At 43.2% G+C, this 57,671-nt stretch carries 56 protein-coding genes and 2 other annotated features (2 of these 58 only partly in view); of the genes, 7 read left to right on the top strand and 49 right to left on the bottom strand.

All coding sequences use genetic code 11. The annotated features are described in order from the left end of the window. The 10 genes from obgE to EKQ44_RS11205 all read right to left on the bottom strand — a co-directional run. On the bottom strand, window positions 1–444 hold the 5' end (the start) of the coding sequence (gene obgE / locus EKQ44_RS11250) for a GTPase ObgE (RefSeq protein WP_237663663.1). It extends 843 nt beyond the left edge of the window; the window shows 444 of its 1,287 coding nt (coding positions 1–444); the start codon lies at window positions 442–444; the stop codon falls past the left edge of the window. A 56-nt stretch (window positions 445–500) separates the two neighbouring features. Continuing rightward, window positions 501–1,031 (bottom strand): Spo0B C-terminal domain-containing protein, encoded by a 531-nt coding sequence (locus tag EKQ44_RS11245; RefSeq protein WP_237663662.1) that lies wholly within the window; start codon window positions 1,029–1,031, stop codon window positions 501–503. Between the two features lie 227 nt (window positions 1,032–1,258). Further along, window positions 1,259–1,549 (bottom strand): 50S ribosomal protein L27, encoded by a 291-nt coding sequence (gene rpmA, locus EKQ44_RS11240; RefSeq protein WP_168863583.1) that lies wholly within the window; start codon window positions 1,547–1,549, stop codon window positions 1,259–1,261. A gap of 12 nt (window positions 1,550–1,561) precedes the next feature. Then, window positions 1,562–1,888 (bottom strand): ribosomal-processing cysteine protease Prp, encoded by a 327-nt coding sequence (locus tag EKQ44_RS11235; protein WP_237663661.1) that lies wholly within the window; start codon window positions 1,886–1,888, stop codon window positions 1,562–1,564. A 15-nt stretch (window positions 1,889–1,903) separates the two neighbouring features. Further along, entirely contained in the window at window positions 1,904–2,212 is a 309-nt protein-coding gene (rplU, locus tag EKQ44_RS11230) for a 50S ribosomal protein L21 (protein WP_010195925.1), read from the bottom strand. A 15-nt stretch (window positions 2,213–2,227) separates the two neighbouring features. Next, window positions 2,228–2,316: a sequence feature (ribosomal protein L21 leader region), on the bottom strand. Window positions 2,317–2,374: 58 nt separating this feature from the next. Then, window positions 2,375–3,826: an Rne/Rng family ribonuclease gene (locus EKQ44_RS11225; RefSeq protein WP_237663660.1), complete on the bottom strand. Its 1,452-nt coding sequence runs from the start codon at window positions 3,824–3,826 to the stop codon at window positions 2,375–2,377. A gap of 23 nt (window positions 3,827–3,849) precedes the next feature. Next, window positions 3,850–4,719, bottom strand: coding sequence for a M50 family metallopeptidase (locus tag EKQ44_RS11220; protein ID WP_269151627.1), 870 nt, complete (start codon window positions 4,717–4,719; stop codon window positions 3,850–3,852). After that, the gene (locus EKQ44_RS11215; protein WP_237663659.1) at window positions 4,712–5,494 is read right to left on the bottom strand and encodes a M23 family metallopeptidase; all 783 of its coding nucleotides are present in this window, start codon (window positions 5,492–5,494) and stop codon (window positions 4,712–4,714) included. The genes EKQ44_RS11220 and EKQ44_RS11215 overlap by 8 nt, the downstream gene beginning before the upstream one ends. 331 nt (window positions 5,495–5,825) lie before the next feature. Continuing rightward, window positions 5,826–6,587: a type II secretion system protein gene (locus tag EKQ44_RS11210; RefSeq protein WP_237663658.1), complete on the bottom strand. Its 762-nt coding sequence runs from the start codon at window positions 6,585–6,587 to the stop codon at window positions 5,826–5,828. A gap of 15 nt (window positions 6,588–6,602) precedes the next feature. Beyond that, window positions 6,603–7,091, bottom strand: coding sequence for a prepilin-type N-terminal cleavage/methylation domain-containing protein (locus EKQ44_RS11205; RefSeq protein WP_237663832.1), 489 nt, complete (start codon window positions 7,089–7,091; stop codon window positions 6,603–6,605). A 53-nt stretch (window positions 7,092–7,144) separates the two neighbouring features. On the opposite strand from EKQ44_RS11205, the gene EKQ44_RS11200 reads away from it, so the two are divergent. Continuing rightward, complete coding sequence (locus EKQ44_RS11200) at window positions 7,145–8,293, top strand: prepilin-type N-terminal cleavage/methylation domain-containing protein (protein WP_237663657.1); 1,149 nt, start codon at window positions 7,145–7,147, stop codon at window positions 8,291–8,293. Window positions 8,294–8,345: 52 nt separating this feature from the next. Here EKQ44_RS11200 and EKQ44_RS11195 read toward each other — a convergent pair whose 3' ends face one another. From EKQ44_RS11195 to EKQ44_RS11095, 21 genes are all read right to left on the bottom strand, one after another. Then, entirely contained in the window at window positions 8,346–9,323 is a 978-nt protein-coding gene (locus EKQ44_RS11195) for a glycerophosphodiester phosphodiesterase family protein (RefSeq protein ID WP_237663656.1), read from the bottom strand. A 60-nt stretch (window positions 9,324–9,383) separates the two neighbouring features. Beyond that, window positions 9,384–10,184, bottom strand: a complete 801-nt coding sequence (minD, locus tag EKQ44_RS11190; protein ID WP_237663655.1) for a septum site-determining protein MinD — start codon at window positions 10,182–10,184, stop codon at window positions 9,384–9,386. Window positions 10,185–10,187: 3 nt separating this feature from the next. Continuing rightward, complete coding sequence (gene minC / locus EKQ44_RS11185; RefSeq protein WP_269151626.1) at window positions 10,188–10,907, bottom strand: septum site-determining protein MinC; 720 nt, start codon at window positions 10,905–10,907, stop codon at window positions 10,188–10,190. Window positions 10,908–11,197: 290 nt separating this feature from the next. After that, the gene (gene mreD, locus EKQ44_RS11180) at window positions 11,198–11,719 is read right to left on the bottom strand and encodes a rod shape-determining protein MreD (protein WP_237663654.1); all 522 of its coding nucleotides are present in this window, start codon (window positions 11,717–11,719) and stop codon (window positions 11,198–11,200) included. Next, complete coding sequence (gene mreC, locus EKQ44_RS11175) at window positions 11,716–12,603, bottom strand: rod shape-determining protein MreC (protein ID WP_237663653.1); 888 nt, start codon at window positions 12,601–12,603, stop codon at window positions 11,716–11,718. The genes mreD and mreC overlap by 4 nt, the downstream gene beginning before the upstream one ends. A 14-nt stretch (window positions 12,604–12,617) precedes the next feature. Next, window positions 12,618–13,634 (bottom strand): rod shape-determining protein, encoded by a 1,017-nt coding sequence (locus EKQ44_RS11170; RefSeq protein ID WP_237663652.1) that lies wholly within the window; start codon window positions 13,632–13,634, stop codon window positions 12,618–12,620. Between the two features lie 192 nt (window positions 13,635–13,826). Next, entirely contained in the window at window positions 13,827–14,498 is a 672-nt protein-coding gene (gene radC / locus EKQ44_RS11165; RefSeq protein WP_237663830.1) for a RadC family protein, read from the bottom strand. A 267-nt stretch (window positions 14,499–14,765) separates the two neighbouring features. After that, window positions 14,766–15,323, bottom strand: a complete 558-nt coding sequence (locus tag EKQ44_RS11160) for a Maf family protein (protein WP_237663651.1) — start codon at window positions 15,321–15,323, stop codon at window positions 14,766–14,768. 435 nt (window positions 15,324–15,758) lie between these two features. Next, window positions 15,759–16,871 carry a hypothetical protein gene (locus tag EKQ44_RS11155; protein ID WP_237663650.1) on the bottom strand — a complete coding sequence of 371 codons (1,113 nt, stop codon included), beginning with the start codon at window positions 16,869–16,871 and terminating at the stop codon, window positions 15,759–15,761. A gap of 164 nt (window positions 16,872–17,035) precedes the next feature. Beyond that, entirely contained in the window at window positions 17,036–17,746 is a 711-nt protein-coding gene (locus EKQ44_RS11150; RefSeq protein ID WP_237663649.1) for a pilus assembly protein PilO, read from the bottom strand. Continuing rightward, window positions 17,743–18,393: a hypothetical protein gene (locus EKQ44_RS11145; RefSeq protein WP_237663648.1), complete on the bottom strand. Its 651-nt coding sequence runs from the start codon at window positions 18,391–18,393 to the stop codon at window positions 17,743–17,745. Before EKQ44_RS11145 ends, EKQ44_RS11150 begins: the two co-directional genes overlap by 4 nt. Beyond that, on the bottom strand, window positions 18,390–19,373 hold the full coding sequence (pilM, locus tag EKQ44_RS11140) for a type IV pilus biogenesis protein PilM (RefSeq protein WP_237663647.1): 984 nt from the start codon (window positions 19,371–19,373) through the stop codon (window positions 18,390–18,392). The genes EKQ44_RS11145 and pilM overlap by 4 nt, the downstream gene beginning before the upstream one ends. 29 nt (window positions 19,374–19,402) lie before the next feature. Next, window positions 19,403–20,152 carry a prepilin peptidase gene (locus EKQ44_RS11135; RefSeq protein WP_237663646.1) on the bottom strand — a complete coding sequence of 250 codons (750 nt, stop codon included), beginning with the start codon at window positions 20,150–20,152 and terminating at the stop codon, window positions 19,403–19,405. A 14-nt stretch (window positions 20,153–20,166) separates the two neighbouring features. Next, window positions 20,167–20,580 carry a type II secretion system protein gene (locus EKQ44_RS11130; RefSeq protein WP_237663645.1) on the bottom strand — a complete coding sequence of 138 codons (414 nt, stop codon included), beginning with the start codon at window positions 20,578–20,580 and terminating at the stop codon, window positions 20,167–20,169. Between the two features lie 95 nt (window positions 20,581–20,675). After that, on the bottom strand, window positions 20,676–21,884 hold the full coding sequence (locus EKQ44_RS11125; protein WP_237663644.1) for a type II secretion system F family protein: 1,209 nt from the start codon (window positions 21,882–21,884) through the stop codon (window positions 20,676–20,678). Continuing rightward, window positions 21,877–22,923, bottom strand: a complete 1,047-nt coding sequence (locus tag EKQ44_RS11120) for a type IV pilus twitching motility protein PilT (RefSeq protein ID WP_237663643.1) — start codon at window positions 22,921–22,923, stop codon at window positions 21,877–21,879. The genes EKQ44_RS11125 and EKQ44_RS11120 overlap by 8 nt, the downstream gene beginning before the upstream one ends. Before the next feature lie 10 nt (window positions 22,924–22,933). Next, window positions 22,934–24,601, bottom strand: a complete 1,668-nt coding sequence (locus EKQ44_RS11115; protein ID WP_237663642.1) for a GspE/PulE family protein — start codon at window positions 24,599–24,601, stop codon at window positions 22,934–22,936. Between the two features lie 24 nt (window positions 24,602–24,625). Beyond that, a complete protein-coding gene (locus EKQ44_RS11110) occupies window positions 24,626–26,128 on the bottom strand; it encodes a VanW family protein (RefSeq protein WP_237663641.1) in 1,503 nt (500 codons plus the stop codon). Window positions 26,129–26,151: 23 nt separating this feature from the next. Continuing rightward, window positions 26,152–26,523 (bottom strand): hypothetical protein, encoded by a 372-nt coding sequence (locus EKQ44_RS11105; protein WP_237663640.1) that lies wholly within the window; start codon window positions 26,521–26,523, stop codon window positions 26,152–26,154. A gap of 195 nt (window positions 26,524–26,718) precedes the next feature. Next, on the bottom strand, window positions 26,719–28,455 hold the full coding sequence (locus EKQ44_RS11100) for a sensor domain-containing diguanylate cyclase (RefSeq protein WP_237663639.1): 1,737 nt from the start codon (window positions 28,453–28,455) through the stop codon (window positions 26,719–26,721). Window positions 28,456–28,559: 104 nt separating this feature from the next. Beyond that, window positions 28,560–29,855: a bifunctional folylpolyglutamate synthase/dihydrofolate synthase gene (locus tag EKQ44_RS11095; protein ID WP_237663638.1), complete on the bottom strand. Its 1,296-nt coding sequence runs from the start codon at window positions 29,853–29,855 to the stop codon at window positions 28,560–28,562. A 100-nt stretch (window positions 29,856–29,955) separates the two neighbouring features. Between EKQ44_RS11095 and EKQ44_RS11090 the strand changes: the two genes are divergently transcribed. Genes EKQ44_RS11090 through EKQ44_RS11080 form a run of 3 tightly spaced genes read left to right on the top strand, consistent with a single transcriptional unit; the run spans window position 29,956 to window position 33,063 of the window. Continuing rightward, the gene (locus tag EKQ44_RS11090; RefSeq protein WP_237663637.1) at window positions 29,956–30,855 is read left to right on the top strand and encodes an ATP-grasp domain-containing protein; all 900 of its coding nucleotides are present in this window, start codon (window positions 29,956–29,958) and stop codon (window positions 30,853–30,855) included. Next, window positions 30,852–31,742 (top strand): ATP-grasp domain-containing protein, encoded by an 891-nt coding sequence (locus EKQ44_RS11085; protein ID WP_237663636.1) that lies wholly within the window; start codon window positions 30,852–30,854, stop codon window positions 31,740–31,742. Before EKQ44_RS11090 ends, EKQ44_RS11085 begins: the two co-directional genes overlap by 4 nt. Beyond that, entirely contained in the window at window positions 31,729–33,063 is a 1,335-nt protein-coding gene (locus EKQ44_RS11080) for a bifunctional folylpolyglutamate synthase/dihydrofolate synthase (protein ID WP_237663635.1), read from the top strand. Before EKQ44_RS11085 ends, EKQ44_RS11080 begins: the two co-directional genes overlap by 14 nt. 229 nt (window positions 33,064–33,292) lie before the next feature. Here the strand turns inward: EKQ44_RS11080 and EKQ44_RS11075 are convergent, their stop codons facing one another. Both EKQ44_RS11075 and EKQ44_RS11070 read right to left on the bottom strand, forming a co-directional pair. After that, window positions 33,293–33,568, bottom strand: a complete 276-nt coding sequence (locus EKQ44_RS11075) for a hypothetical protein (RefSeq protein ID WP_237663634.1) — start codon at window positions 33,566–33,568, stop codon at window positions 33,293–33,295. Window positions 33,569–33,683: 115 nt separating this feature from the next. After that, the gene (locus EKQ44_RS11070) at window positions 33,684–36,332 is read right to left on the bottom strand and encodes a valine--tRNA ligase (RefSeq protein WP_237663633.1); all 2,649 of its coding nucleotides are present in this window, start codon (window positions 36,330–36,332) and stop codon (window positions 33,684–33,686) included. A 218-nt stretch (window positions 36,333–36,550) separates the two neighbouring features. After that, window positions 36,551–36,797: a binding site (T-box leader), on the bottom strand. Window positions 36,798–36,980: 183 nt separating this feature from the next. Between EKQ44_RS11070 and EKQ44_RS11065 the strand changes: the two genes are divergently transcribed. Then, window positions 36,981–37,169 (top strand): hypothetical protein, encoded by a 189-nt coding sequence (locus EKQ44_RS11065; protein WP_082892102.1) that lies wholly within the window; start codon window positions 36,981–36,983, stop codon window positions 37,167–37,169. Window positions 37,170–37,313: 144 nt separating this feature from the next. Further along, the gene (locus tag EKQ44_RS11060) at window positions 37,314–38,618 is read left to right on the top strand and encodes a globin-coupled sensor protein (RefSeq protein WP_237663632.1); all 1,305 of its coding nucleotides are present in this window, start codon (window positions 37,314–37,316) and stop codon (window positions 38,616–38,618) included. A 284-nt stretch (window positions 38,619–38,902) separates the two neighbouring features. Here the strand turns inward: EKQ44_RS11060 and EKQ44_RS11055 are convergent, their stop codons facing one another. From EKQ44_RS11055 to hemA, 9 genes are all read right to left on the bottom strand, one after another. Continuing rightward, window positions 38,903–40,039 carry a restriction endonuclease gene (locus tag EKQ44_RS11055; RefSeq protein ID WP_237663631.1) on the bottom strand — a complete coding sequence of 379 codons (1,137 nt, stop codon included), beginning with the start codon at window positions 40,037–40,039 and terminating at the stop codon, window positions 38,903–38,905. Between the two features lie 141 nt (window positions 40,040–40,180). Beyond that, window positions 40,181–41,221, bottom strand: coding sequence for a spore coat protein YsxE (gene ysxE, locus EKQ44_RS11050; protein WP_237663630.1), 1,041 nt, complete (start codon window positions 41,219–41,221; stop codon window positions 40,181–40,183). 100 nt (window positions 41,222–41,321) lie between these two features. Continuing rightward, the gene (spoVID, locus tag EKQ44_RS11045) at window positions 41,322–42,581 is read right to left on the bottom strand and encodes a stage VI sporulation protein D (RefSeq protein WP_237663629.1); all 1,260 of its coding nucleotides are present in this window, start codon (window positions 42,579–42,581) and stop codon (window positions 41,322–41,324) included. Window positions 42,582–43,112: 531 nt separating this feature from the next. Further along, complete coding sequence (hemL, locus tag EKQ44_RS11040) at window positions 43,113–44,399, bottom strand: glutamate-1-semialdehyde 2,1-aminomutase (RefSeq protein WP_237663628.1); 1,287 nt, start codon at window positions 44,397–44,399, stop codon at window positions 43,113–43,115. 76 nt (window positions 44,400–44,475) lie between these two features. Then, window positions 44,476–45,456, bottom strand: coding sequence for a porphobilinogen synthase (gene hemB / locus EKQ44_RS11035; RefSeq protein WP_064100149.1), 981 nt, complete (start codon window positions 45,454–45,456; stop codon window positions 44,476–44,478). 1 nt (window position 45,457) lies between these two features. Next, window positions 45,458–46,204 (bottom strand): uroporphyrinogen-III synthase, encoded by a 747-nt coding sequence (locus EKQ44_RS11030; RefSeq protein ID WP_237663627.1) that lies wholly within the window; start codon window positions 46,202–46,204, stop codon window positions 45,458–45,460. Next, window positions 46,204–47,136, bottom strand: coding sequence for a hydroxymethylbilane synthase (gene hemC, locus EKQ44_RS11025; RefSeq protein WP_237663626.1), 933 nt, complete (start codon window positions 47,134–47,136; stop codon window positions 46,204–46,206). Before hemC ends, EKQ44_RS11030 begins: the two co-directional genes overlap by 1 nt. A 43-nt stretch (window positions 47,137–47,179) precedes the next feature. Continuing rightward, complete coding sequence (locus EKQ44_RS11020; RefSeq protein WP_237663625.1) at window positions 47,180–48,013, bottom strand: cytochrome C assembly family protein; 834 nt, start codon at window positions 48,011–48,013, stop codon at window positions 47,180–47,182. 16 nt (window positions 48,014–48,029) lie between these two features. Continuing rightward, window positions 48,030–49,400 (bottom strand): glutamyl-tRNA reductase, encoded by a 1,371-nt coding sequence (gene hemA / locus EKQ44_RS11015; RefSeq protein ID WP_237663624.1) that lies wholly within the window; start codon window positions 49,398–49,400, stop codon window positions 48,030–48,032. A 263-nt stretch (window positions 49,401–49,663) separates the two neighbouring features. On the opposite strand from hemA, the gene EKQ44_RS11010 reads away from it, so the two are divergent. Then, on the top strand, window positions 49,664–50,146 hold the full coding sequence (locus EKQ44_RS11010) for a LiaF transmembrane domain-containing protein (protein WP_237663623.1): 483 nt from the start codon (window positions 49,664–49,666) through the stop codon (window positions 50,144–50,146). Between the two features lie 284 nt (window positions 50,147–50,430). On the opposite strand, the gene EKQ44_RS11005 is transcribed toward EKQ44_RS11010, so the two are convergent. The 7 genes from EKQ44_RS11005 to lonB all read right to left on the bottom strand — a co-directional run. Continuing rightward, window positions 50,431–51,162 (bottom strand): amino acid ABC transporter ATP-binding protein, encoded by a 732-nt coding sequence (locus EKQ44_RS11005; protein WP_237663621.1) that lies wholly within the window; start codon window positions 51,160–51,162, stop codon window positions 50,431–50,433. Window positions 51,163–51,172: 10 nt separating this feature from the next. After that, entirely contained in the window at window positions 51,173–51,835 is a 663-nt protein-coding gene (locus tag EKQ44_RS11000) for an amino acid ABC transporter permease (protein WP_237663619.1), read from the bottom strand. A 111-nt stretch (window positions 51,836–51,946) separates the two neighbouring features. Next, entirely contained in the window at window positions 51,947–52,732 is a 786-nt protein-coding gene (locus tag EKQ44_RS10995; protein ID WP_237663618.1) for a transporter substrate-binding domain-containing protein, read from the bottom strand. 305 nt (window positions 52,733–53,037) lie between these two features. After that, on the bottom strand, window positions 53,038–54,255 hold the full coding sequence (locus EKQ44_RS10990) for an alanyl-tRNA editing protein (protein WP_237663616.1): 1,218 nt from the start codon (window positions 54,253–54,255) through the stop codon (window positions 53,038–53,040). A gap of 194 nt (window positions 54,256–54,449) precedes the next feature. Next, on the bottom strand, window positions 54,450–55,034 hold the full coding sequence (gene yihA / locus EKQ44_RS10985; RefSeq protein ID WP_237663614.1) for a ribosome biogenesis GTP-binding protein YihA/YsxC: 585 nt from the start codon (window positions 55,032–55,034) through the stop codon (window positions 54,450–54,452). Then, window positions 55,031–57,355, bottom strand: a complete 2,325-nt coding sequence (gene lon / locus EKQ44_RS10980) for an endopeptidase La (RefSeq protein ID WP_237663612.1) — start codon at window positions 57,353–57,355, stop codon at window positions 55,031–55,033. The genes yihA and lon overlap by 4 nt, the downstream gene beginning before the upstream one ends. 247 nt (window positions 57,356–57,602) lie before the next feature. Next, window positions 57,603–57,671 carry the end of an ATP-dependent protease LonB gene (lonB, locus tag EKQ44_RS10975; RefSeq protein ID WP_237663610.1) on the bottom strand. 1,617 nt of this gene lie beyond the right edge of the window, so only the last 69 of its 1,686 coding nucleotides appear in the window; its start codon lies beyond the right edge, outside the window — the gene reads right to left on this strand; it ends in the stop codon at window positions 57,603–57,605.

Raw genomic sequence — 57,671 nt, 5'->3', positions numbered from 1 at the left:
CTCCTGGCCGGGTTCCCCGTTTTCGGATACTTCCGGTGCAGGGTTTCTAGGTGTAGCAAAGCGCGTGTTTCCGCGACCTCCACGTCCACCCTTCGCAACTACATACTGCTGTCCGTGTTCTGTTAAGTCAGCTAATGTTTCCTTTGTATCATCGTCCATGACAACAGTTCCAGGTGGAACCTTTACAATCATCGCTTCCGAGTTTCTACCATGCTGGTTCTTGGACATTCCGTGCTCTCCACGGTTTGCTTTGAAGTGACGCTTGTAACGGAAATCCATTAGCGTACGTAGCCCTTCTTCTACTTGAAGGATGACGTCTGCCCCTTTCCCACCGTCACCGCCGGCTGGTCCACCATCCGGTACATATTTTTCACGACGGAAGGCTACCATTCCGTTCCCGCCGTCGCCACCTTTTACATAAATCTTGACCTGATCGACAAACATTGATTATTCACTCCGATATGTCAAAAGGTAACAACAACACCTTTTGCGTTCATTTTTTAAAACCTGTAAGACACTTGGATGGTACTTTGCTCAGGAGTTAACACCTGTTCATGTACTGTAAATCCATCCGGCTGTTTTTGCAGCCACTCCGTTAAAAAGTCTGTATCTTCTAGTATTCCATTTATATCAAAAAAGAAACGAATTTCTGCCTCTTCTATATTCAAACTTAAAAACAAATGGTTATCTGCTTTTTTGTTCACCGCATTTTCCAGGTCGGTAAACAAAGAAGAAATCCATTTGTACAATAGCTCATCCGCTTTTGACAAGTTCACTGGCTCCCCGATGACCTCGTATTCCATCGCAAACAACCTCGGCTCCCAATGGAAGGTAATCAGATATTCTGCAAGTGCAGGGGCGTGTAAATTCGTCAAATTGGATTCATGATTGGCCTCAAGCACAATTTCATCTATCAAATTATTCACTCGCTCCAAACGTCCCAGAGACAAATTCGCTTTAATCAACTGAATCCGATTAAGCCAATCATGCCTCGAATGACGCAACACATCCAACGTCCCTCTATTTATCATAATACCGTACTCCTAGTCCCAACTTTAATTCCAATACCTTCTTGACTATGTCGATTATAGCATAAAAAAAGAAGAAAAGGGGGTCAGACCCCTAAAGGATTTTCGTTAATGACGTCGAATATATGCCGAATATATAAAGTTTGCTTTTGCCCTTTTTGCCCGGCTGCTCTTTTGTCGAGCGCAATAAAAAAACTCTAACCTAAACATAGGCTAGAGTTCCTTTGGAATTATGCTTCTTGAGCAACAGGATATACGCTAACTTGTTTGCGGTCACGGCCTAGACGCTCGTAACGAACGATTCCGTCAACCTTCGCGAACAATGTATCGTCTCCACCACGTCCAACGTTTGCTCCTGGGTAAATTTTCGTACCGCGTTGACGGTATAAAATAGAACCACCAGATACTAGTTGACCGTCTGCACGCTTAGCGCCAAGACGCTTAGAGATAGAGTCACGACCGTTTTTAGTACTACCTACTCCCTTTTTGGAAGCAAAGAACTGAAGATCTAATCTTAACATGTATTCCACCTCCTACTTAGAAATGGTTATATAATTTCCATAGTCACGTTCAATCGTCTCTAAAGACACAACCATACCTTCTAGCAACAGCTGTACTTTCTCATGTGTCATCTCATCCAAACCGGATGGGACCGAACACTTTAAAAATCCATCTGCCCCTTGCTCAATATCAGGAGTGACCTGACATAATGACATGACCGCGTTCACCGCACCGAAAGATACGGCAGAAACACCGGCACACACAATATCTGCACCCTTTTTGGCAAAGTTAGCATGTCCAGTTATGGTAAACGATTGGATCAGCTTGTGATCGTCTCGTTTAATTGTAACTTTAATCATCCGATCACCTTTAAATTACAGGTTGATTGCATCAACAGTAACTTTTGTGTAAGGTTGACGATGACCTTGTTTTTTACGGTAGTTTTTCTTCGCTTTGTACTTGAATACAGTAAGCTTCTTCGCACGACCTTGTTTTTCAACTTTAGCCGTTACAGTTGCTCCCGCTACTAGTGGGCTACCGACTTTAACATCGTCGCCACCAACGAAAAGAACTTTGTCGAAAGTTACTACATCTCCAGCAGCTCCATCAAGTTTTTCGATGTAGATCGTTTGACCTGCTTCAACCTTGATTTGTTTACCACCTGTTTCAATAATTGCGTACATTCTCTTGCACCTCCTCAATAGACTCAGACTCGCCAGTATCAGGTATATGTAACGAATTCACGCCCATATTTCATGGAACCTGGACTGTGCGGTTGTAGCACGGGTGCTACAAACTAACAAAGAACATCTTAGCATATTCCAAACCCTTATGTCAATAAGGTTTCAGAGCGTTTTTAACCTTTCTTTCGCGTCCCGGGCAGACCCGGCAAACCTAACTTCAAAACGTGGGACCCCGTCTTTTTTTATAAAAAATATCTCGAGCCCCGTTCTTTCCATTATAGAAGAAAGACTCATCAGTTTGTTGACGACCTCCTTGCTTGCTTCCACCACTACCGCTTCGACATCGCTTCCCTTAAACTCCATAAGTTCCCGCTCTAGTTGATAGGTGACGGTATCCACAGAAAACACCACACCCTTTCCATCACACGGTTCACAAGGTTGAAGCAACATTTCCGTCAATGGTTCACGTACCTTCTTACGTGTAAGTTGCAATAGGTTCAATTCGGTAAATCCAATCACCCTCACATGGGAACGGTCTTTCTGAACCGCATTCTGTACAGAACGCAACACCTGTTGCCGCTCCCCGTCATTTGCCATATCGATGAAATCGACAATAATGATGCCGCCGATCTGCCGTAGGCGAAGCTGCCTCGCAATCTCCACTCCCGCTTCTAGGTTTGTTTTCAGCATCGTTTCCTTTTGACCGGTCTTTCCTATGTATTTTCCCGTATTCACATCAATGACTGTCATCGCTTCGGTGTGTTCAATGATGATGTAGCCTCCGCTTGGCAGCCACACGATCCGCTTCAACGCTTTTTCCAGTTCCTGCTCCATGCCCCTTCTTTTAAATATGCCTTCCTTGCCTTGATAAAAGCGAACAGAATAGCCTTTCTTTTTCAAGAGTTGGGAGGTGTAGACATCATCCACCTCGGCAAGTTTCACTTCAGAAGCAGGTATCTCCCTTAGTATTTTTGTTAAAAAATGATCTTCTTCGTGTACCAGGCAAGGAACCTTTACATCCGCGCTTTGCTTCTCCTGGACCTCCAAGAACTGCCGTTGGAGTTCCAACAATTCCGTCTCCACCACATCGGCCTCCACATGTTCACTTGCGGTCCGTAAAATGACTCCTTCTTCTGAAGTCAGCCATTCCTGCAAGAGCTTGCGCCATTCCTGCCTTTTATCATCCGACATTTTCTTGGAAATGGCTTTATACTTCCCGTATGGCTGATACACAATATGTGTCCCCGGAAACTCAAGGAGACCGGTCAGCTTGGCTCCTTTTGTCCCCTCGCCCTCTTTTACAACCTGCACCAAAATCGCTTCCCCCTGGTGGACGAAATGGGAAATGCCCTTTTGTTCCTTTTCCGATTTGGAGAGGGTAGAGGTTTGGTAAGAACACAAATGGTCGCGATGAAGATATCCTGGTTTCTTTTGTCCAAAATCAACAAAAGCGGCTTGCATGCCTGGCAGGACATTCACAACGCGACCCACATATATATTCCCTTCAATCGGATGAGAATTCGGCCGGTCAATCAATAGCTCGACGATTTTGTCATCCTCTTTTATCGCGACCCGTTTCTCCGTCGCTTTCATATCCATAATTAACTCAATCAATGAATTAGCCTCAGCTTTCAACGTTAGTATGAATACAGGATATCTCCTATATCAATTGTCGTCAACTTCTCCTTGAAATAAGCATGAAGCAACTCATTTTCATCAAGCGGCGGCTGTTTGTCGTTTCCCTTCATTACAATGATATTATGCTTGCAATCACGCTTGAACCTCTGAAGCACTTGATGGATCTTCTCCTTCTCATCGACGACAATCGGAGTGATGGTCGAAAAAGAGTTGTTCTTCCCATAATACCGCTCCATCAAGAATCGCATAAACATAAAATGTCTTTGTTTCCATTCTGTATATAAGGAAAAAAAGAGGAAGACCGTGATGATCCATATATTGATATGCAATGGATCGATAAACAGATAGCTCGCAGTAAAAAGCGCCAAGGAGACAAAGGAAGCCTTCAGGGTCCGCTCATGGGCTTGTGCAAACGCGGTGAACCTGCTGAACAGCAGTCCCATGATTTTTCCTCCATCAAGGGGCCAGATCGGCAAAAGGTTCACAAGGAAAATCATTAAATTAAAGGTGAAAAACAACTCCCACATTCCCTGAGATAAATATCCCGTCTCATATAGAAGGAAACCACCCGCTCCAAGCCATATATGCTGCAGCGGACCGGCGAGTGTGACAATCAGTTCTTCTTTCAAGGGACGGTTCCCGTGCTCCTCCATTTCAGCCACCCCGCCGAACGGCAAGAGCAGCACCTGTTTGATCCGCCAATTAAAGTGTGTTGCCGCCACACCATGTCCTAGCTCATGAATGAGTACGATGAAAAAAAGAAGTAATAGTTCCCGGAAGTTAGCAGTTAAAATGGCCAGTCCCACCAAAAACCACATGAGGGGATGGACATGAATTTTCTGAAATAGCCTCAGCCACTTATTATTCAAATGATATCACCTGCATAGGGTCGATAAATTCATTATCCTTTTGGATGGCAAAATAGAACATCCCTTTTGATCCATCCTCAAGCACCGTCGTTTTTCCAAGCACATCGCCTGTCTCTATATAATCATAGAGCTTCACTTCCACTTCACCAAGCTGTCCATACCACGTGTAACTGTTATCTGCGTGCTGGATGATCACGGTTTTTCCTGTGTCCTCTTTCACCCCGACGAACGAGACAAAGCCACCATTCATCGCCTCCACATTAGAGTGGGCCATTGTTTCCACCATCACACCCTGCCCGTTCACCTCAAAGCTCTCAAAAACCCTGCCGGAAGCAGGCAAGACAAAATCATCCGGATTCACCTGGGGTTGTGCACTATTGTTTGGTAATGGCAAGAGGGCCAAGGACTTCCCAAACTTCTCTTCATACCAGTTAGTAAAAGCAGCGAACTGAAAGCTTTGCTCCATCGTTTTCGAGACAAACTGTCGCGGCTTCTCAAAAACACCGGAAGGATTTTGGAACATAATGGCCACCACCAGCACAAGAATCGCCGATGCCAAAATCTTGAACAGGAACAACTCCTTGTTGAATAGAGGATGTCCACCATTCCCATCTGGTCCACTTTCATAAGAGGAATAGCCTGACCCTCCATACCTCTCCTCATCACGCATAATATGTTGTGCTGGCCCAGGATTATTCCGTTTTGGCAGCTGGTTCTGCCGTTGCTTCCTGCGCTTTGCGGCCCTTCTTTTAATTTCCGCTATCCGATCGTTCATACAAACACCCTTCCCGCAAATAGGTTTGTACCATTTTATGACTTGTCCCGGAAGGATATGACGAGGAAGGATACAGTCTATTAAATTTTAGTAAAAGGCTCTGTTAAACGCCGCTGGTGATTTCCGCAATAGGCTTCGCTTATCCAAAGGGCGACCTTGAGCCTCCTCGCAACACTTGGGGGTCTCAAGATTGTCGCTACTCTCACGCAGGAGTCTACGCCTTTTGCTTCAATCACCAGCTAGAAACAGGTCATAGTCAACAACTAACTTTAACAAAGCCTAGCAACATAAAAACAGACCAAGATCTCTCTCAGTCTGTCATGCACCTTATTTAGTTACTCGTTGGGCTTCCTATATTGACACTGCCTTTTCCCCTTAAAGTGAGGCTGCTAGGCTTTTGTTGATCATTCTGGATATATAAGCTTCCTTTTCCAGCAATAAAAACAGTATTATTAAACCTGATTCCAGGGCTTTTCACTTCCAGTATTGCTTGTCCAGTTATCTTAATATCGAAATTAATCGCTTGCGTTCCCGTAATGATACAATGCTTTTTCCCAGACAGATGGACTGTCCCGTTATTTTTCATATTATCTTCCAAGCATTTATAATCATTGGGATCGGAAGGAACCGCCCCCAGCTTATAATTTAAGATAAATTCTTCCTCATTATTTTCTTCCTCGTGTTTCACTCCATTTATATATGCGATACTCTGGTAGGTAATCATAATTTGAGAGGATTCTACTATGTTGGTTATTTCATAATTCACTTCATATTCAAGTCGGTCGGGTGAAGAACTTAGTAAGATTCGTTCTGATTTCCGCCCCTCTAACAAGCTGCTTTCCAATTTAGATTTAATCTGCGTGGGATTCGATCGATCTCCAAGAGCATGGATACTTTGAGAAAGTTCATTTCTAAAGTATTGCTTTCCCATATCAATCAGGTTTTGCGCTTGCACTTTTTCTTCGGTCTTTTTGTTCTGTAATGTACTATTCATCACACCACTAACCAAAGGCGGAGCGATCAAACCGATTACTACAATCGTCAACAGAACAATAAGTACCGTATAACCTTTGTTATTTTTCAATAGCTCCATTAAACTCAGCTCCCATTATATTTCGTTTAAATAATGAAATGTTTCATAAATCAATTTTCCTTCAACTGAGTTATCTAGAGGTTGATAAACCTTAATATGTATTCTATGAAGGGACAGGTCATTCTCTTTGCTATCCTGGCAGAGGGTTATGATAGAATAATAGTCTTTTCCATTCATATCGTATAGTAGCTTTTCCTGGTTGATGCTATCTTTTTTAAACCCTTCCACATCGGGTAAAAGATTGGAAATGATTCGAGGAGAATCGCAACCTGAAGAAATATTCAATAAACTTGAGTCTATTTTACTATATTCTTCAAGGTTAAACAAAATTCTTTCTGCAATATTTACTCCCACTAAGTTTCTCTCTTCTTTGACAGAAAAAAACAAAGCTTGTGAAAAAAAGGTTAGAAATGATAGAATTATGATACTAAGAATGACAATAGATACGATAACCTCTAGCAATGTGAACCCCTTGTCATTTCTCTCTTCAACTATATTTTTCATCAATACTCTCAACCTTCTATTCTAATAAATTTATATGTAAATGTGGTGATACCATGAGGAAATATCTAAAAGATGATGAACGTGGATTAACGCTAATAGAGTTATTAGCAACGATTGTGATAGGGTCAATAGTCATAGGTCTTGCTACCGGTGTTTTAGTTTCTGCGATGAAGCAGAACAAAATGGTGACCGAGCATAATGCACTACGACAAGAAGCTAATTTAATTATTACCAAACTTCGACAGATACATCAAGAAGAACCTTATACACTTTGTTTTAATGAGGACAAAAAGTTATATATCAATGGTTCATCATTAGGTACTGATACCTATACATACAGTGCTGTTTCTGTAGAAAATGTGAATGGGGAACTTACTACAGGATCCCTAGGATGCATTCATGATATCGACGTCAACTCTCCGCTATTGGTGGAATTCACATTGGAAGATAAAGAAGGGCACCAATTCAATTTGAATACCGCCATTCAACGCATCAAGCCGGTTGAAAGATCGGAGGGGGAAGTGGTCGGGGATATTCCTTGGGAAAATAGAGAGGAATTTAGCGCACTTAATCCATCCCATTTAACCGTCAATAATACAAACAATAACCCTTCTAATTGCAATTTTGCCAGTACCACTTTAAATCAAAAGGTATCCGGTACTTTCCCAATAAATAGTGGAAATTGTAGTAGTGTTACCTTTAAAACTCTTTTATTGGATGGTGTGACCTTTCCCGCAGGTTCCAACATCACTATTAATCAAATCTTATATTCCTATATAAATAAGTCTACGATCATACAAGATGGCTGGAGCATCCAAAACGCAACCAACCTCAGGGTAAATCAGCAGGCAAGGTTCGATGGAAAACTTGATCTTGGTCAATATACCTCTTTCTATGTAGATAATAATCTGCATACAAAGAAGGAATTTACCGTGAAAACAAAATCAGATGTCTTTATTGGGAAAGATGCCAATTTTGAACAAGGGGTGTCACTCACCGGAGATTCAGATGTGTTTATCACAGGTAACCTATTTGCTAATGGAACCATTAATGTTGGGCCACAAGCTGAATTATATATTCTCGGGAATCTTTATCTAGGTGATAATATCATAATAAACGGCAGCGAAAACATTTGCGTGGAAGGAGCGGTATCTTACAAAAGTCCAGCTAGCCCTAAATATTCTTTCTCATGTGAAAATTAACTGCTTTTAGAAAAAGCTAGTTTCCTCGTTGTAAAAGGAAACTAGTTTTTTACTATTCTTTATTAGACTTACTTACAACATCTATCCGGTTCGTCCAAACATATCCCGAGAAATAATCCGGAATCCGCTCCAAGTCTTCTAATGTATCGAACCCTTCTGAAAACCCTCCATCCCCGGCAACCATAACCACCCTTGTATCTACTTTTTCCATACGTTCGTGAAACTTGCCGGACCATCCCCATAGAAACGGGCCAATCTTTTCGGGTACATGGAGTTGTGTTCCTTCACACGCTTCCGGAACATATCCGGTCCATCCAATGGCAAGGTATGGGATTAGGCAACTCTTCATCGTACCTTTGGACATTACTCTCCTATCTGGCACCATGTTTTTTAAGGAGGAGATAGGTTGGTCTCCTCCATAGACGGTTAATTGATCACTCCCATTGACGGAGTACTTTTCTAAATAATCCGCTAGAAGTGTGCCCTCTTTTGGATCATCACTTTTAATGTGGATCAGTAGCTCTTGATTTGGGAAGTGATCTAACACTTCTCCAAGTGTCGGGATGAGTCCTATTCCTTTTCCTCGGAATGGGAATGTTTTTCCGCCATCTGCGGTATAACCATATCCAACATCCAATTGACGCAGTTCCTCCATGGAATGTTCGCGGGTCACCCCCACACCGTCTGTACGGCATTCCAATGTCCAATCATGAAATACGGCAAATTCTCCATCCGTTGTTGGATGAACATCCAATTCTACTATTTCTGCCCCAAGACGAAACGCCTCCTCCATGGAAGAGATAGTATTTTCGATATAGGCATGTTCAGGCTCATAAATACGTTCTGCCGTGCATGCATCCCAGGTAATGCCTTCCATTGCAAATGTTTGATGGACACCACGATGAGCAAGATATTTCGCTTCAACACTCTCTCTATCCATAAAGAGAGAAGTGTTATTTATAAATATAAAAACAATCAATATAATAATACCGATAGCAAAATACTTTAATGCTTTTCTCGTCTTCTTCAATTTTGTTCCTCTCCTATTCAAATAAAGCCGCCTCTTTTAAGAGACGGCTCCATTGAAACCTTAGCGTACGCCAAAGAATTTTTTAATTTTGAACATGACGCCCCTGTTTTCATCTTCAAGGGATTGCAATGGGACGGATTCACCAAGGATGCGTCGCGCAATGTTGCGATATGCGATGGACGCTTTGCTTGTTGGGTCCATGACAATCGGTTCCCCGCTGTTGGATGCGCGGATGACGCTGTCGTCATCTGCAACGATACCAATGATGTCGATGGCAAGTATGGATACAATCTCATCTACATCGAGCATCTCACCGTTCTTTACCATATGGTTTCGAATACGATTGACAACAAGACGAGGAGGTTGGATGTTTTCCTCTTTCTCGAGCAAACCAATGATACGGTCTGCATCACGTACAGAAGACACTTCAGGTGTTGTGACAACAATTGCTCTATCAGCACCGGCAATGGCATTCTGGAAGCCCTGCTCGATACCAGCAGGACAGTCTATGATGATATAATCATAGTCCTGCTTCAGCTCCATCACGAGTTTTTTCATTTGTTCCGGTTTTACAGCAGACTTATCACTCGTTTGCGCTGCAGGCAAAAGCTTCAGGCATTCGAAGCGTTTATCATTGATCAAAGCCTGATGGGTTTTGCAACGACCTTCAATGACATCGACCAAATCATAAATGATACGGTTCTCAAGTCCCATGACAACATCGAGATTCCTTAACCCGATATCTGTATCTATCAAACATACTCTTTTTCCTTGTAATGCAAGAGCCGTTCCTATATTTGCAGAAGTTGTCGTTTTACCGACTCCACCTTTACCGGAAGTAATTACGATAGCCTCTCCCACTTGTTACATTCTCCTTTCAAGCCGTGTTAACATCGGTCTTAGTTGTGAAAGCAATTGTAAGCGGTCTATGACAATTTGTTCTTGATCATCTATATAGGCGCATTCCATTTCACTGCTTCCTTCTAGTTGCTCACTTAAATCTGGAGCGCGGTTTATTGTGTTATCAATGGAAAGCAATGTAGGCTTCATCAAACTTGCAGCTATGATGGCATCCCTTTTGCCTTGTAGGCCAGCATAGGCACTTCCCCGCAACGCACCCATAACGAATACATTGCCGCCTGCCTTCACCGTACCTCCAGGATTGACATCGCCTATCAAGAGGAGATCTCCCTCCACTTCTAGCACTTGCCCTGATCGGATCATCCTTGCAACAGGTAGAATCTCAGACTCTTTTTTCCATTGGATTGCCTGTTCTTTTGTGACTACATTGCTTTCTATGTCTTCCACAATAAAGTTCTTCTTGCTTCGAATTACATTTCGTAATTTTTCCTGTTGCTTATTGGTTAGGTAACGATTTCCGACTCTTAGACGTACACCTAAAAGCGGAGCTTCGTCCGGATTGCTATTCGACGTTAATTTTGCTTCTATTTCAGCTAAAAGCTCTGGAAACGAGCATGTATCATCGAGATGCAGGGTTAAGCCCTCTTTTGTGCCCTTAATGGTTACATACTGTTGTTTTTGTCTATTCACGACGTTCACCTCAACAAGTATATAATTCGACATTGTCCTTCTATTTCCTTTTTCCTATATCCATAAAATAAAAAAAGATTGCTAGATTTTTTATGTAATGGAAAAGCCCGTCCCTTTTTGGGGGATGGGGCTTTTCCAATAACTTTTAGTTCCCTTGTAACTCCGCTTTTGATTTACGCACTAGGCTTCGCTTTCCACGGGGCGCTTGTGGAGCCTCCTCGGCAAGCCTGCGGGGTCTCCACTAAGCGCTACCTCCCGTAGGAGTCTTCGCCTTGTGCTCCAATCAAAAGCTAGAATACTTACATTTACAATGATTATTTAACTTACAACTCATCCTTTTGTTCGATTGCAAGGCGTTCCATGAAGAGTTTGATTGGGAATAATAGTATTAATGCAATGATGGCGTTAAATACTAGTGTTGGCACGACCCGCATTGATAAAAATTCAGAATGGATCAGTTGTGTTGTCCCAATCAAGGAATGGATTCCAAATACAAGGTGCTCGGTGATGGTAATGGATAGCAACACCAGTAAAAAGGATATCAGGTAGTTTGTGTTCACAAATCTCAAGATCCCGGAAACAATATAAACGGACACCCCGAATGCAAACAAATACACACCCAGGATTTCCGTATAAACTATATCATAGAGAAAGCCGAACAGCATGGCACAGATCAGGCCCACATATGGGCTTGTATAAATGGCACAGAGGACGATGACAATCAACAGAAACCTAGGTACGATAATCCAGTCTTCCCGGATATCGTGTAGGCCAAAGAAATCGACGCTCATGCTTTCAAGTATAAATAAGAAAAGAAGCAGGGCTGGTAAGATATATTTTCTCACTCAGAGCCCCCCTCTTCGGCAGCTTCTTCTGTTGGTTCCCCTTCTCCTGATATGAGTGTTCGTTTTACAATCATAACCTGAGTGATGTTATAGAAATCTGCAGCTGGCTTGACATAGGCCATCTGTGTCAAGCCATACTCATCTGCCACAACCTCCGTCACTTCACCAATCATCAGACCTTCCGGGAATACACCGCCTAACCCAGAGGAAAGTACGGTTTCCCCTTCCTTGACTTCCGCCTGGTGAGGGATACGTTTTAACAGAAGGGCACCTTTTTCTTCGTCATATCCTTCAATCAATCCAAATATGTCCTCTTCCCCTTGTATGTACGCAGAGATGCGGTTCTTTGGATCCAAAGAACTCAGGAGTTGCACCGTGGAAGTAAAGGCATTGGCATGTTTGACCTTACCGATCAGTCCCCCAGAGGTGACGACTGCCATGTCCTTTTCCACACCGTTTTGCTTCCCTTTATTCACCGTGATTTGCTCGACCCATTGATCTGGGTTTCTGCCAATGACGGTGGCAGGCTTTGGTTCATAATCACGAAGCGAATCGAGTTCCCCGATCACTTCACGGAATTCATCATTTTCTTTTTCTAGCTTCTGGACCTTTGTTTCTAAAAGAGCATATTCTTCTAGTCTAGCACGCAGCAACTTATTCTCTTCATACGTATCTTTTAAATAACCTACATTATCAAAGAAGCCCGCGACAAAATGTGCGGGCCTATAAAAGATAGATTGGACAAAGCCTGTCGAGTCCTTTACGAACTGTTCAGGCCATGTCAAATCGTCCCGTTCTTTTAAAGAGAAACCAATCAATGCCACCAGAAAAATTAAGCTCACCAACAAAATAATCAACCTTTTATTGAGGAAAAATTGTGGCATGACTTAACACCTACTTAGCGATAATCTCTTGATTTCTTTTTAAACTCATCAATATAATCCAATGCTTTACCTGTTCCTATTGCCACACAATCCAATGGATTTTCGGCAATGATCACCGGCATTCTAGTTTCATCACTGATTACTTTATCCAGGTTACGGAGTAAAGCCCCTCCACCTGTCAGTACGATTCCACGATCCATGATATCAGACGCCAATTCAGGAGGAGTGCGCTCCAATGTCGCTTTAACAGAATCTACGATGGCCGTCACCGTGTCCTTCAATGCTTCAGCTACTTCTTTAGCAGTGATCTCCACTGTTTTTGGAAGTCCTGTCAAAAGATCGCGGCCACGGATGTCCATTGGCTCGATCCCTTCTGTATCTCCAGCAGATCCCACTTCAAGCTTCAAGGCTTCTGCGGTGCGCTCCCCGATCATCAGGTTGTAGTGCTTACGGATATAGGCAATGATGGCATCATCCATTTCATCCCCTGCTACACGGATTGATTGGCTTGTGACGATACCGCCAAGTGAGATAATGGCTACTTCGGTCGTTCCGCCACCAATATCCACCACCATGCTTCCTGTTGGTTCCCATACAGGCAGGTTCGCACCGATTGCCGCTGCAAATGGCTCTTCGATTGGATATGCATCACGCGCGCCAGCTTGGCGAGTGGCATCGATTACCGCTCTTTCTTCCACAGCCGTGATACCGGATGGCACACAAACCATCACATATGGCTTGCGTGAAAAAGAACTTTTGTTCCTTAAGGCTTGTTTAATATAATATTTCATCATGGTCGCTGTCGTTTCATAGTCCGCAATGACTCCGTCTTTCATTGGACGAAGTGCGACAACATTCCCCGGAGTTCGACCGATCATGTTTTTTGCATCGTTACCGACCGCGACAATTTGCCTGTTATCGGTCTGCAATGCCACAACAGAAGGTTCACGTACAACAATACCTTTTCCTTTAATAAAAACTAATGTATTGGCTGTTCCCAAGTCAATACCAAGATCTCTCGTTCCAAACATATAAGTGTATCTCCCTTTCTGATACTAATGCGTAATAGTGGTAAATGAAAAGTGATAAAACGGACGAAGCATGCCCTTTTATTTTCATAAACATGTGGATAAGTTTTTTTGTAGAAATTTGATGGATTAAGAAGGTTGTCCTTCGAAACTCATGAGTAATATTATAGCGTAGGATATTGAAAATGCCTAGTATTACACATAGCCTTTTTCTTTTAAACTGATGAATTTCTGATCACCTATGATCAAATGGTCCAAAAGCTCTATGCCAATCAGCTTGCCGCATTCTCTTAACCGTTTTGTCACATCTATATCCTCACGGCTCGGAGCAGGGTCGCCTGATGGATGATTATGGATACAGATGAACGAGGCGGCAGATCGCCTGAAAGCTTCCTTGAATACCTCGCGCGGATGCACAATGGAGGCATTTAAGCTGCCGATAAAGACAGTCTGTTGATGAAGGACCTGATTTTTCGTATTAAGATAGAGGCAAACAAAATGTTCCTGTGATAAAAACCTCATATCTTCCATGACATAATTGGCTGCATCCTCCGGAGATCGGATGACATAGCGGTCTTCATATTGCAAGCGGTGGATCCTTCGGCCAAGTTCCACGGCAGCCATAATCTGAACGGCTTTCACCTTCCCGATTCCCTTGGTGTCGGTTATCTCTTCAATAGAAGCATCCTTTAATAGGCGCAACCCTTCAAAATTTATCAGGAGCTTATTTGCCAGCTGCAGAACAGATTCGTCCTTTGAACCAGTACGTAGCAGGATGGCCAGCAGTTCATGGTTGGACAAGCTTTTCGGTCCATCCTGTATCATTCGCTCTCGCGGCCGTTGATCTTCGGGATAATCTTTAATCATCAGTGCAGTGGATGTGGTGGATTCCAATATTCTTCCTCCCCTTAAAGTGGATGGAGGGTCATGCAACGACCGTTCTATTAGGCTCTTTTCTCAAAGATTGTTGCTATTTTCCTGTAAAAAGTCATCAATTGGACTTTTTACTAATTATGTACTCTAAAAGGTGCAAGCTTGTTATTACGTACAGCAGGGAAAAGAGCACGACAGTAAGGAAAATAACGATTGATATATCCATACGAAACAGCAACTAAGTTTTACAAAAAGAGCCTTCTATTGAAAACTTTTCAATTCACGAATCGTTCTTGAAAGCGGAAGTCCCACAATCGAAAAGTAGTCTCCTTTGATCTCTTTTACAAAAAGGGCCCCGACTTCCTGAATCCCGTAAGAACCAGCTTTGTCCATCGGTTCTCCTGATTGGATGTAAAATTCGATATCCTCATCGGTAAGCTCCCAAAACGTGACGGAGGTTTTTTCGTAAAAGGTCACCTCTTTTTCCTCACTCAGGATGGCCACTCCACTTATGACGTGGTGTGTATTGCCGCTCAGTGATCGAAGGGTGGCTCTGGCCTCGTCTTCACTTTCTGGTTTACCGAGCACTTTGTCTCCAAGGACAACGATGGTATCCGATCCGATGATAACGGAGTCACGGTTTTCCAAAAAGACATGATGGGCTTTCTGATAGGCCAGGGTAGTCGCAATTTCTTCTGGTGTCAGGGAAGGGTCGAAGGTTTCTTCGATGTTGCTCACCTTCACGGTAAAAGGTAGGTGTACTTGTTGGAGAAGTTCCTTTCTTCTGGGGGATCCTGAGGCTAAAATAAGAGGTTTCATGTTTTATCACCTTTCGCAAATAGTAGTAAGTTTGAGAGATACATGTTAATCCTATCACAAACGTTATGAGAGAACCAAACATCTTCCGACTAATTGGGAAGTTTGTTTTTTGGACGGAAAAAAAGCCCCGAAATTGGATTTTAGGGCTGTAGACTGTTGACAAACTCTAATTATCTTTAGTTTTGCATTTTCTTGTTGTTCTTCGTTCCAGGCGCTTCGCTTTCCTGCGGGCGGTCCGTAAGCCTCCTCACTCCGTTGCGGGGTCTTACCTGTCCCTTCCTCCCGCGGGAGTCTGCGCGCCTTCCACTACGATCAACATGGGTATTGCATACTTCTTTAAGATTATACTTTGTCTACACACTGAAGCCAAAAATTGGATTTTAGGCTTCAGTGTATATGGTTTCGTTAATAAGTTTGACGTTTCTTTTCGCTACATTAATATAAGAATTTAGTTGCATCTAGTAGTTTTTGTTGGGCATCCCAGAGTGCTTCGGTGTTATTGGATGATTGATGGGATTGCAAGCTTTCATAGGCCCCGGAAAGGGTTGCCTTCCATTCTTTAATGCTCTCTGTCAATTCCGAATCCTTAATGGCGGCTACTTTATCGAAGGAGGCTTCAAGGGTTTCAGATGTTGCAGCATCCAAAGAACTGCCCTGAAGTAGAAGTGCGGTCGCAACGGTAAGCTGTTTGTATAATACCTGTCCTTCTTGAAGCAAGAGGGCATCCTGGTCCGTAAGGGAATTCATCGTTTTTTCCGAAAGACTTATATCTTTTGCATAAGGCTCAAATCCTTTACTTTGGGCAGCGCCTGCAATTTGCTTCATCCCTTCCACATTTTGTCCGACTGCCATGAAGACATATGTGGGTTCAGAACCTATAGCGGTTGCTGGAAAACCGGCTGACTTTAGACGCTCCATTTCTGCATTTGCACCCTCCGCCGTGGTAAAAGCACCTGCTTGAAGGACAGAAATAGTTTGAGCAGGAATGATGGCATTTCCTTCCCCACTTACTGCGGGGGTCTCAGGGGCATCATTCGTTTGATTCGTCACCGGTGCAGCTGCTGGCACTTCCGGATTGACTGGTGTTCCGGACATATTCATGACTGCAAGAATCAGAAAACCTAAACATGTTCCAATACCGATAGCCATACCAATGGATAATAGAAGCTGCTTTGAGAAGGATGGAGGAGCAAGCTTTTTCTTTTTACCAAAAGGGGTCGGGCGCACCTTTGTTCCTTTGTCTTTATTCATCTGACGGAGATCTTCAATATAAGAGGTCTTATCTTGTGAATCCTTTGGATCCTTTGACTTCTTTGGGTCTTTTTGGGGTTCTTTCGGTAGGACCCACTCAAATTCTTCCTCTTTCTTTTCAGCAGCTGCAGCTGACTCGTCCACAATGATGATCGGCAGTTCCTCTTCCGGGATATCCTTAATCGAGACCTCTTTTTGCTGAGGCGGCACTTTCTCTTTGTAATTCTTTTTCTTCTTTCCATTTCCGTACGGCTTTTCTTTTCCATTAATCTTTATTTTCACCTGGTGATTGTCCACTTTCCCCACCTCCGTTTACGTTTGACAAATTTTGTCTTGGTTAGATTTGTTTTATCCTATCATAGGCCATAAAAAAAAGAACAAGACTTTTGTCGTCTTGTCCTAATTCTTTTCCGACACAATATCCAACGCGAAGATGAATTCGACTATTTCCACGGAAATAATTAGTTGGTGTCGATAAATGGATTGGTACGGTTACTTGGTTCCGGAACTGATAAAGGTGGTAGGTCTTCTACAAGATCATCAAGTTCAGGATGGTAAAATGCTGAAAGGGTTACGGAATAAGTAAGAGATTCCAACTCCTGTTCGGTCGACGTCACTTCCGGTAGACCGGTGAAGCTTACGGATTCCACCTGCGTTATCCGTGTCAAACTTTCCAGGGAAGAAAGAAAGGTGGTCAAATCTTCATATACGTCCGATTCAACGGATAGATTGACCGTCACTTTCTTCAGGCCCTCTGGTAAATACGCTTCATCCTGGACTGTTTCCTCTTCATTTTCATGTATCGTTTCATATTCTTCCAAGGTTGTACCGGCAGGAATGAACTCACCCTCCCCGAAAGTCATACTTACGATTCTACTATTTGATAGGACTTCTGCCTTTTCCAATTCCAAAATGAGTTGCTCTAAATAAGGGGTGACGGGAATCTTACGTTGAAGCTCAACCGTTGTATTGCCGGTTGCGTTAGCCGTTTCCTCCTGTTGCTCCAACACTTGGATAAGCTGCTCTTCTATTTTTTTCTCGTCATGCAACTGTTGTGCCCTTGCTTCCATTGGCGCATAAGTCAAATAGTAGAAACCGGCGATACCCAATACGATCAGGAGAACACAAGAGCTTAGCAGGATGTAATGTTTCTTTTCCAGTTCTATCATCATAACTCTTCGTCCTCCTCCACTTCCGTATCAGTTTCGCTCCCCATCTCTTCTTCCCCTTCTGCTTCCTCTTCTTCCTCTTCAACGGTTTGGAATGCATCGCGGTCAAATGCCAAGGTGTATTGTCCTATATACCTTGGGAGTACACCGACTGTTTCTTCCGTACCGATATCCACTGTTGAAATGGAAGAGAGATCGATGGAATGGTAAAGAGTTGATTCGTTCAAATGATAGAGGAAATAAGCAGCATCCCTTGATTCATCAAATTGAACGGATAGGTTTAATAATCCTGTTTCATCATAGGTAAAGCTCTGAATGAATCCTCGTTCTGGCAACAGCCTGATTAGGTCCTGCATCACAGGAACCATCTCAAGCGGGTACTCCTCCGCCCATACAACCGTATCTTCGAGTCGTTTGGCTGAGGAGGAGTTTTGCTGACCGTTCATCGGATCTTCCTTGGCAACTCTTAATTGCTGCACCATTTCAAGTTCCTGTTGTGCTGTCTGTACATCGTTATTGACCATGTTATAAAAGGTAAAAAGAATGATAGCTGAGAACAATAGAAAAAATGCACAAATACCATACACAAGAGGTGTGGTAATATTTCTGGATTTCTTTTTCGGTAATAAATCGATATCTACTAACATCATTGCACCTCTTTTAATGCCAACCCTAGGGAGTAGTAGTATTTCGGGTCAACCACCTCTTGGTCTTGTGTGTAAACTTCCTGTTCATACGTATCTACTTTCACTGAAACATTCTCTTTGAGCTTTGCAAGAATCAAAGGCAGATTCGGATGGTCTCCATAAAGTAGAACCCTACCAATCTCTTCATTCCCCTGATTCAAGGAGTAACGGAAAAAGTTCATGATACGCTCCACTTCAATGATGAAATCCTCCAGGAACACATTGAACTGAACGATGTCCCCCGCCCATTCTAGCTGGGTATTGGTGACAGACACTTCCCAAATCTTCATATCTTGCGGGAATGCAACGGTACGCATAAAAACAGGAACATGGTTCATGAAGATGCTCAGAGTAATACAACTCACATCGAAGTGGATGACTAACAGATGATCTTGTTCATTGCGCTGACCAAATTCATAATAAAGGCGATATAAGCAAAGGGAGGAGACATCAGCTGCCGACGGTTTCAATTTGTTGTCTTCAAGTAACGAAGACATTTGGGTTACCACTTCTTCCGGCGAAGCAAAAAGAACCAACTCCGTCTTTTCCGAACGATGAAGAACATGTACATCAAAAACGGGATCCTCAAATGGCAGATGGATGGTCGAACCCAACTCCAGGTACAAATGACCAATGATTTCGTCATCCATGATATTAGAAGGAATCGTCAGTTTCCGGGTGACGACGTATTGATCTGGCACGACAAAACGAACATGCTTCCGTTTTAGACCCCAGTCTTCTACACATTCTTCTAAAATGAGACGAAAAATGTTTTCATCGACAATCTTTCCATCCCGAATGATATTTGGCGGCAAATATCGCTCATTTGTGCGCTTGATTGTCAATGGATCCAAACTTTTCAACTCTACCATCCGAATGACATGGTCACGAATAATCAAATTTATGAAATTGTTTTGCTTTGGTTGCAGAAACGAAAATTCCATCCAGAAAGCTCCTTATGTGAGTTGTTGTACTAGAAGAGTAAGGAAAAATACCAAAATAGTATTTCTTCCCCTTTAAAATAAGTGATCAATGAAGCAAGTGCGATGGATGGACCGAATGGAAACGGAACACCTCTTTTTACTTTTCCAAGTAGCATTCCGATAAGGGCTGCAATCATTCCTATTAATGAGGCTAGGAAGAAAGTAAGTATGACAAGCTCCCACCCCAGGACAAACCCCAGTACGGCAAAAAGCTTCACATCTCCCCCACCCATCCCGCCTTTTGAAAGAATGGCAACCAAAAAGGGAATGAAAAATCCAACCGCCAATCCTATTAAATGGTCCGGTATGGTTTGAAAAGGAATGAAAAACCGTTCGATGATGAAAAGCCCTAAGAAAAATAAGAGGATCTTGTTCGGAATGAGCATATAATGAAGGTCCGATATAACAATGATAATGAGCATGGAAATAAATGTCCATGCGACAATCAGTTCATAAGTCCATCCCATCAATAGTGGAGCTAGGACAAAAAGCACAGCCGTCAAAAGCTCGAATAATGGATAAATAGGAGACACGGACTTTTGACAGTGCCGACATCTCCCTTTTAGAAATACATATGAAAGGACGGGTACTAAATCTAGCCCCGTCAATGTGGTTTTGCAATTCGTACAATGTGATCTTGGTGTGACTATTGACTCACCCTTTGGAATCCGAAGGCCTACTACGTTGTAGAAGGAGCCTAGGAGGAGGGCGAAAACAAAGCAGGAAAGTAACTCTAGCATATCAAATATTTTCCTTAAGGTGATACTGGTGTGGCTGTCATTACTCCTTCTATATCAAATGACATGTCTGTTTTTCCATCATATCGGAAACTTGCACCAGAAACCTTTCCATTTGTTGTTTTCACTTTAACTAAAGTATATTTCTTATCAATTTTATCAACGTAATCTGAGAATGTGGTTAGTTCATGTTCTGTAACAGCAGCAGTCTTAGGTGCCACCAAATTACCATTAGCTATCGCTAACCTTGCCCCACTCATCACTTGTAAAGCTGTCGCAGAGTGTGCATCGTTCCGACTCTTCTCAATAATATTCCCAATACTCGGTATAGCAATCGCAGCAATAATCCCTAAAATAACCACAACAGCAAGTAATTCGATCAATGTTAACCCTTTTTCGTTACGAAGCATTTTTCTACATTTTTGCAACATCGTAATTTTCCTCCCATAATGGAAATATGTAGTAATCTATCTACATATAATTCTATTATACTATCTTTCAAATTTCAATAAGATTTTACACGTTTCTACATTTGAATATGGTTAAAAATATCAAACATTGGAACTAGGATGGATGTGACTATAGTCCCGACTATGACAGCGAGCATAACAATCATCATTGGCTCAATTAAACTTTTCAATCGATCGGTCGCATAGTCGACTTCTTTTTCATAGAATTCGGCTATTTTATCAAGCATGGAATCCAGTGAACCTGTGCTTTCCCCTATACTGATCATCTGAGTGACAAGCGGTGGGAAGGCCCAATGCTCTTTCATCGGTCCAGTAAGGGATTCTCCTTTTTCTAGTTCTATTTTACTGCGAGCTAACACTCTCGCTATCACTTCGTTTTCGACAATCTTCTCTACAATGGAGATGGCCTGCAAAATGGGAACAGAACTTGAAAACAAGGAACTCAGTGTCCTGGTTAGCCTCGCAATGACAGCCTTCTGCAATAGTGGCCCGAAGATTGGCAGACGCAATAGAGCATAGTCGATATAATACTTTGTCTGCTTCTGCTTGTTCATAGCGGTGATCCCTACTACGATTCCTCCAAGCAGCAAAAGCAATAACCACCAGAAGCTTTGCATCCATTCACTTGCCCCAAGTACGAATCTTGTAATCAACGGAAGGTCTGCTCCAAAGTCGCTGAACATGGAAACGAAAGTGGGGACAACTCCAACAAGCAAAAAGATGACTACCCCGATCGCTATGACTCCAAGCACCAACGGATAGGTCAGGGCCGAAACAATCTTCTGCCTTGTCTCGTTTTGCTTTTCAAATTGAGTGGCAAGACGGTCCAGGGTATCATCCAGTGCTCCGCTTGCCTCGCCTGCCTTGATCATATTGATGAACATGGTGGAGAAGACTTTCGGATGCTTGGCTGCTGCTTCTGAGAGCGGGTTTCCCTGTTTCATTTCTTCCTCTACATCAAATAGTACGCGTTTAAGGGCCTTACTTGATGTCTGCTGGGCCAATACATTGGTTGCTTCTACAACTGATATCCCTGCACGTATCAAAGTGGAAAATTGACGTAGGAAGATAACGAAATCCCTCAATTTAACCGGATTTCCTATCGTAATTTCCTTGGTGAAAATGGATTCCGGTACTTCCTCGAGGTTCATTACGCGGATTCCTTTTTCCTTTAGCATCACAATTGCTTCCCGACGCGAGCTGCTTGTGATGTTTCCTGTCTGTTTGCCGGCTGTATTCCTGCCGGTATAGGTGAATCTAGGCATGTTGGATCGTCTCCTGTAAGAAGCTCTCGGCAGTTATCCTGCTGATATGACCTTGTTGAATGAGTTGTTTGATGCTCATTTCCAACGTATGCATGCCAAGCGCCTTGCCTGTTTGCATCACGTTTTGTATTTGATGGATCTTTTCGTTACGAATTAGGTTCGCAACAGCCGGTGTGTTGACAAGGATCTCTGTTGCCACCTTCCTTCCCTGCCTATCAATGGTAGGGAATAGTCGCTGTGACACGATGGATACGAGAACGGATGCCAATTGAATACGGATCTGCGCCTGTTGTGGGCCTGGGAATACATCGATGATTCGATCGATCGTCGATGGTGCACTTGTGGTGTGTAGCGTTCCTAGAACAAGATGCCCCGTTTCCGCTGCCGTAATGGCCGTCTGGATCGTCTCTAAATCGCGTAGTTCTCCAACCAAAATGATGTCCGGATCTTGCCTCAAGGAAGCACGGAGGCCTGTTGCAAAGGTCTTCGTGTCAAAGCCGACCTCACGCTGATCAATCATGCACTGATTATGGCGGTGCAAATACTCAATAGGATCCTCAAGCGTGATGATATGTTTCTTCTGAGATCTGTTGATAAAATCAATCATGGATGCAAGTGTCGTGGATTTCCCGCTTCCGGTCGGACCTGTGACCAGGATTAGTCCCTGTGGTTTGTCCATGAGTGTTTGTAAAATCGAAGGCAGATGTAGCTCCTCCAGTGATGGGATCCTTGTTGGGATGATTCGTATCGCTATCGCTACAGAGTTTCGCTGTCTGTAGGCATTAACCCGGAAGCGTGAAATTCCAGGAACACTATAGGAAAAGTCCAATTCCCCTTTTTCCTCAAAACGATCCCACATGAATTCGGGAATCATCTGTTTGGCAAGAATTTCGGTGTTTTCTGGTGTCAGAGTTTCCTGTCCGTATCGCGTCAGATCGCCATTGATCCGAAATACAGGTGCCACCCCAACAGAAAGATGGATATCGGAAGCCTTGTATTCGTATGCGGCATGAAGCCAATTGTTCATTTTTTCAATCACTGCTCTTCACCTACTCTGACAAGGCGACACGTAAGATTTCCTCGGTCGTCGTCAACCCTTGTTTTACTTTTTCCAAGCCGTCATCGATAAGGAAAACAGTATCCTGCTCGTATGCCAGTTCCCGAATGGTAGAAACGGACTCATTATTCATGATCATTTTTTTCATTTTATCGTTAATGACCAAAAGTTCGTGGATGGCAAGGCGGCCCTTGTAGCCTGTCATGTTACATGTGCCACAGCCCTTCCCTCTTGGCACCTTTTCCACGGTCAATCCGCGTTTTGCAAAAATCTCGACCTCTCTTTGTGTTGGTTCTTCCATTTTTGCGCAATCACGGCACACTCTTCTGACCAATCGTTGAGCGAGCACACCATTGATGGAAGAAGCGACAAGGAATGGCTCCACCTTCATATCAATTAATCTTGTTATCGTACTGATAGAATCATTGGTATGTAATGTACTTAGGACAAGGTGACCAGTCAAAGATGCTCGAACAGCCACTTCCGCTGTTTCCCGGTCGCGGATCTCCCCAACCATGATCACATTTGGATCTTGGCGAAGAATGGCCCGCAGTCCCTTGGCAAAAGTCATGCCGATATTGGTATTCACCTGTATCTGATTGATGCCCTCAAGTTGGTACTCCACTGGATCCTCCACGGTGATGATATTGACTTCTTCACTGTTCAAGTGATTAAGTGCGGCATAAAGGGTCGAGGATTTACCAGAACCGGTCGGACCGGTAATCAAGATGATTCCTGTAGGGCGATGAATCAGATCCAAAAATCGTTCGTTATTTTTCCGGTTAAATCCAAGTTGGGCAATATCGTTCAAGGCACTGCTCATATCGAGGATACGCATAACGATTTTTTCCCCGAAAACCGTCGGCAGGGTGGAAACACGGACATCAACTGGATGGAAGTCGATATTGGTCTTGATCCGGCCATCCTGTGGGACACGGTGTTCTGTGATATCCATTTTGCCTAAAATCTTGATCCTTGCTATCAATACGTTCTGTGTATGCTTTGGCAGGGTTCTCTCTGTCCGCAAAACTCCGTCGATACGATATCGCACGACCACCTTCGTTTCATGCGGATCGATATGGATATCACTTGCCCGCTGTTGCACGGCATTTTGTAGAAGCTGGTTCACAATCCGTACAATCGGGGAATCATCCTCTGTGATGCTTTCTTCCTGGACCTTTACTTCTATATTGGGTTCAAAGCCTTCCAACAGTTCATCCATGGAATCGGACGTTTCATAGTATTTATTGATGGAACGTAGAATATCATCCTTTGTTGCGATAACGGGCTCCACTTCAAACCCGGTAGACAGCCTCAAGTCGTCCATCGCAAAAAAATCCATCGGATCAGCCATTGCGACAAACAGCTTATTCTGTTCCTTTTTCAGTGGAATGATGAGATTTCTTTTTGCAAAATCTTTGGTAATCAGATGGACCAGACTCTCATCAAGCGGATACCTGTACAGGCTCACATGGGGGATGCCAAGTTGAAATTCCAGCACTTCAATGAGCTGTTGCTCTGTAATATAGCCCTTTTGAAGCAATATATCCCCTATTTTCTGATCACGTGCCTTCTCTTTTAAAGCGCTTTGTAGCTGGCTTTCTGTGATGATCCCGGCATCGACAAGCAGGTCACCAAGTCTCTTTCTAGTTTGAACCATATGGAGATCATCCTTTTACTTCACTTATTTTCCTACAGCACCTGAACCAGTCCCTGGACTTTCGTTCTCATCGTCATCATTATTGCCGCTTCCGGTGCCAGGGTTCGTGGTGTTGTTGGAACCACCTGTGTTATTGTTTTCCCCACCCGTTGTGTTGGTAGGATTTGTGCTAGGATTCGTGTTCGTGCCTGTATTGGTGTTTGTGTTGGTATTTGTATTGGAACCGGTATTGGTGTTTGTGTTGGTTCCTGTATTGATATTTGTATTCGTACCTGTGTTTGTCCCTGTGTTTGTCCCTGTGTTGGTACCTGTATTAATTCCTGTATTCGTGCCCGTGTTGGACCCAGGCATATTAGGGTTGGTATTATCCGCTACAACGGGAGGCTTGGTCAGGGCGTGTAATTCAACGCGCTGGATTGGCGCATAAAAATCTTCGCTGTATACGAGCGTTTCCACCACTTTTCCTGAATCATCTGTTGCGGTACGGACCATTTGAATGTAGGAGCCGTTTTTTCCGGTTTCCTTTACCTGCTTCCCTGTAGAAGGGATCGTCGCAGAGTACTGCACGACCGTTTTAGGCGAGAGTGTCTGCATCTCTGCCTGCTTTACCTCATACACATAAGGCAGTGGGCCACCATTCAGCTCTCCAGATAGGGCGTTCGTATCCGCCGATAGCGTGATGGTAAAGTCACTGTTATTTGTGTTGGTAAAAGCAAAATTCATCTTATCTTTTTGGATCCGAGCTTCATATCCGTTTGAAGCCCAGACAGGCAGTTCCTTGGAAATATGGCGTTCTACGACCGCAAAGTTTGTTGGTGCAATTAGCTCGAATAGCATGGATGCAAACATGCTTGCCGCTTCATCTGATAATTCTACTTCTTCATTGGTCAACCACGTCTGCACAGAGAACTTTTCGTTGGCTCTAAGCTTAATCTCTTTTCCGTCCAATGCTGTATTTAGCTCGGTTCCTGCTGTCTGCCCGAATAGATTCAATTGTACTTGAAGGGCAGTTTGATTCATGACTTCCCCGTCAACAAGGTAGTTAGAGAAAGAAAAAGTATGATCCCCTTCTTTCAGTTGGGACGCCACTTTTTCCAGATCCTTTTTCAGTTGTTCCGTATCCATGGCAGAGAAAATATCACTTGTCTGGGAGAGTGTTTCAATCTGCTCCAGCAGTGTTCCATTCGGGAGTTCCACCTTCAAGTTGTTCTGGGAACCATCAACGGCATATTCCACCGATTCGGATATGAAATAGGTAAAGGCTTCTTTAGGGAAGGGCTGTAATTCCCCTGCCCATTCCAAATAAATTGTCCCATTGGTCAACCAATTGCTTTTCGCTGCCTCCATTTTTTCCATTGCATCTGGCTTGGATGTATTGCTCACTTCTTCATTGGCAATAAGTGTCGCCTCGGCAAATGAATTGGTGTGTGGTAGCCATTGATTGATTACCAGAGTCCCTACCTGGGAAAAACCGAAAATAAATACTGTACATACGAGCAAAGCAACTAGCAGCTTCAGACTTTGCATCCTGTTCCCTCCAAATAAAAAGCTTATCTTTTTTCTATCAGCTCATCTGACAGTTCTTCAAAAGATGACGTGCTTTTTGAAGCTGTGGCAGAATGGGCTGATTGATTAATTCTATTATCTTGTTCCATTGTCTTCTTTGATTGAATAGTTTCTGCTGAAGTGATGAATAATGGTAATCGTTGAAGTAGGATGGCGGTTAGCAGTAGAAGTAGAATCATTGATAGTATGCTATGCCATAGTGTGAGAAGTTCAAATATGTATATTCCTAATACACTGACCAGAAAAGCGATTACTGGAATGACCCATTTTCCTATTTTAGAAAATTTCATCGGAAACAAAAAGAAGAGTGCCGTCAGTAAGATAAGTGCCAGTCCGGCAAATAGATAATCCCCCATATCCTCACCGCTTTCTATGTATTTTTACGGAAATTGTAGAACGAAGTAAACTATTGTTATTGTATAATAAAGCCAGGTAATTTGAAATAGTAGATTACAAGATAAAACATTTTATTGAAAAAATTGTTTATTCCTCTAATTTTTTCACCCCTCAAAAAAAACTCTCGTCATCGATGACGAGAGTTTTTCCTTCTGTTATGATGTCTTTCGATATTCCGCAACCTTATTCCTTCCAGCCTGCTTCGCCCCGACATACATCGCTCGGTCCGCATGGCGTATGAGGTCAAGCGTGTCTTCTGCATCATCCGGAGCGGTCGCAAATCCGATGCTTGCTGTAACTTTTACAAGCTGGGAACCTTGCGCATCGCGAATGTGTTGCTTGAGCGGGAAGGATCTGGTGGCAAGATTCACCCGTATGCGCTCAGCCAGTTCGAAACATTGCCCCCGCTCCACATTAGGAAGAAGGATGACGAACTCTTCCCCACCATATCTTGCAACCGTCCCTTTTTTACCCACAATTGCTGTCAATCTATCGGCAACCTGCATAAGAATCTCATTTCCACTTTGGTGGCCGTATACATCATTGATTTTTTTGAAGTGATCAAGATCCAGCATAATGAGGGAGAGAGACTTGGATTGTCCATTGTTAAGCTTTTCATACTCATCATCAAGTACACTTTCAAAAAAGCGATAATTATATAGCTTTGTAAGGGCACAGCGTTCGCTTTTTCTTTTTGTTTCTTGATAGTGGCGTGCTTTTTCCATTGCCACCCCAAAATAAGAGCAGAGTATATCGACAATCATCAATTGGGATTTATCGTATGTGCGCTTGGATGAGCTTGCAAGCAATACGAGCCCCTCAATTTTATGATTACGGATGACTGGGACGCACATCACACTTTGCATCGAAGCGGGAAGATGTGTTTTGGAAATATGTTTCCATTCTTTTTTCGTCAAATAACAGACGCTTTTTCCACGTTTCAGTACATAGGCCAATAGTTCTTCTTCATCTGTTAGGAGGATGGTATTGGGCTCCACACTGTTTTCCTTGTCCATCACACGGAGCACTTTCATGATCTTATCCCCGTTCACGTCAATGATTGCTGCATAATCCACCTTGAAGAGAGTGGAAATTTTCTCTAAGAACACATCCAATACCCCTATTGTATCAAGCCTTTCGGTTAACTGATGACCGACATCTGCTGCTTGTTGGAGGTGAACATTGACTTTTTGGCTCGAATGATAGAGTTGAAGAATCAAGGTTAAGATGACGAAGGGCAAACCGACATATAATAAGGCAACTACTCCCACTTGCTCATAGAGGGTGTAGAGGATTAATCCCACCGGTAGGACCATGATGCTTGTAACGGCATCCCACTTCGTATCCGGAGTGATGAATTTACTTTTTCGCTCATAAATAGATACCTGAATAAAATATAAATATACTGTATTAAGGGTGAAATAGACTAATTCATGGGCAAGTATCGGGGTAAGGACGCCGATATTCCATAATCTTGTATCTCCAGGCGTACCACCTAAAGCATAAAAAACAAAACCAGCTACCAAGGATATGCTAGAAAACATCAGCATATTAATGGGGATCCGCACCAAGTTCTGCCGATTCATGCGCATATACACCATTAAGGCAAGAACCGAGATGAGTGTCACAATCATCTCAATAAATAGTCCAAAGGACAGGAGGGCTGCCAGCGAAACTCCTTGTGCCAGAAATAGCGGTACCTCTCCTACCACTATCGGAATCAGGGCAAGTATAATAGCTAAAGCTATAAACCCGACAAGGTGCCAAATTGGCAAATCTTTTAAAACTACAGGTGAAAGCTGATATCCTAGCCATAAAAAGATGGGGACGAACACAATAAAGCATGTCCAAATCACCATTTCCCTTTGGCGATTCACTGCCTGAGCTACCAAACTGACCCCTCCCTTCTCTATCCATTTTTCGACGCACTTTTGCAATAATTAAATATTATCAAATTTTCTAACATTTGTCACAAAAAAACTAGGAGAAATTTCCCTTACACCTTATCTTTCCTTCGTGTGAGATAAGACCTAGTTTCAGAAATAAAATAAAGGGAACCTGTTACAAGCAACACGGACTCCTCATCAAGCCGTGATACAGCAGCATTAAGAGCGATTTCCCATTCTTCCTCTACCTGTTTATTGGGATGATGGCTTATATGATAAATATTTTCTGCACGGGCAGCTCGAGGGAAATGAAAAGAAGTAAAAATAATTTCAGATGCCAACTTTTCCAACTTTTTTACCATGGATTCAATCGGTTTATCTATTAGCGCACTGAAAAGAACGATTACTTTCCTATTTGAATAACACATTTCCATAGAACGCACCAATGCATCCATCGCCTCGTCATTATGTGCCCCATCCATGATGATGAGTGGGTTGCGGCTAACCACTTCAAATCTTCCAGGGTGGGTGGCTTTCAACAGACCCCGCTTTAGTATATTTTCCTCATATCGGGCTAATCCCTTTTCCGTCAATGTGAGGTATGCCTTTATTGCAAGTGACGCATTCGCTACCTGATGTTCTCCCTGCATTGAAATCCTTATATCACTTATTAACTTCTCCTTACTATGGAACGAAAAGGTCTCTCCTTCCTGCTCCCTATCTACTAGTGAATAAGAAAAATCCTCTTCCATAAAACTGATGGGACTATCAATTGTCTTTGCTTCTGCCTTGATGACTTCTTTCGCCTCCGCCTTTTGCTCCCCACAAATAACAGGAATCCCTTTTTTGATGATACCTGCTTTATGAGCGGCAATTTCTTTGATTGTTGTCCCCAAGAAGCCGATATGATCATAACCTACGTTAGTTATAATGGAGAGGACCGGCTTGATCACATTGGTGGAATCCTCCCTACCTCCGAGACCTACCTCGATCAAGGCAAAATCCACTTTCTTCATGAAAGCAAAATAATAGTATGCCATGGCAGTCTGTAGCTCAAACTCGGTTAATCCAGCCTCATCAAGACCCTTCTCGTTAAAGATTTTTATTATTTTCATTAATTCTCTATCTGTTATGTACGCACCATTCACAGAAATCTGATCATTTATATACTCATAGGAAGGGGAATGAAACGTTCCGACATGATGGCCTGCCTCTTGTAGTATGCTCTCTAGAAAGCGTAACGTGGATCCCTTGCCATTCGTCCCTCCAATATGGACTATTTTAATTTGATTCTGAGGATTGCCCACCTTCTCCAAAAAGCGGCGCATTCGCTCCAACCCCAGGTTAATCTCGCTTTTCATCGTAAAATTAATTTCCTTTTGAAGTTCCTTAAATGATGTAAACATATTGCAACTCCTTTTCAACCGGCCATTCCTTAGGTAAAATAATGGATGTTACTCTATTATTGTTATAGCAAACTTTATCATAGAAAACGAGGGCTTTACCATGTCAAAATACCTTTGCTGGATAATATATAACGGAAACCTTCCTGAGGAGAAATTTATCGAGATGGCTACTTGGATCAATAATGTGGCAATAGAGCATTCCATCAAAAGCCACCTCGTAAAAAACAACCAATTGATACCTGCCATTGTAGATGGAAAGCCGGACCTAGTCCGTTCTGAGAGTGAAAGGCTTCCGGATTTTATCATTTTTTTTGATAAGGATGTCGTTTTAGCCAAACATCTTGAAATGATGGGCATACCTGTTTACAACAGCGCCACTAGCATCGAGATTTGCGATAGTAAATCACTTACATACCAAGCGCTTGCCGGAAAGAACATTCCAATGCCTAAAACACTATTGGCTCCCTTCGTTTTTTACGCTCACGATGACTATCAACCATTTTTTCGTGCAAGTGAAGCCTTGGGTTTTCCACTGGTGGTGAAGGAAGCCTATGGTTCATTCGGCATGCAAGTATACCTTGTTCATACGATGGGTGAACTTCTCGAGAAAGTGAAGGAAATGGGGAACCGCCCGTTTCTCCTTCAGGAATACATCGCATCAAGCAAAGGAAAGGATATCCGCTTGAATGTCGTGGGGGATCAAGTTGTTGCGTCCGTTATGCGAATATCAGAGACAGATTTCCGTGCCAATGTCGGCAATGGTGGCAAGATGATCAAGTATGAACCTACCGCATACGAAAAGAAAATAGCGATCAAAAGCACGCAGCTTGTGGGTGCGGACTTTGCCGGAGTGGATCTGTTGATTGGGGAAGACGGCTCGCCGCTTGTTTGTGAAATCAACTCCAACGCCCATTTCAAAGCCGTCCACCACTATACCGGGATCAATGTCGCAACCTATATTGTTCCCCATATTATAAAAAAATGGAAAGAGACGAAATGATGAGAAGATTAGGCTGGCTTATATACGAAAAAGAACACTCTAAAAAGAACGAATCTTTTATCCAATGGTTTATGGAAGAAGCAGAAGTGTTGAATATAGACTTGAGGTTCCTGTTACAATCGCAAATATCCTTTGGTGTGCGGGAAAACAAGCTGGAAATAAGACTTGATGGTTTAACTGCTGCCACTCCTGACTTTGTCATCATGCGAAATGTCGCCCCTTTGTTCAGTGAGCATTTGGAACGTATGAACATTCCATGCTTCAATTCCTACCAAGTGGCTTCCATTTGTAATGACAAGGCAAAAACGCATCAATATTTAGCAGGTAAAGGAATCCCGATGTTAGATACTTATTTTATCACGGCGGATGAACTTTCGCCTGAAAATCTTCCCATCCCTTACCCGTTTGTGGTGAAGTCGGCAGCAGGCAGAGGTGGAGTCGAGGTGTACTTAATAGAAAATGAGGGGCAGTTGGAAACAATCCGGCAGGAATTTTCCTCCCTCCCGCTCGTGATTCAACCACTAGCCGGCACGCAAGGAAAGGACCTACGTGTGTATGTGCTCGGCAAACAAGTTGTGGCAGCTGTCCTTCGTACCAATGAGAATAGCTTCAAAGCGAATTTCTCCCTTGGTGGCAAGGCTGGGGTTTATACGATGAATGAAGTAGAGCAACAGTTGGTAGAGAAGATCATAGCACAATTCGATTTCGGCCTCGTTGGGGTGGACTTCTTATTTGATGGCGAAGGACAGCTCCTTTTCAATGAGATCGAGGATGTCGTCGGCTGCCGGATGCTGTGTCAGACAACCGATATCAATATCGTAAAGCTTTATTTGGAATTTGTTTTGAGGAAGCTTGAGGAAGGCGAGGCAAACGATGAAGTTTTATAATATGCGCGAAGCCCTTTCCTATGTATACGCTTCCTTCTTAAAAGCAAAGCCCCACCAAAAGGAAATAGATGATGCAATCGTCCGCTCTCCTCACTTAACGAAGGAGCTGTTGACCAGTTTAGATCTTATCCTTCCAAAGGAAAAGATCATCCTCGTGACAGGGAGTAAAGGAAAGGGTTCCACATCCAGAATGATCTCGGCCATACTCCGTCAAAAAGGATACAAAGTAGGCCTCTACACATCCCCACACCTTGTAGAATATAACGAACGGATCCGGGTGAACGGGAAAGCCATTTCAGATGAAGCGTTTTTGGCCCACCTTAACAATCAGGCTCCTGTTATAGAAAAGACATTAGCTTCCATTACAAGCCCGCGACAATACCTTGGTCCGACAGGCATCCTGCTATCCATCGCCCTTGCTCATTTTAAGGAGGAAGGGACAGATATCAATGTCATTGAAATTGGCCGAGGCGGTACATATGACGATACAAATGTTCTGGATAACAATTGGGCTGTCATTTCGAAAGTGATGGAAGAACATGTGGGTTACCTGGGAAATTCGCTTGAGGAGATCGTTGGACATAAAGCCGGGATTGTAAAGGAATGTACGGAACACGTGCTGGTTGGAAACCAAAGTGAACCTGTTAAGCAGATGTTGGGGAAAAAGTTGGAGGGGAATGCTTCTTTTTTTGGAGAAGATTATACTCCTACCATCAAGCATGCAAGTTTAAAAGGGAGCTTATTTTCCCTACATACTGAATTGGGAAACTATGATAAAGTCTCTCTACCGTTGCTCGGCTCGTTTCAGGTGGAAAATGCCGCACTGGCCATCCGGACATGTGAAACGATAATTGGCGAACAGCTCACCGCTGAGTTATTGAACGATTGTTTCCGAGAGTTGAGATGGCCAGGAAGATTGGAAGTGGTGGAAGAACACCCTACCGTCGTGCTCGACGGATCCATCAATCGTGTTTCAGCTGCTTATCTAAAAGAAGTACTCCCACTGGTGGACTCGACGAAAGTTGCCACTATCATAGCGGTACCGGAAAACAAAGATTATGAAGGGGTCATAGAGGTTTGCAGTGAGTTCTCTGATATATTGGTTGTAACAACACCTGATCACTCACACAAAAAGTTTCCGGCAGATGCACTTTCTGTTGCCCGTCGATATCATGCAGGGGCGATGGAGGTTGGTTTGCTTTCGGAAGCTGTTGCGTTGGTGAGGACCTTTGAACCTAGTCTGATCTTCATCGTTGGCACACAGTCGATGATTGGCAGCGCCAAGGAGATTTGGAAGGATTCGTTGATGGATATTGGATAATATAACGCTTCGGCACTCTCTTGGGCTTGTGTACTTGGGAGGGCAGGGGCGTTTTTTGTTTGTTTGTTTTTAGGTTAGGAGGTTTGGAGATTCTGGGAGTATGAAATTCGGAGGGGGGCGGTTGGGATTCTGGGGCACTCTTAATTTCCCGGCTCGCTTCTCAATTTCCCAGGCCAATTTCTACTGTTTAGTATGCCACTTCTACCACTACAGGATGAGGTTCTACCGTTCACTGGCTACATTCTACCACTTCCGCATGAAGTTCTACCCCTTCCGCACGAGGTTCTACCGCTTCTGCACGAGGTTCTACCACTTCCGCAGGAGGTTCTACCACTTTCGCATGAAGTTCTACCACTTTTGCATGAGGTTCTACCTCTTTCGCCTGAAGTTCTACCACTTTATCAAGAAGTTCTACCACTTTCTCAAGAAGTTCTACCACTTTCTCAAGAAGTTCTACCACTTTCTCAAGAAGTTCTACCTTTCGACATAAATCGACATCCTTCACTTCCTCCTACTTCCATCACCAGCCACCCAACTAAACCGCACTCCAACTAAAAAAATCCCAAGCAACCTCCCCTCAAGAAGGACAGGCTACCCAGGATCTTTTCACCGAAAAGCTCTTACCCCTTCAACTCATCAATACGAGTTTGAACAGCATCACGCTTTTCTACATAATCTTTTTCTTTCGCTTTCTCTTCTTCAATGACATTCGCAGGTGCTTTCGCAATGAAGCCTTGATTAGAAAGCTTCTTCTGCACACGCTCCACTTCTTTATCAAGCTTCGCAAGCTCCTTGTTTAGACGAGCGATTTCTTCATCAATATTGATCAGTCCTTGCAGAGGAAGAATCAATTCTGCTCCAGTTACCACTGCTGTCATCGCCTTCTCGCCGCCATCCAACGCAACATCAGTTCCGATCAACAGCTCGCTAGGGTTACAGAAACGATCTAGATAAGAACGGTTGCTTTCAAGCTTGCCGGCAATCTCGGATGTTTTCGCTTTTACAAGCAATTTAACCTGTTTGCTCATTGGCGTGTTCACTTCTGCACGAACGTTACGTACGCTGCGGATGATGTCTACAAGTAAACGCATATCCGCTGCCGCTTCCTTGTCTGTCAGATCATCACGAACTTCCGGCCATTTTGCAAGGGTGATGGACTCGCCTTCGTGAGGAAGCTGCTGCCAGATCTCCTCTGTGATGAATGGCATGAACGGATGCAACAGGCGCATGGTGTTATCCAATACGTAAGCCAAAATAGAGCGTGTTGTCTTTTTCGCCGCTTCATCTTCGCTGTACAATGGAATTTTCGCCATTTCGATATACCAGTCACAGAAATCATCCCAGATGAAGTTGTAAAGCGCACGGCCCACTTCACCGAACTCATACTTCTCAGCAAGCTTGGTTACAGTCTCGATTGTTTCGTTTAGACGAGTCAAAATCCATTTGTCTGCAACGGATTTCTCTCCGCTCAAATCGATATCTTCGAACTTCATATCGCCCATATTCATCAGTGCAAAACGGGATGCGTTCCAGATCTTGTTGGCAAAGTTCCAAGTGGACTCCACTTTTTCATAGCTGAAGCGTAAATCTTGACCAGGAGAGCTTCCTGTTGATAGGAAGTAACGCAGGGAATCCGCCCCGTACTTTTCGATAACTTCCATTGGATCCACACCGTTACCAAGGGATTTACTCATCTTGCGGCCCTGCTCGTCACGAACCAGCCCATGGATGAGAACATCTTTAAAAGGACGCTCGCCTGTAAATTCTAACCCTTGGAAAATCATACGGGAAACCCAGAAGAAAATGATATCATACCCTGTTACTAAGGTATTTGTTGGATAGTAACGTTGGTAGTCCAGTGATTCTGTTTCCGGCCAGCCCATTGTAGAGAACGGCCATAATGCAGAACTGAACCATGTATCAAGTACGTCTGTATCCTGTTCCCAATTTTCGATATCCTCCGGCGGGTTATGGTCAACATGGATTTCTCCTGTTTCTTTATGATACCAAGCCGGAATACGGTGGCCCCACCATAGCTGACGGGAGATACACCAGTCGCGGATATTTTCCATCCAGCGCATATAAGTGTTTTCAAAGCGGTTTGGTACGAAATTAACTTTGTCTTCTTGGGACTGAAGGTCTATCGCTTTATCTGCTAGAGGCTGCATCTTAACGAACCATTGTGTAGAAAGGTATGGTTCAACAACTGCGCCACTACGCTCACTATGACCAACAGAATGCATATGCTCTTCAATTTTGAAAAGAACGCCACTTTCTTGCAGGTCTTTTACAAGCTGCTTACGGCATTCAAAACGGTCCATACCATTGTATTTGCCAGCTTTCTCGTTCATACTGCCATCTTCGTGCATAACCAAGATTCGCTCCAAGTTATGACGGTTTCCAATTTCAAAGTCGTTCGGGTCATGTGCAGGTGTAATTTTCACTGCACCGGAACCAAATTCCATATCTACATAATCATCTGCAACGATTGGAATCTCACGGCCAGTGATAGGCAATGTTACCATTTTCCCGATCAAGTGCTTGTAGCGCTCGTCTTCTGGATGAACCGCAACTGCAGTATCTCCAAGCATCGTCTCCGGACGCGTTGTTGCGATTTCAATGTGGCCGGAACCGTCAGTTAGTGGATATCTCATATGATAGAAAGCACCTTGAACATCTTGGTGAATTACCTCGATATCAGAAAGAGCCGTTTTCGTTGCAGGGTCCCAGTTAATGATATATTCCCCACGGTAAATAAGTCCTTTTTTATAAAGCGATACGAATACTTCGTTTACTGCTTTAGATAACCCTTCATCCAATGTGAAGCGCTCGCGGCTGTAGTCCAGACCAAGACCCAGCTTGGACCATTGTTCACGAATATGTTTTGCGTATTCGTCTTTCCACTTCCACGCTTCTTCCATGAATTTTTCACGGCCAAGATCATAACGGTTGATTCCTTGGTTACGAAGCTTTTCGTCTACTTTCGCTTGTGTCGCGATTCCAGCATGGTCCATTCCAGGCAACCAAAGAACGTCAAAGCCTTGCATACGCTTCATGCGCGTGATGATGTCTTGCAAGGTAGTGTCCCATGCGTGACCTAAGTGAAGGCGTCCCGTTACGTTTGGTGGTGGGATAACGATTGTATATGGTGTTTTGTCCTGGTCGTTTGTCGCTTCAAAAAAGCGGCCGTCCAGCCAGTATTGATAACGGTTTTTTTCGATTGTTTGTGGATCGTATTTAGTCGGAAGGTTTACTTCATTCATTTCCATCCTGATTCCTCCTATTCTCTTATAGAAAATGGTTCTGTTTACCACCGCTGTTGATTTCCCCGCCAGGCTTCGCTTTCCGCGGGGCGGTGCTTGAGCCTCCTCGGCTCCGCCTGTGGGGTCTCAAGTCTACCGCTACCTCCCGCCGGAGTCTGCGCCTTTCGCTCCAATCACCAGCTATGGAACTTCAAAACCATAATAAAAAACTCCCTTCATCCAAATAAAAGGACGAAAGGAGTTAAGTTTCGCGGTACCACCTTTTTTTACAGGGTAAAAACAGATACACTATCCCCTGTACACTCAAATCTGTTAACGGCTCTCCACCGGTTTCAACTACTAAACATAACGCGTTCGCTGAAACTACTCGAGGGCGACCTTCCAATCCGACTATCCTGAGAAACCTTTCAGCTAATGGTTTCCCTCTCTAAAGGAGCCAGGCATTGTACTCTTCCCTGTCACTGTATTTGTTCTTTATCTTATTACCTTACTATGTTACATAAAGGATATGCTAATAGTCAATAAGCTTCTCCAATTTTTTATTAAGTTATGCACAAATTTAAATATTTGTTCCGAATTGGGCACTATTTTCTGCTCACAATCATATCTTAGGTATATATACTTCGAGAAAAGTGTGCTTAAAGGAGGTACCTTATGCGGAAATACAACCCCTATTCCTTGCCGCCTTGGCTGAGACAGGTTCGAGGTGTATGTGCGCAATTCATTATTCCTATTTGTGTGTTTCAGGGAATACGTACCATCTTTCTTCCCACAACCTTTGACGTTCTAATCTTGGCCATTTGCATTGTCATCGCCATCTGCTTTCATTTGGAATGGATTTAGTTCATTCAAAAACTGCCGCATAACCTGTGGCAGTTTTTATTTTGTCCATCGACACATTCCTTATAGCTTATTTCCCTCTTTTCATCCATAATAATACATAAAGATATGAATATTCTACCAATTCCTACTCTAAAGGAGACACACATGATTTCATTTATGCAAAAAAGTAAAAAGGTTCCTTATACTGCCGCCATGCAGTTTCCAGACAAACAAACGGTCATCTCTCTATCAAAGGATGCTGATTTGGCAAGCCGCCTTTATTATATGGGATTCACAAAAGAACACCTGCAAGCTTTACAGAATGCCAAGCCGGTTGTTTTTGAACTATTGGATGAGGTACTTGAAAAAGTTCTTGAACACCTCTATAAACAACCTCCCATGAAGCGCGTTGCCACCAGTAATTCTAACAAAGAAAGACTGAAGGCTGTATTTGTACAATATTTTCAAAGTCTATTGAGTGGAAAACTCGATGAAGATTTTTTCAAGATGAGAAAAAGAATTGGACAAACCCATAACGGTGTCCATCTTCCGGTTACTTGGTTTTTGGCAACGTACTCGGCCATGCAAACACTCTTGCTTCCTAAAGTGGTAGAGTTATTTCAGGATTCCCCCAAGGAACTTGTGACAACCTTGACCGCCTTGACACATATCATCAACCTTGATTCCCAGCTTGTGGTGGAAGAATACATCCATGTACGGATCGACCTGCTAGAACAGGCAAATGAAGCAAATCGCACCCTACAAGGCGAATTGACAAAAATCAGTGAAGAGGTCGCAGGAACTGTGACAGAGACGGAAGAGACCATCCAAACCGTTACTTTGAAAGCGGAAGAAGTGTTGAAGGACACAGACTTGACCCAGAAAAGCAGTCAAAACCTTTTGCATCTAACAAATGACAATGAAAAACAGATGGAAAAGATGGTAGGAAATTTTGAAAAAGTCATGAAGGAAGTCAGCCAGTCATTGGAAGAAATGCATACCTTGAAAGCTGTTTCCGAAGAGATCATCACGATGACCCAGGGAATTGATAATATCGCCGATCAAACAAACCTACTTGCCCTGAACGCTTCCATTGAAGCAGCCCGTGCAGGTGACGAAGGCCGTGGTTTTGCGGTGGTGGCCAGTGAGGTACGAAAGCTTGCGGAAAGCTCGAAGGATCTTAGCAGCAAGATCAAAGTGCTGATTGATAAGAGTGACCAGCAAATTACAAATGTAACGAGCATGATGTCGTCCATGCACAAAGTGACCGCACAGTCCCAACAGAATGTCGTCCAAGTAAAGGGTGGAATTGTCACCGTCAAAATGGAAATGGACAACTACCTTGACCGCTTCAATAAAAACAAAGCGGACCTAGATATCATTGTGAATTCCTTTAAAGAAATCAACCAATCGGCTGTGGGCTTGTCCATGTTGACCGAGACATTGTTGCAAAAGACTGTGAATAAATAAAGATGGAGTAAACTGGTTATTAAGTATTAAACCCAGCACTAGGTACACTAGCCTGTTGATTTCCGTTTTAGGCGCTACGCTTTCCACGGGCGGTCCGGGAGCCTCCTCAGGCTTGCGCCTTGCGGGGTCTCCCATGTCCCTTCCTCCCGTAGGAGTCTTCGCGCCTTCCACTCCAATCAACATTGGTTACCACGACTTTTTTGAGATAACAAACTTATTAAAAATAAAAAACTCAGCCACCAGCATGAGTTTTTTATCTATTAAATAATTATTAACTTAACTAATTATTCATCTTTGAAATAATCATAATCAATGCTTTTAATAACAAAAGTATGACTAATATCTACACCTACATTGTGGTCAATCATTAATTTTGCCAACTGTTTTCCATCAATTAATATTATCTTTTTCGCATCTAAGCATTCCGCATATTGTTTTGCATTATCTGTAAAATACGAAGTAGTAATAAATACTCCTTTCCTTGCACCTTTTCCGTCTAAGGCTCCAGAAAAACTTTGTACGACGTCCCTTCCTACAGAATTAGTTGCCCCATATCGTTTCGCTTGAACATATATATTATCAAGGCCTAATTTATCTTCTTTAATTACCCCGTCCAATCCTTCATCATTCGTTCGTTGAGTAACTTTTCCATCACCATATCCCATGACAGTCAGTAACTCAATTACAATATCTTCAAACTTTATCCAATGAACATTTCGCAATTGTTTTAATAATGTTTCTGCTAATTCCTGCTTTAATTCATCTAACTTTTCCTTAACGATAGTGAGTGGATCAACAACTTTTTCTAGTTCTTCTATCTCTTCTTCAATTTCATGCTTATTTTCACCTAATAATTCAAGTCCTTCGGATGTAATTTGGTAAGTTAGTTTATTTACTTCCTCGATATAGTTTTCTTTTTTAAGACTATACCTTACACTTCTAACTCTAGATAAAAAGATAATATCAGATGTATTTTCATACTTCATGACTTGCTGTTCATCTGTTAAATGAAAATGACTTACTAGTCTTTCTGTTATTTCACTTGCAGGGTAAGCCTTTCCGTCTTTAATCATATGTAAATATGGAATCATCATATCTTTAATTGAAGGAATTGTTTCTTTAACATTTTTTATTAAATTGTTAGTACTAAATTTATTCAAGAGAAGCTTTTCCTCCTTTTTATTCCTAGGAATCCCTTCGTCTGAAAAAATCTGCTTAATTTCAGCAATGTTAAGTCCTTCTTCATTCAACCTTTTTAGTAGCTTCATTATTCGTAACGATTCTGAAGTGTACATAACTCTAGTACCAGACAAATCTTCTGGGATGTACTCTTTAAAATGTTTAACCCACCTACGACCATTCGCTTCAGACCATCCCACAATTTCCGACATTCTCTTTTTTGAAAGTAACAGTTTATCCATTCTTACTATTAACCCCCCTCAACTGATTACGCTTATCTCTCTAAGAATATCTTAACATGAATTTACTGTATATTATGTAAATTAATTACTTGTTTTGCTATATGTCTGCAATATAATTTGTGAATAAAGACCCAACCCAGCTTAACTGGTTTGGGCCTCTTTGTTTTTGTTTTGCTCTTCGATTTGATTGATCCTGCCTGCTACATATTCTATATTTTTAGCTAGCCAATAGCTTCCCTGAATCCTTTTTACCAATTCGCGTTCTGATATGGAACGCCTCTGGTTGGGATTTGTGGGCTGTTGGAACTGCTCGACTGCCTGCATGAAGGAAGCCGGATGTGAGAGATAGCTGAGGGTCAAGTCCTTTTCATAAGGTTGCAAGCTGAATCCTTTTTGATATTCATAGAACCATTCAATACAATCGTCACAGAAAAGCGGATAAGTCCTTAAATATCGATGATAAAACGAGATGATGTCGTTTGCTGGTGCTGCCTGCTTCGCCCGCTCCCAGCTTATAAAGTAGCCCCTTCCCTCGGTATCCTTTACGAAATGGTGAAAGGATACTCTCCCATGGGTCATGGCCACGCGATGTTTCTTCGTCTCCTTTACTGCCTCTTGCCAGTTTTCCAGCTTTTGCAGGGAAAATTTCTGGGCAAGCGAAATTTCATGAGCATATGTGCACACCTGAAGTTCAAAAGGCGACATATATAGCTTCTTTTCGCATACATCCACAAATTTCTCCAGGTCTTGCTGCTCTTTTGTCCACTCTTCAGAAACCCGATTGAAGAAGCTGGTTATTTCCTCTTCCGGGTACTCTTTCTCTTGCACCGTCATGCTGTGGAGCTTGGCAAGCTCTTTGAACATCAAGCTGTCCTTGAAATCCAGTTCCCTCTCTTCCGTATCTTCTATCCACGGCATCAAGTAGTAAGCGTCCGTATAACTTTCTATAAAATAATAGCCCTGTCTTGTTTGATAGATTGGTACCACCGTCTTGATGCCCTTTTGAAAGAGGGAATGGATATTCCTAAACAGCGGATAGGCATGATCCTTCCTAATTTTCTTCAATGCAAAAGCACCATTCTTTGTGGCGATTCTCCATACTCCTCCATGCTGTTCCACGAATTCCGGGATTATGCCATACTGATATACCAACTCTTCGACGCTTTGCTCATTCGTCTGCATAGCGATAACTCACTTCCGTTGTGATTTTTTATTAGTTGATCATAGGTAAAAAAGAAGTGAGAAAGGTAACACCTCCCTCACATTCCTCTTCAGCCGGTTATTAACTTTTAGAGGAAGCCTTTACCGGAATATAAAGTAACTGTCCTTCATTGATATGATCATCCGTTGAAAGCCTGTTGACCCGGATCAGCTGTTGAATACTCACATCATATCGCTCCGCAATATGGTCCATCGATTCTCCCTGTTGTACGATACAAATTTTAAGCTTGGTGAAATCTTCTTCCCCATCATCAGCGAAAATCTTGGTCAGGGATAAATCATTTTCATCTCTTGGTTCATCGGAGGTATTGGCTGGCTCATGCTGCTGTGCCTCTGCAACGGCTTGTTGACCTTTCCGTTTATCTAAGAAGGAAACAACATTTGATGTTTCTTCTTCGGTTTGGTCGTTTTTACTGGTATGCAAAGTATGCAACGGTGCATAGGCATCTTCCGCTTTATCTTGGTAAATGAAGTCGGCAGGGTTATATGGCGCTTCTTCTTCGGTCGCAGGAGGTTTTCTTGCCTCCACCTCAAAAGGTGCATACTCTCCATCATCGTTGTAGTTGTATTGCATGTTTCCATCAATTTCATGCTGATTGAGAATTTCCTCTTCCTCATCTTCTTCCGTATAGTACTGATAGGTGTCCTCTTCGTATTCATTATCAGTGTTGGCACTGCGATACATCGGTTCGTACTCGAATACCTCTTCTTCTTGTTCTTGTTCTTCTACTTCTTCATCTTCTACTTCTTCTTCTTCTGCATCCTGCTCGTAAGAATCTTCCTGGTTTTGAGCATTTTGTGAAGCGTATGCTTCTTCATGATCCCTATTCGGTTCCACTTCATACACTTCTTCCTGCTCCTCATCCCATGCAGGACTGCTTTGTTGATGGCCATAAATCCCCGAGATGGACAGCTCTGCATCCAATTGCAGGCAGCCACGGGTCGGAACGCTGTAATCGAATGATTCGATTGCTACGTAAATATCGTCCAGGCTCTGAATCCTGTTTTTCGGTATCGTAATGTCCACCGGAAAACGATGATGCAAGGCGCAGACTCCATCCTCCCGCTCCTCCACTTCCTGCACGATGCGGGCCTGTGGATGATACTCCTCTTCCTCGGCTTCCGCTCCTGCTTCTGCGTTTACTTGGTATTCTCCTGTTAATAATAAAGCTCCCCGTATGGAAACATATTGGTCCTGCTCATAAATTTGTATATCTGGATCTAACGCAATGGAGATGAGCTCAGATACTTCCTGTCCCTTTTGAAACCATATTGATTCCTCTACTGAAAACCGCAAGCACGATTGTTGTTCTGAAGACAAAGGGGTTCCTCCTTTCACACCTAAAAAAATTTACTATATCAATAAAGATGTATGATTGGATGGAGGGGATTATGAATAAAATTTCTGGAAGGGGTCAGACCCTTGCAGGAGTTTTGAGTTGATTGTCGAAGGGGGAAGCCATTCTAAATGATTGTTTTGTTGGTGGGAGTGAGTTTTAATGAATGGTTAGTAGATTGTATGATTTTAGGAGCTGTTTGATACCTGGAGATGGGAAGATTGATGATTTGTTTATCTTTATCTGGGCGGTTTGGGGCTCTAGTGGTAGAACATTGATGTTTTGTGGTAGAACATTGATCCTAAGTGGCAGAACATTAATTCTAAATGGTAGAACATTGATCCTAAGTGGTAGAAGCGCGCTCGGGAAATGTAGAAGTTGCTCTGGGAAATTAAGAAGTAACTCCGGGGAATACATAAACAAAGTCTCCCCTTCCCCTGAAACGTAAAAACCCGCCCCAACAATTAAACCGTTATGGGGCGGGCAATCATCACTTCAATTATCAAATTTTCTTATCACTTAATCGCTGCAAACGACTTCTCAATCGCATCCAATGTTTTCTCGATATCTTCATCGGTGTGTGCTGTGGATAAGAACAATCCTTCAAACTGGGACGGTGGCAAGAATACGCCGTTGTTCGCCATTTCACGGAAGAACTTCGCGAAATACCCCAAGTCAGATGACTTTGCCACATCATAGTTCACAACTTCCTCCCTATTAAAGAAGAAACCAATCATGGAACCGGCACGGTTCACTGAAACAGGAACATTGTATTTCTCACCAAGTGCCACAATGCCTTCCTCTAGACGGTCCGCTTTCTTGGCAAACTCTTTATAGGTTTCCGGAGTCAACTGCACCAATGTTTCATACCCAGCTGTCATCGCAAGCGGGTTACCGGATAATGTTCCTGCCTGGTAGATTGGCCCGCTCGGAGCGATCTGTGCCATGATTTCCGCTTTCCCGCCGTACGCTCCAACAGGAAGGCCTCCACCGATAACTTTTCCAAGACACGTTAAGTCAGGTGTTACCCCGTAGTACCCTTGTGCACAATGGTAATCCACACGGAATCCTGTCATAACCTCGTCAAAAATCAACACTGCTCCATATTCAGTCGTCACATCACGCAACCCTTCCAGAAAACCAGGTTGCGGAGGTACAACCCCCATGTTTCCAGCTACAGGCTCAACAATGACTCCTGCGATATCGTCCCCAAACTCCTTGAATGCATAGCGGATGCTTTCCATGTCGTTGTAAGGAACGGTAATCGTGTTTTGAGCGACACCTTCTGGAACACCAGGGCTATCAGGCAAACCTAATGTCGCCACACCAGAACCCGCTTTGATCAAAAGGGAATCCCCATGGCCATGGTAACAACCTTCAAACTTAACGATTTTGTTGCGTCCTGTATAGCCTCGTGCCAAACGGAGTGCACTCATCGTTGCTTCTGTCCCGGAGCTTACCATACGAACCACTTCGATGGAAGGAACGCGATCAATCACAAGTTTGGCCAACTCGTTTTCAATCAGTGTTGGAGCACCAAAGCTTGTACCTGATTCCGTCACCTTTTTGATGCCTTCCACTACGCGGTCGTTGGAGTGGCCGTGAATTAATGGTCCCCAAGAAAGTACGTAATCTATATATTCATTCCCATCTACATCGTAGATCTTGGAGCCTTTTCCACGCTCCATGAAGATCGGGTCCATGTCTACGGATTTGAATGCACGGACAGGACTGTTTACGCCACCTGGCATTAATTTCGACGCTTCGATAAATGCTTCTTTAGACTTTTCATAACTTCTCATTCTTCTGTCATCCTTTCTTTTGCACGAATGGATTGCATCTTGCTTCCTATTGTTTTTTCGCGGCAGTTCTACCCAATCACTTCTCGTCCAACCAGCGAGCCACATCTTTCGCATAGTACGTAATGATAAGATCTACACCTGCACGCTTCATGCCAATCAGTTTTTCCATCACGATTTCCCGCTCATTGATCCATCCGTTCATGGCAGCGGCTTTAATCATGGAATATTCCCCACTCACATTGTAGGCAACCACCGGCACGTTAAAGTTATTCTTCACATCACGGATGATATCCAAGTAGGCCATGGCAGGCTTTACAATCAGGAAGTCCGCTCCTTCAAGCATATCCGATTCCGCCTCACGAAGAGCCTCTTGACGGTTTGCCGGATCCATCTGATAGGTTTTTCTGTCCCCGAATTGTGGAGAACTGTGTGCTGCATCACGGAAAGGCCCGTAGAATGCGGAGGAATACTTGACTGCATAAGACATGATTGGAACATCTTCAAAGCCGTTCTCATCCAACCCTGCACGGATGGCAGCCACAAAGCCGTCCATCATATTGGAAGGTGCAATGATGTCCGCCCCTGCACGCGCTTGGCTGACAGCAGTGCGTGCCAAAAGGTCCAGTGTCGGGTCATTTAAGATCTTGCCTTCTTCCACGATTCCACAATGCCCGTGAGAAGTGTATTGGCATAGACATGTATCTGCAATCACAACAAGTTCAGGAAAGTGTACTTTGATTTGAGTGATTGCCTGTTGTACAATCCCATGCTCGTGATAAGCCTGTGTCCCCACTTCATCCTTCTCTTTTGGTACACCGAATACAATAACAGATTTAATTCCAAGTTCTGAAACCTCTGCCATTTCCGCATTCAATAGGTCCAGTGATAAATGGTACACCCCTGGCATGGAAGGAACTTCATTTCTGATATTTTCTCCTTCGACCACAAAGATCGGATAAATGAAGTCTTCCTTATGTAGGTATGTTTCACGCACCAATGAGCGCATGTTATCGGAATTTCTTAATCTGCGATGACGGTTGAATTGCAAGTCTTTCATATTATGTATCCTCCTTTTGAAAATATTGCACAATCTCTTCTAGCAGGCCATCCATGGTGTATTCTGCAGGGCTGATGGACACCATGACACCTGCCTTTTCTGCAGCCTGTCTTGTAATCGGACCTATTGTTGCTACAGGACCGTCTGGAAGGCCGAACAATTCAATGTAATTATGTATCGTGGAAGGGCTGGTAAACGTGTAAAGGTCCACTTTGCCTTCTTTCAATACGGTCATTTCCTTTTTTTCTGGTACTCGGAGCTTATTTTCATAAACCACTATCTGCTTTACATTGTACCCTATTCTGCCTAGTTCTTCACGTAATAGCGGTCGGGCCAGATTCCCTTGAATCAATAAGATGGACGTAGGATCCATTCCTTTGAAACTGTCCACAAGGTCTTCTGCAGAGAATTGCTTAGGAATCATGTCCACGTTATATCCCAGAGCTTCCAATGCTTCTTTCGTTTTAGCCCCTACTGCTGCTATACGGTTTGGCAACTGCCCCTGATGAAGCTCAAAAAAGTACTTCACACCATTGACACTTGTGAAGACAATCCAGTCATACAGGGGCAAGCTCTTCTCGATCTCCATTGAAACAAGTTTACTTTCGGAAACCCGCTGAAATTGAATAAGAGGGACTTCTAGCGAGGTCCCTCCGAGCGCTTCAATCTGCGTGGAAAAGTACCTTGCCTGCTCTTTGCTTCTTGTAATAAGAATGCGTTTGTCGGCTAAAGGCAAAGTACGTTTCATTACTGATCAAGCTCCTTTTTTACATCATCTATTAATTTCTTGCCTCCCTGTTCTGTTAGGCTTTCTGCTGCTTCTAGCCCGACCTTCACAGGGTCCGTTCCTGTAATTCTCTCTTTATACAAAACAGATCCGTCCGGCGCACCTACTAGTACAGTCAACGTGACTTGTTCTTCTTGTCCGACAGATGCATAGCCAGCGATTGGCACCTGACATCCGCCTTCCATTTTATGAAGGAATGCGCGTTCTGCAACAACCGCTTTTTCTGTTACGGCATCTGTAAACAATCCTAGTACCTCAAGTAGTTCGGCATCATCTTCCCGGCATTCGATGGAAAGGGCTCCTTGCCCTACTGCAGGCAAGCATAAATCCTCATCCAGGAATTCCGTGACTACATCTCTAGACCAGCCCATTCTCGCAAGACCTGCTGCTGCCAAAATGATGGCATCATAGTCTTCATTTTGCAGCTTGGCAAGTCGCGTATCAATGTTACCGCGTATCCATTTAATTTCAAGGTCAGGACGCTTGGCAAGAAGCTGTGCACCCCTGCGCAAGCTGCTTGTCCCCACAATGGATCCGCTAGGAAGATCAGCAAACTTCACATGGTCTTTGGAAATGAATGCATCGCGATGATCTTCTCGGAACGGGATACAACCAATCATTAATCCTTCTGGTAGTACCGCTGGCATATCCTTCATGCTGTGGACCGCCATGTCTATTTCCTTATCCAACATTGCCTGCTCGATCTCTTTTACAAAAAGACCTTTTCCACCGACCTTGGATAATGTGACATCGAGGATTTGATCGCCCTTTGTCACGATTTCCTTCACTTCGAATTCAAAAGGGGCACCTAATGCCTTCAATTGGTCAATGACCCAGTTCGTTTGGGTTAAAGCAAGCTTACTTCTTCTAGAACCTACAATTATTTTTCTCATATTTCCTCCTTACCCAACGCATTGGGATTCTTCACCTATAAGATCATAAGATCCAAAAATGAAAATTTGATAATCTACCGAACAGGAAAAAGTTGATGAGGACGACTAGAAACGCTGCGATATTCCAGTTGGCAATAGCCTTCCCACTAATTCCCTTGGCAAGTCTCTGATAAAAATAATAGCTGTATGCTGCAATCACAATAAAGGATCCAATCACTTTCATGTCATACCACTGAAACTCGGATAATTTTACCGACGCCCAGATGCTTCCCAAAATGAGGGAAAGCAAAAGCATCGGCACCCCTATGACATTCAATACATAGGACATATGATCAAGCTTTGCCAAGTCTTGAATCCGCAATAATCGTTTTCCCCACTTTTTCTCCTTCAAAAGTTTATATTGAATCACATAGAGCATGGAGAAGGCAAAGGAAAGGGAAAATGCGCCATATGATAGGATAGCCATCGTGATATGGATGATAAGCAATTCGGAAACAAGAGCTTGCGCGACCACCTGCGACTCATGCTGAATCGGGGTGAATGTATGTAACGCAAGAACCAGGAAGCCTATCACATTTGTAAAAAACACGATAAAATCCACACGCAGTATCCTATTGATGACCAAAGAGAAGGTGATCAGTACCCATGTATAGAAATACATCCCTTCATACAAGGTCAATATCGGAAAACGACCGGTATCGAGCATCCGTAGAAATAAAAAGACCGTTTGCAATACCCATACAATTGCAAGTAACCAGAAGGCAGTTTTGTTAGCCTTCTGGTTATGTTGAAGAAAATCGATAAAATATAAGAGTACGCTTAAGGCATAGATGAGGATCGTTAATTCATATAGCCTTGCGATAGTCATCTCTAGCATAAGTTAACAGCCTCTCTTACGACCTGTACGTCGCAGCTTGAGGAAGCGGGATGCCCACAGGACCTGTGGAGTTCTTTTCCTTTTTCACAGTATAATACTGGGATTGAACTTCTTGCTGAACCGCTTCTTCGATATTAAAGATTTTCGTGAACAGTTCTAGAGACTCCTTGGCGTCAGATTCTGATGACAGTTCTTTCGCACGTAGGATCGGGTCACGTAGCATCTGGTTGATGATGCTTTTCGTATGCTTGTTCAGCACCTTGATTTCCCGTTCCGACAGGTGAGGAAGCTTCCGTTGGATACTTTGCATCGTTTCAGATTGGATATCCAACGCTTTTTGACGGAGAGCAGAAATGACAGGCACTACACCCAATGTGTTCAGCCAATGTTTGAACTCCACAATTTCCTCTTCAATGAACAGTTCAATCTCTTCCGCCGCCTTCTTGCGTTCAGCCAAGTTGGCATTGACGATTCCTTCGAGATCATCAATATCGTATAAGAAGACACTTTCCAGCTTATCCAACTCAGGATCCAAATCCCTTGGAACCGCGATATCCACCATGAAAAGTGGACGCCCTTTCCTCATACGCTCCACATAGGTCATATCGTCTTTAGTCACTACATATTCTTTGGCTCCGGTAGAAGAGATAAGAATATCCGCTTCTACCAACGCACAGGATAGCTCCTGCATCGATTTTGCCTGACCTGCAAAACGATTCGCTAAACTTGTCGCTTTTTCCATGGTACGATTAATGACCGTAACCTTTTTTACCCCGTTGCTGTGAAGATTCTGGACGGCGAGTTCTCCCATTTTCCCTGCGCCTAAAATTAATACATGTTTGTTCGTTAAATCCCCGAATATCTTTTTCGCCAGCTCCACAGCTGCATAACTGACAGAAACGGCATTTGATCCAATCTCCGTTTCAGAATGTGCACGCTTTGCCACTGTGATAGCTTGTTTGAATAATTGATTGAAAATGGTCCCGACCGTTTGGTGCTCTTGTGCGGATAAGAAGCTTGTACGGATTTGACCCAAGATCTGTGTCTCTCCAAGCACCATGCTATCCAACCCACAGGAAACACGATATAAATGCTCAATGGCTCCATCATTTTCATAGATGTTCAAGTAAGGAGAAAACTCTTCCTTGTCCAAACCGAACCAGTCTGCAAGGAAAGCTTTAATATAATAACGTCCAGTATGCAACTGATCGACTACTGCATAGACTTCCGTACGATTGCAGGTAGAAACAATGATATTCTCCAAAATGGACTTACGGTCCTTAAGAGCCACCATCGCCTTGTTCAAATCAGCTGGATTAAAAGTTAATTTTTCACGTATTTCAACAGGGGCCGTTTTATAATTAACACCGACTACTATGATATGCACTTGTTCGTACACCCCCAGAAAAAATAATATCATCTACTAAAATTATAACATGACTAACACCGGATACATTTGTTAAAATGTGAACAAATAGTTTCTAATTCGAAGCGAAATGTCCATCGCTTACATTTAGAAGAAATACGGAAATTCTTACAGTTACTTAGTTATATATTACAGACATTACAATTCTTTTATTCACCAACTTGTACATTAACAGAAATTCATTGCAGAATCAAGGTTTCAGCCTCGATCTTAGGGAGGAAAATATGAAGAAGAATAGCTTTCTACCGGGTTTACTTTTATTGTTTTTTGGTTTATATTTCCTGTTACAACAATTAAACATTGTACTATGGGAAGGAATGTATTCATGGTCTACTCTCCTCGCTATTACAGGAGTTGCACTATTATTACAAGCGTATAAGCAGAATGACTACCCTAATATATTGCCTGGTTTTATACTTCTGGGTATTGGGTTGCACTTTCAACTAAAAGATACAGTGGATGCTTGGCCCGATCATTTCGCTGTCTTCATTTTGATCATTGGTGTCGGCTTTATACTCCGCTCGCAGAAGACGAAAGGCGGTATGTTTGAAGGAGTGCTGTTATGCATCCTTGCAAGTTTCTTCTTATTTTATGATACGTTCATGGAGATGCTAGGTGTTGTAGAGACTGGTGTTGCAAGTTTACATACTTTTTGGCCGGTTTTGTTGATTTTGATTGGTGCGTTTTTTGTTTTTAAGAAGAAATAATAGAAGACCTACAAGCAATGGAGTGTTATTCCGTTGTTGTAGGTCTTTTTTGTGTGTTGGTTATCGTTTAGACACCGCTGTTGATTTCCGCAAACGGCTTCGCTTTCCGCGGGGCGCCCTTGAGCCTCCTCACTTCGTTGCGGGGTCTCAACATTGCCGCTTCTCCCCCGCAGGACAAGGAAGGCTTCGACAGCGATACATCGCACGCAGAAAATGCTCGCATTTTCAAGGAGTCTACGCCTTTTGCTCCAATCAACAGCTAGAAAATCATCCAAACTTAATGGTTAAAGAACAGCCTCCAAAAAAGCTTTGGTACGTTGGTTTTTTGGGTTATTGAAGAGTTCTTGTGGTGGGCCTTCTTCGACGATTTTGCCGTCGTGCATGTAGATGACCCTGTCGGCAACCTCCTGGGCAAATCCCATCTCATGTGTAACGACCACCATAGTCATTCCTTCTTCTGCTAGTTCTTTCATTGTTTTTAGTACTTCCCCTACTAGTTCCGGGTCAAGGGCTGATGTCGGTTCGTCAAAGAGCATGACTTCCGGCTTCATGGCAAGGGCGCGCGCAATGGCGACACGCTGTTTTTGTCCACCTGAAAGCTTTTCTGGATAGACATTTTCCTTATCTGACAGGCCGACCTTCGCTAATAATTCAGATGCTCTTTTTTTTGCTTCAGGCCTTTTCAGCCCTTCCACTTGAATAGGAGCTTCCATTACGTTCTCCAACACCGTTTTATGGGGGAAAAGATGAAAATGCTGAAACACCATTCCTACTTTCTGCCGGACCTTGTTTAGATTATCCTTTTTCACATCGACTTCACTTCCATCAATGACAACGGAACCGCTATCTTTCATTTCAAGAAAGTTCAAGCATCGTAAAATGGTACTCTTACCTGAGCCGCTTGCACCGATCAGGCAGACCACTTCTTTATTTTTCACAGTTAAGGATATGTCTTTTAGAACATGCAAATCTCCAAAAGATTTATTCAAGTCCTTTACTTCAATTTTATTATTCATGTTCTCCCTCCTATCTTTCACTTGCCGAGAATTTACGTTCCAATAGGTTTACAACGATTCCAATTAATCCTACTAGGATCAGATAGTAGACAGATACAACTAATAGATATGTCATGACGTCGTAAGAGTTGGCTCCCTGTGTCTGTGCAACATTGAAAAGCTCGTAGTAGCCGATAAATGCAGCAAGGGAGGAGTCTTTCAAACAGATGATGAATTGGTTGCCCAATGGAGGTAAAGCCCTTCTGAACGCCTGCGGCAAAATGATTCTTCTCATTGTAAGGTTCCCTGTCATCCCCAGGGATCTACCCGCTTCCATCTGCCCTTTATCAATTGATTGAATACTTCCTCTGAAAATCTCCGCGATATAGGCACCATTATGGAAGGCTAGTGCGAGTGTGACAGACCAGAATTGGGATATTCCTAAAGTCACTAGTCCGAAGTAGAACACAAAGATTTGGACAATCAACGGTGTTCCGCGTATAAGAAATATGTAAGTGTTGGCAATCCATTCAAGAACCTTTATTTTGGATATTTTTAAGAAAGCGAAAAATAATCCGATTAGGAGTGCAATGGCAATGGATATTGCCGTTATCTGGAGGGTTCTGATCATCCCTCGGAAAAACATGTCGTATGTATTTAGGAATACTTCAAAAAAGTGCAAAAAACTGGGCATACCGCTTTCACTCTCCTTTTCATTTTGTGCTTACCTGATAAAAAATGTGTGGTGAATGAACACCACACATTTTCGAACTGGATTTATGGTCAGCCGCTCTTTGGCAGCTTGTTATTCTTGCTCATCCGGGTCTGAAGTGATGTCTTCTCCAAAGTATTTTTCACTTATTTCTTTCAGCTTGCCGTTCTCACGTAATGTTTCCAATGCGTCATTGATTGCTTCAAGGAGTGCTTCGTTACCTTTTGCGACTCCAACTGCCTGTTCACTGCGATCCAGAAGTTCACGTCCTTCTAACTCCATGCCTGCGCCAATTGCTTCACGGCCGGTTACAAAATCCGTTACCACTGCATCATGACGGCCATTATTCAATGCTTCCAACGCTACGACATCGCTATCGTAGTTCTGAATGTTGTCAGAAATATCGCTGACAAGGTCTGCATATGTAGACCCTCTGGAAACCGCAATTTCTTTCCCTTCTAGATCATCTAAAGTTTGGATGTCACTGTCAGGTCTTACAAAAATCTGTGCACCGGAATAGTAGTAAGGTGTGGAGAAATCCACTTCCTTTAATCTATCCTCTGTAATGGTGTGACTTGCAACCGCGGCATCAAAACGTCCGCTTTTTACTCCTTCAACAATACTCGCAAATGTGTACTTCTCCTGATCTGGTTCAAGACCTAGTTCAGCAGCGATGGCTTCTCCGACTTCAATATCAAAACCGGTCATTTCTCCATTTCCATCTGTTACACTAAATGGCGCAAATTCTCCTGAAGAAGCAAACTTGAATTTCCCTTCCTCTACTAGCTCATATCCTTCACTGGTTGTTACTTTTCCGCCGCATGCTGCTAGAATCGTAGACAACAAAAATAACGTGACTAACAATACCCTTTTTTTCAATTTCCATAATCCCCCTTAGTGTCCTTTTTTTTCGTCTCCCTTTTATGTTAACAATTACGGAAAACTACCACAAATGAGCTTAAATTTCATTTTTGTTGATAATTCTGTAAATTCTAACTTAAGAAGACCTGGCTACCTATGTATCGTATGTATGCTCGGAATTACTCCTTGTACATCCTATTCCCTGGAGACTGTCTTCAATAAACATATTTTTCGAAATTTTACTACATTTCTTTCACACAAAAAAAGAGACGAAAGAATCTCAACCATTGATCTAGTTGGTATTCTATCGTCTCCTCCTTACTCTATTTCATGGAATCAAGAAGCATTTTCAATACTTCTTCTCCAGTGAATTTTGCCTCTCCTCCACCTTGGGCAAAATCTTCTCTTCCCCCGCCCTTTCCATTTATGGAAGGCAAAATATCGTTTACGATGGTCTTCATGTTTGCATCGGATTTAGTTCCGCGGGAGGCTACCAAGGCCAATTTGTTTTCATTTTCAGCCACCAAGAAAACAATGGCATCTTCCACTTCCTTCGTAATATGTCGAGCCAGGCTTTGCAGTTCTCCTATAGTTTTATTCACATACACCTTTTGGATGACCGCTTGCCCCTCCAGCACCAACACCTTTGATGCAAGGGAGGAAGCCTCATATTGAAGCAGCTTATCATTTGATTCTTTTAGGAGCTTCGCTTGTTCCTTTGACTGCTCCATAAGCCTTGCCACCGCTTCTATCATTCTCTCTTGTGGTGCATTTAACTGAACGGCCAAACCAGAAATTATCTTATGTTTTTCATGGAGCTGCTGTAGCACACGATGTCCTGCCACGAAAGTTACGCGGATCATTTTCCTTTGTTTTTCGGTTGAAAGAATCTTTAAAGAAGACACTCCCCCAGTCGACTTGGGATGCGTGCCACCGCAACCGTTATAATCAAAGTCTGGAATGATCACAAGACGAATATTCTCCTCCACCGCCAATTCTTTTCTCAATGGATAGCCCGCAAGCTCCTCCTTCGTCACCCACTTTGTTTCAATGGAACGATCCTCAAGGATTATCTTATTAACAAGTGACTCAGCTTCCAACGCCTCTTGATCTGTTAGATCTTTTGTATCAATATCAATGGTTGATACTTCTTTTCCTAAATGGAAGCTCATTGTTTTATAGGAAAACAACTCTTCGAATGCAGCCGATAATAGATGCTGTCCTGCGTGTTGTTGCATATGGTCAAAGCGCCTTTTCCACTCTATTTCGCCTGTAAGTTCCACAATGGTCTCCGGCAATGGCTTCTTTAAGTAATGCCGTATTTCACCCTCAACCTCCTGTACTTCCAGAACATCTTGGCCATTCAGGGTCCCCGTATCATATGGCTGTCCTCCGCCTTCTGGATAAAAAGCGGATTTCTCTAGAAGGGCATACCATCTCCCCGCTTCGTCCTGTGCTTGTTGTTTTAAGGTCGTCTTAAAATTTCTTATGTAAGGATCACGATAATATAATTTCTCCAATTCTTTCACTCCTGTTCCCATCTAATAACATCTCTTAACCCCACTGGCAATTTCCACGCAAGTTGTTTCTTTCCACGAGGTGGTGCTTGAGTCCCCTCACTACGCGCGAGGGTCTTAAGACGACCGCCAGCAAGATTTCCTCAGCATCGACACTGGTACCATAATCTAAAAAAACTGCGCCCAGAGTAATTCACCTCTGAACACAGCTTCTATTTTCACTTCATTCTCTTTTGCAGCATTCCCCAGACTTCATCTTTCCCTTGTCCAGTTTCAGAGGAAAAGAGAATCAATTCGTCTTCTTTTTCCATTCCGAGTGTTTCTCTTATTACCTTCAAGTGCTTTTGCCACTTTCCTTTAGGGATCTTGTCCGCTTTGGTGGCGATCACGACGACTGGAAGCTCGTAATGCTTCAGGTATTCATACATGGTGACGTCATCCTTCGATGGTGGATGGCGAAGGTCGACAATTTGCAGGACGGCACGAAGCTGTTCCCTGCTTGTCAAATACGTTTCCATCATACGGCCCCAAGCATCGCGCTCGGATTTTGGAACCTTGGCAAAACCATATCCAGGTACATCGACGAAATGCAACATTTCATTGATCAGATAAAAGTTCAAAGTTTGTGTTTTTCCTGGTTTGGAGGAAGTTCTCGCAAGGTTCTTACGGTTGATCATCTTGTTGATGAAAGATGATTTCCCTACGTTGGAACGGCCTGCTAAAGCGAATTCTGGTAAAAGCTCACTTGGGTATTGCTCTGGTTTAACGGCACTTATTACTATTTCTGCTTGTGTTACTTTCATTTTTTCTCTCCTGCTAATGCGTGTTCTAACACTTGATCTAAATGTGATACTAAAACAAACGTTAAATCTTCTCGCACACTTTCTGGAATATCATCCAAATCTTTTTCGTTCTCTTTAGGTAGTATAACCTTTTTCAGACCTGCACGGTGAGCGCTCAAGGATTTTTCCTTCAATCCGCCAATCGGCAATACGCGTCCTCTTAAGGTGATTTCCCCTGTCATGCCAACATCGCGTCTTACCGGTCTACCGGTAAGCGCTGAAATGAGTGCGGTTGCCATCGTAATACCTGCTGACGGGCCGTCTTTTGGAACGGCACCTTCTGGGACATGTATATGGATATCATTCTTCTCGTTAAAATCAGGATCAATATTCAACTCGTTCGCTCGTGAACGAATGAAGCTGAATGCCGCGTGGGCAGACTCTTTCATGACGTCTCCAAGCTTTCCGGTCAACATCAGTTTCCCTTTACCAGGGGATAAGGATACTTCAATGGATAGAGTATCTCCTCCCACCGTTGTATATGCAAGGCCTGTTGCCACACCAACTTGGTCTTCCACCTCAGCCTGTCCATAACGAAACTTAGGCTTTCCAAGGAAGTCTGCCAGGTTCTTGTCGGTAATGACCACACGCTTTTTCTCACCAGAAACGATGATTTTTGCAGCTTTTCTGCAAATGGAGGCAAGCTGCCTTTCCAAGCTACGTACCCCTGCTTCACGAGTATGGTAGCGGATAATGGACATTAACGCTTCGTCCCTGATTTGCAACAAGTTTTTCTGAAGGCCATGTTCTTTCGCTTGGCGCGGAAGTAAGTGGTCTTTTCCAATATTCAACTTCTCAATCTCTGTGTAACCGGCAATCGTAATGATTTCCATGCGATCACGTAACGGTCCAGGGATTGTGGCTAAGTTGTTTGCCGTTGCGATGAACATGACGTTTGATAGGTCATACGGCTCTTCGATATAGTGATCACTGAAATTGAAGTTCTGCTCAGGGTCCAGTACTTCCAATAGTGCAGAAGAAGGATCTCCCCTGAAATCATTGGACATTTTATCAATTTCATCTAAAAGAAAGACCGGATTGATGGTTCCTGCTTTTTTCATCCCTTGGATGATACGTCCAGGCATCGCTCCAACATAGGTTCTACGGTGGCCGCGAATTTCTGATTCGTCCCTCACCCCTCCTAAGGAGACGCGGACAAATTTTCGATCCAGGGACTTTGCAATGGAACGTGCAAGGGAGGTTTTTCCCACTCCAGGAGGTCCTGCAAGACAGAGGATCGGTCCTTTAAGGGACTTTGTCAGCTGTTGTACTGCCAGATATTCTAGTACACGTTCTTTAACCTTTTCCAATCCGAAATGGTCTTCATTCAGAATCTCTTCTGCGCGGATGATATTAAGCTGATCTTCTGTTGCTTCCGTCCACGGAAGGTTCAATAACCAGTCAATATAGTTGCGGATGACAGAGCTTTCTGCGGAGCTGGATGGAATCTTCTCATAGCGGTCGATTTCCTTCAATGCAATCTTCTTCACATTTTCCGGCATTCCGATACTTTCCAATTTATCCTTGAGGTCTTGGATTTCTCCACCTTTTCCTTCTTTATCCCCAAGCTCTTTCTGAATCGCTTTCATCTGCTCGCGAAGGTAGTATTCCTTTTGTGTACGTTCCATGGAACGCTTTACACGCAATCCAATCTTCTTTTCCAGCTGAAGTACTTCTTTTTCATTATTTACATGCTTGATCACCTTGTTCAGACGCTCTTTGACATCCCTCGTTTCCAAGATGTCCTGCTTTTCCTTCATGTTGACAGGCAAATGAGAGGTGATGATATCCGCCATACGGCCAGGCTCTGTTATATCAGAAACCGTATGATACGTCTCAACTGTCGTCTTTTTGGACAGCTTTGTATATGTATGAAAATAGTCCAGCAATGTTCTCATCAACGCTTCGTCTTCCGGATCTTTCACTTCAGTGTCCGGATACGTCAGAAGTTTGGCTTCCCAGTGCGTATCTTTTTCGATGAACTCTTCTATTTTCGCACGCTCTAGCCCTTCCACCAAAACACGGACCGTTCCATTTGGGAGCTTTAACATCTGTTTTACCTTTGTCAAAGTACCCCAATCGTATAGGTCATCCTTTGTTGGATTGTCCGTTCCCACTTCCTTTTGGGTAGAAAGAACGACAATATCGTCTCCAAGCATCGCTTGTTCTAATGCTTCTATCGACTTTTCCCTTCCGACATCCAAATGTAAAACCATTGTCGGAAAGACCATTAGCCCTCTTAACGGCAATAATGGAACATGATATTCCTTATTTGTTGCCATGGTAACACCCCCGTACGCTCTTCCTTTGTGTATCTTTGTTCAATTCTATCCTAATTAAATAGCCCTGTCTAATCAAAGAGACAGTTTGGGTTGTAAAAGAGTTTTGTTCTACTATCTTTTACAAATTTGCCACACTTAATAAAGAAACCAGTAGTAAAAATTTTACCTTTTTCACGTGGCAAGTGCAATGAGTAAGCTTTTACAATATGTAAACAGGCAGACCATACAAACAAGGCCTGCCTATCCTTTACATGGATTCTGTTTTAGGAATACTGATCGGAGCCTGAAGGATCGTATCAAAGCTCGATTCGGCGAT

Source organism: Sutcliffiella horikoshii (genome assembly GCF_021991925.1).
Classification (GTDB): domain Bacteria; phylum Bacillota; class Bacilli; order Bacillales; family Bacillaceae_I; genus Sutcliffiella_A; species Sutcliffiella_A horikoshii_F.
This window is presented reverse-complemented; position numbering and strand designations above follow the sequence as displayed.

What these genes read in the sequence shown, in the direction of transcription:
- EKQ44_RS11245 (WP_237663662.1), bottom strand. Translation starts at nt 1,031, where the DNA reads ATGATAAATAGAGGGACGTTGGATGTGTTGCGTCATTCGAGGCATGAT.
- rpmA (WP_168863583.1), bottom strand. Translation starts at nt 1,549, where the DNA reads ATGTTAAGATTAGATCTTCAGTTCTTTGCTTCCAAAAAGGGAGTAGGT.
- EKQ44_RS11235 (WP_237663661.1), bottom strand. Translation starts at nt 1,888, where the DNA reads ATGATTAAAGTTACAATTAAACGAGACGATCACAAGCTGATCCAATCG.
- rplU (WP_010195925.1), bottom strand. Translation starts at nt 2,212, where the DNA reads ATGTACGCAATTATTGAAACAGGTGGTAAACAAATCAAGGTTGAAGCA.
- EKQ44_RS11215 (WP_237663659.1), bottom strand. Translation starts at nt 5,494, where the DNA reads ATGAACGATCGGATAGCGGAAATTAAAAGAAGGGCCGCAAAGCGCAGG.
- EKQ44_RS11210 (WP_237663658.1), bottom strand. Translation starts at nt 6,587, where the DNA reads ATGGAGCTATTGAAAAATAACAAAGGTTATACGGTACTTATTGTTCTG.
- EKQ44_RS11205 (WP_237663832.1), bottom strand. Translation starts at nt 7,091, where the DNA reads ATGAAAAATATAGTTGAAGAGAGAAATGACAAGGGGTTCACATTGCTA.
- EKQ44_RS11200 (WP_237663657.1), top strand. Translation starts at nt 7,145, where the DNA reads ATGAGGAAATATCTAAAAGATGATGAACGTGGATTAACGCTAATAGAG.
- minC (WP_269151626.1), bottom strand. Translation starts at nt 10,907, where the DNA reads ATGTCGAATTATATACTTGTTGAGGTGAACGTCGTGAATAGACAAAAA.
- mreC (WP_237663653.1), bottom strand. Translation starts at nt 12,603, where the DNA reads ATGCCACAATTTTTCCTCAATAAAAGGTTGATTATTTTGTTGGTGAGC.
- EKQ44_RS11170 (WP_237663652.1), bottom strand. Translation starts at nt 13,634, where the DNA reads ATGTTTGGAACGAGAGATCTTGGTATTGACTTGGGAACAGCCAATACA.
- radC (WP_237663830.1), bottom strand. Translation starts at nt 14,498, where the DNA reads ATGATTAAAGATTATCCCGAAGATCAACGGCCGCGAGAGCGAATGATA.
- EKQ44_RS11160 (WP_237663651.1), bottom strand. Translation starts at nt 15,323, where the DNA reads ATGAAACCTCTTATTTTAGCCTCAGGATCCCCCAGAAGAAAGGAACTT.
- EKQ44_RS11150 (WP_237663649.1), bottom strand. Translation starts at nt 17,746, where the DNA reads ATGATGATAGAACTGGAAAAGAAACATTACATCCTGCTAAGCTCTTGT.
- EKQ44_RS11145 (WP_237663648.1), bottom strand. Translation starts at nt 18,393, where the DNA reads ATGATGTTAGTAGATATCGATTTATTACCGAAAAAGAAATCCAGAAAT.
- pilM (WP_237663647.1), bottom strand. Translation starts at nt 19,373, where the DNA reads ATGGAATTTTCGTTTCTGCAACCAAAGCAAAACAATTTCATAAATTTG.
- EKQ44_RS11135 (WP_237663646.1), bottom strand. Translation starts at nt 20,152, where the DNA reads ATGCTAGAGTTACTTTCCTGCTTTGTTTTCGCCCTCCTCCTAGGCTCC.
- EKQ44_RS11130 (WP_237663645.1), bottom strand. Translation starts at nt 20,580, where the DNA reads ATGTTGCAAAAATGTAGAAAAATGCTTCGTAACGAAAAAGGGTTAACA.
- EKQ44_RS11125 (WP_237663644.1), bottom strand. Translation starts at nt 21,884, where the DNA reads ATGCCTAGATTCACCTATACCGGCAGGAATACAGCCGGCAAACAGACA.
- EKQ44_RS11115 (WP_237663642.1), bottom strand. Translation starts at nt 24,601, where the DNA reads ATGGTTCAAACTAGAAAGAGACTTGGTGACCTGCTTGTCGATGCCGGG.
- EKQ44_RS11110 (WP_237663641.1), bottom strand. Translation starts at nt 26,128, where the DNA reads ATGCAAAGTCTGAAGCTGCTAGTTGCTTTGCTCGTATGTACAGTATTT.
- EKQ44_RS11105 (WP_237663640.1), bottom strand. Translation starts at nt 26,523, where the DNA reads ATGGGGGATTATCTATTTGCCGGACTGGCACTTATCTTACTGACGGCA.
- EKQ44_RS11095 (WP_237663638.1), bottom strand. Translation starts at nt 29,855, where the DNA reads ATGTTTACATCATTTAAGGAACTTCAAAAGGAAATTAATTTTACGATG.
- EKQ44_RS11090 (WP_237663637.1), top strand. Translation starts at nt 29,956, where the DNA reads ATGTCAAAATACCTTTGCTGGATAATATATAACGGAAACCTTCCTGAG.
- EKQ44_RS11085 (WP_237663636.1), top strand. Translation starts at nt 30,852, where the DNA reads ATGATGAGAAGATTAGGCTGGCTTATATACGAAAAAGAACACTCTAAA.
- EKQ44_RS11080 (WP_237663635.1), top strand. Translation starts at nt 31,729, where the DNA reads ATGAAGTTTTATAATATGCGCGAAGCCCTTTCCTATGTATACGCTTCC.
- EKQ44_RS11070 (WP_237663633.1), bottom strand. Translation starts at nt 36,332, where the DNA reads ATGGAAATGAATGAAGTAAACCTTCCGACTAAATACGATCCACAAACA.
- EKQ44_RS11065 (WP_082892102.1), top strand. Translation starts at nt 36,981, where the DNA reads ATGCGGAAATACAACCCCTATTCCTTGCCGCCTTGGCTGAGACAGGTT.
- EKQ44_RS11060 (WP_237663632.1), top strand. Translation starts at nt 37,314, where the DNA reads ATGATTTCATTTATGCAAAAAAGTAAAAAGGTTCCTTATACTGCCGCC.
- EKQ44_RS11055 (WP_237663631.1), bottom strand. Translation starts at nt 40,039, where the DNA reads ATGGATAAACTGTTACTTTCAAAAAAGAGAATGTCGGAAATTGTGGGA.
- ysxE (WP_237663630.1), bottom strand. Translation starts at nt 41,221, where the DNA reads ATGCAGACGAATGAGCAAAGCGTCGAAGAGTTGGTATATCAGTATGGC.
- hemL (WP_237663628.1), bottom strand. Translation starts at nt 44,399, where the DNA reads ATGAGAAGTTATGAAAAGTCTAAAGAAGCATTTATCGAAGCGTCGAAA.
- hemB (WP_064100149.1), bottom strand. Translation starts at nt 45,456, where the DNA reads ATGAAAGACTTGCAATTCAACCGTCATCGCAGATTAAGAAATTCCGAT.
- EKQ44_RS11030 (WP_237663627.1), bottom strand. Translation starts at nt 46,204, where the DNA reads ATGAAACGTACTTTGCCTTTAGCCGACAAACGCATTCTTATTACAAGA.
- hemC (WP_237663626.1), bottom strand. Translation starts at nt 47,136, where the DNA reads ATGAGAAAAATAATTGTAGGTTCTAGAAGAAGTAAGCTTGCTTTAACC.
- EKQ44_RS11020 (WP_237663625.1), bottom strand. Translation starts at nt 48,013, where the DNA reads ATGCTAGAGATGACTATCGCAAGGCTATATGAATTAACGATCCTCATC.
- EKQ44_RS11010 (WP_237663623.1), top strand. Translation starts at nt 49,664, where the DNA reads ATGAAGAAGAATAGCTTTCTACCGGGTTTACTTTTATTGTTTTTTGGT.
- EKQ44_RS11005 (WP_237663621.1), bottom strand. Translation starts at nt 51,162, where the DNA reads ATGAATAATAAAATTGAAGTAAAGGACTTGAATAAATCTTTTGGAGAT.
- EKQ44_RS11000 (WP_237663619.1), bottom strand. Translation starts at nt 51,835, where the DNA reads ATGCCCAGTTTTTTGCACTTTTTTGAAGTATTCCTAAATACATACGAC.
- EKQ44_RS10990 (WP_237663616.1), bottom strand. Translation starts at nt 54,255, where the DNA reads ATGGGAACAGGAGTGAAAGAATTGGAGAAATTATATTATCGTGATCCT.
- yihA (WP_237663614.1), bottom strand. Translation starts at nt 55,034, where the DNA reads ATGAAAGTAACACAAGCAGAAATAGTAATAAGTGCCGTTAAACCAGAG.
- lon (WP_237663612.1), bottom strand. Translation starts at nt 57,355, where the DNA reads ATGGCAACAAATAAGGAATATCATGTTCCATTATTGCCGTTAAGAGGG.